50 protein-coding genes and 4 pseudogenes (2 of these 54 only partly in view) are annotated in these 57,671 nt (G+C 56.1%); 28 read left to right on the plus strand and 26 right to left on the minus strand.

Going from position 1 to position 57,671, the window contains the following annotated elements; translation table 11 throughout:
- Positions 1–340 carry the final stretch of a hypothetical protein gene (locus tag QFW87_RS13005; RefSeq protein ID WP_283190693.1) on the plus strand. The gene continues 479 nt to the left of window position 1, outside the view, so the window shows 340 of its 819 coding nt (coding positions 480–819); the start codon falls outside the window, past its left edge; it ends in the stop codon at positions 338–340.
- 159 nt (positions 341–499) lie between these two features.
- Here QFW87_RS13005 and QFW87_RS13010 read toward each other — a convergent pair whose 3' ends face one another.
- From QFW87_RS13010 to QFW87_RS13030, 5 genes are all read right to left on the minus strand, one after another.
- Positions 500–715: a hypothetical protein gene (locus QFW87_RS13010; protein ID WP_283190694.1), complete on the minus strand. Its 216-nt coding sequence runs from the start codon at positions 713–715 to the stop codon at positions 500–502.
- A gap of 248 nt (positions 716–963) precedes the next feature.
- Positions 964–2,004 (minus strand): hypothetical protein, encoded by a 1,041-nt coding sequence (locus tag QFW87_RS13015; protein WP_283190695.1) that lies wholly within the window; start codon positions 2,002–2,004, stop codon positions 964–966.
- Positions 2,005–2,021: 17 nt separating this feature from the next.
- Entirely contained in the window at positions 2,022–2,789 is a 768-nt protein-coding gene (locus QFW87_RS13020) for a hypothetical protein (RefSeq protein ID WP_283190696.1), read from the minus strand.
- On the minus strand, positions 2,786–3,061 hold the full coding sequence (locus tag QFW87_RS13025; RefSeq protein ID WP_283190697.1) for a hypothetical protein: 276 nt from the start codon (positions 3,059–3,061) through the stop codon (positions 2,786–2,788). The genes QFW87_RS13020 and QFW87_RS13025 overlap by 4 nt, the downstream gene beginning before the upstream one ends.
- A gap of 16 nt (positions 3,062–3,077) precedes the next feature.
- On the minus strand, positions 3,078–4,544 hold the full coding sequence (locus QFW87_RS13030) for a hypothetical protein (RefSeq protein WP_283190698.1): 1,467 nt from the start codon (positions 4,542–4,544) through the stop codon (positions 3,078–3,080).
- A gap of 323 nt (positions 4,545–4,867) precedes the next feature.
- On the opposite strand from QFW87_RS13030, the gene QFW87_RS13035 reads away from it, so the two are divergent.
- The gene (locus QFW87_RS13035; RefSeq protein WP_283190699.1) at positions 4,868–5,071 is read left to right on the plus strand and encodes a hypothetical protein; all 204 of its coding nucleotides are present in this window, start codon (positions 4,868–4,870) and stop codon (positions 5,069–5,071) included.
- On the opposite strand, the pseudogene QFW87_RS13040 reads toward QFW87_RS13035, so the two are convergent.
- The 7 genes and pseudogenes from QFW87_RS13040 to QFW87_RS13070 form a co-directional block, all read right to left on the minus strand.
- Positions 5,068–5,187: pseudogene (locus QFW87_RS13040) on the minus strand (IS5/IS1182 family transposase); the annotation flags it as partial. The gene QFW87_RS13035 and the pseudogene QFW87_RS13040 overlap by 4 nt on opposite strands.
- A 34-nt stretch (positions 5,188–5,221) precedes the next feature.
- On the minus strand, positions 5,222–6,145 hold the full coding sequence (locus tag QFW87_RS13045; RefSeq protein WP_283190700.1) for a hypothetical protein: 924 nt from the start codon (positions 6,143–6,145) through the stop codon (positions 5,222–5,224).
- Between the two features lie 41 nt (positions 6,146–6,186).
- Positions 6,187–8,511 (minus strand): AAA family ATPase, encoded by a 2,325-nt coding sequence (locus QFW87_RS13050; RefSeq protein WP_283190701.1) that lies wholly within the window; start codon positions 8,509–8,511, stop codon positions 6,187–6,189.
- A gap of 101 nt (positions 8,512–8,612) precedes the next feature.
- Entirely contained in the window at positions 8,613–11,633 is a 3,021-nt protein-coding gene (locus tag QFW87_RS13055) for an AAA family ATPase (RefSeq protein ID WP_283190702.1), read from the minus strand.
- On the minus strand, positions 11,630–12,229 hold the full coding sequence (locus tag QFW87_RS13060) for an ABC-three component system middle component 1 (RefSeq protein WP_283190703.1): 600 nt from the start codon (positions 12,227–12,229) through the stop codon (positions 11,630–11,632). The genes QFW87_RS13055 and QFW87_RS13060 overlap by 4 nt, the downstream gene beginning before the upstream one ends.
- Before the next feature lies 1 nt (position 12,230).
- The gene (locus tag QFW87_RS13065) at positions 12,231–14,204 is read right to left on the minus strand and encodes an ABC-three component system protein (RefSeq protein WP_283190704.1); all 1,974 of its coding nucleotides are present in this window, start codon (positions 14,202–14,204) and stop codon (positions 12,231–12,233) included.
- Positions 14,205–14,731: 527 nt separating this feature from the next.
- Positions 14,732–15,013 (minus strand): helix-turn-helix transcriptional regulator, encoded by a 282-nt coding sequence (locus tag QFW87_RS13070; protein WP_283190705.1) that lies wholly within the window; start codon positions 15,011–15,013, stop codon positions 14,732–14,734.
- An 85-nt stretch (positions 15,014–15,098) separates the two neighbouring features.
- Between QFW87_RS13070 and QFW87_RS13075 the strand changes: the two genes are divergently transcribed.
- Positions 15,099–15,539 (plus strand): hypothetical protein, encoded by a 441-nt coding sequence (locus QFW87_RS13075; RefSeq protein ID WP_283190706.1) that lies wholly within the window; start codon positions 15,099–15,101, stop codon positions 15,537–15,539.
- Between the two features lie 212 nt (positions 15,540–15,751).
- Here the strand turns inward: QFW87_RS13075 and QFW87_RS13080 are convergent, their stop codons facing one another.
- From QFW87_RS13080 to QFW87_RS13095, 4 genes are read right to left on the minus strand one after another with little or no spacing between them, the layout of a single operon-like run.
- The gene (locus QFW87_RS13080) at positions 15,752–16,201 is read right to left on the minus strand and encodes a hypothetical protein (protein WP_283190707.1); all 450 of its coding nucleotides are present in this window, start codon (positions 16,199–16,201) and stop codon (positions 15,752–15,754) included.
- Complete coding sequence (locus QFW87_RS13085; protein ID WP_283190708.1) at positions 16,198–18,543, minus strand: hypothetical protein; 2,346 nt, start codon at positions 18,541–18,543, stop codon at positions 16,198–16,200. Before QFW87_RS13085 ends, QFW87_RS13080 begins: the two co-directional genes overlap by 4 nt.
- On the minus strand, positions 18,540–20,051 hold the full coding sequence (locus QFW87_RS13090) for a site-specific integrase (protein ID WP_283190709.1): 1,512 nt from the start codon (positions 20,049–20,051) through the stop codon (positions 18,540–18,542). The genes QFW87_RS13085 and QFW87_RS13090 overlap by 4 nt, the downstream gene beginning before the upstream one ends.
- Positions 20,051–21,190 carry a site-specific integrase gene (locus QFW87_RS13095; RefSeq protein WP_283190710.1) on the minus strand — a complete coding sequence of 380 codons (1,140 nt, stop codon included), beginning with the start codon at positions 21,188–21,190 and terminating at the stop codon, positions 20,051–20,053. Before QFW87_RS13095 ends, QFW87_RS13090 begins: the two co-directional genes overlap by 1 nt.
- 347 nt (positions 21,191–21,537) lie before the next feature.
- Between QFW87_RS13095 and QFW87_RS13100 the strand changes: the two genes are divergently transcribed.
- Positions 21,538–22,092: a hypothetical protein gene (locus QFW87_RS13100; protein WP_283190711.1), complete on the plus strand. Its 555-nt coding sequence runs from the start codon at positions 21,538–21,540 to the stop codon at positions 22,090–22,092.
- 136 nt (positions 22,093–22,228) lie between these two features.
- A complete protein-coding gene (locus QFW87_RS13105) occupies positions 22,229–22,495 on the plus strand; it encodes an XRE family transcriptional regulator (protein ID WP_283184491.1) in 267 nt (88 codons plus the stop codon).
- A 116-nt stretch (positions 22,496–22,611) separates the two neighbouring features.
- Here the strand turns inward: QFW87_RS13105 and QFW87_RS13110 are convergent.
- The 6 genes and pseudogenes from QFW87_RS13110 to QFW87_RS13135 all read right to left on the minus strand — a co-directional run.
- A pseudogene (locus QFW87_RS13110) lies at positions 22,612–22,749 on the minus strand (carbohydrate kinase); the annotation flags it as partial.
- Between the two features lie 10 nt (positions 22,750–22,759).
- A complete protein-coding gene (locus QFW87_RS13115; protein WP_010465918.1) occupies positions 22,760–24,286 on the minus strand; it encodes an IS66 family transposase in 1,527 nt (508 codons plus the stop codon).
- Between the two features lie 62 nt (positions 24,287–24,348).
- The gene (gene tnpB, locus QFW87_RS13120; RefSeq protein WP_010465920.1) at positions 24,349–24,684 is read right to left on the minus strand and encodes an IS66 family insertion sequence element accessory protein TnpB; all 336 of its coding nucleotides are present in this window, start codon (positions 24,682–24,684) and stop codon (positions 24,349–24,351) included.
- Complete coding sequence (locus QFW87_RS13125; RefSeq protein ID WP_010465922.1) at positions 24,681–24,998, minus strand: transposase; 318 nt, start codon at positions 24,996–24,998, stop codon at positions 24,681–24,683. Before QFW87_RS13125 ends, tnpB begins: the two co-directional genes overlap by 4 nt.
- 100 nt (positions 24,999–25,098) lie before the next feature.
- Positions 25,099–25,250, minus strand: a pseudogene (locus QFW87_RS13130) (PfkB family carbohydrate kinase); the annotation flags it as partial.
- A 135-nt stretch (positions 25,251–25,385) separates the two neighbouring features.
- The gene (locus QFW87_RS13135; RefSeq protein WP_283190712.1) at positions 25,386–26,942 is read right to left on the minus strand and encodes a carbohydrate porin; all 1,557 of its coding nucleotides are present in this window, start codon (positions 26,940–26,942) and stop codon (positions 25,386–25,388) included.
- A gap of 165 nt (positions 26,943–27,107) precedes the next feature.
- On the opposite strand from QFW87_RS13135, the gene QFW87_RS13140 reads away from it, so the two are divergent.
- The 6 genes from QFW87_RS13140 to QFW87_RS13165 all read left to right on the plus strand — a co-directional run bounded on the left by QFW87_RS13140 (position 27,108) and on the right by QFW87_RS13165 (position 33,945).
- On the plus strand, positions 27,108–28,382 hold the full coding sequence (locus QFW87_RS13140; protein WP_283184493.1) for an ABC transporter substrate-binding protein: 1,275 nt from the start codon (positions 27,108–27,110) through the stop codon (positions 28,380–28,382).
- Between the two features lie 21 nt (positions 28,383–28,403).
- Entirely contained in the window at positions 28,404–29,366 is a 963-nt protein-coding gene (locus QFW87_RS13145; RefSeq protein ID WP_283184494.1) for a sugar ABC transporter permease, read from the plus strand.
- The gene (locus QFW87_RS13150; protein ID WP_283184495.1) at positions 29,363–30,205 is read left to right on the plus strand and encodes a carbohydrate ABC transporter permease; all 843 of its coding nucleotides are present in this window, start codon (positions 29,363–29,365) and stop codon (positions 30,203–30,205) included. The genes QFW87_RS13145 and QFW87_RS13150 overlap by 4 nt, the downstream gene beginning before the upstream one ends.
- Positions 30,206–30,232: 27 nt before the next feature.
- Complete coding sequence (gene ugpC, locus QFW87_RS13155) at positions 30,233–31,378, plus strand: sn-glycerol-3-phosphate ABC transporter ATP-binding protein UgpC (protein WP_283190713.1); 1,146 nt, start codon at positions 30,233–30,235, stop codon at positions 31,376–31,378.
- A complete protein-coding gene (locus tag QFW87_RS13160) occupies positions 31,375–32,877 on the plus strand; it encodes a sucrose-6-phosphate hydrolase (RefSeq protein ID WP_283190714.1) in 1,503 nt (500 codons plus the stop codon). The genes ugpC and QFW87_RS13160 overlap by 4 nt, the downstream gene beginning before the upstream one ends.
- Positions 32,878–32,952: 75 nt before the next feature.
- Positions 32,953–33,945 (plus strand): LacI family DNA-binding transcriptional regulator, encoded by a 993-nt coding sequence (locus tag QFW87_RS13165; protein ID WP_283180233.1) that lies wholly within the window; start codon positions 32,953–32,955, stop codon positions 33,943–33,945.
- A 256-nt stretch (positions 33,946–34,201) separates the two neighbouring features.
- Here QFW87_RS13165 and QFW87_RS13170 read toward each other — a convergent pair whose 3' ends face one another.
- On the minus strand, positions 34,202–34,726 hold the full coding sequence (locus QFW87_RS13170; RefSeq protein ID WP_283180234.1) for a transporter suffix domain-containing protein: 525 nt from the start codon (positions 34,724–34,726) through the stop codon (positions 34,202–34,204).
- A 118-nt stretch (positions 34,727–34,844) separates the two neighbouring features.
- On the opposite strand from QFW87_RS13170, the gene QFW87_RS13175 reads away from it, so the two are divergent.
- Genes QFW87_RS13175 through QFW87_RS13185 form a run of 3 tightly spaced genes read left to right on the plus strand, consistent with a single transcriptional unit; the run spans position 34,845 to position 38,567 of the window.
- A complete protein-coding gene (locus tag QFW87_RS13175) occupies positions 34,845–36,398 on the plus strand; it encodes a TolC family protein (RefSeq protein WP_283190715.1) in 1,554 nt (517 codons plus the stop codon).
- On the plus strand, positions 36,395–37,534 hold the full coding sequence (locus tag QFW87_RS13180) for an HlyD family secretion protein (RefSeq protein ID WP_283190716.1): 1,140 nt from the start codon (positions 36,395–36,397) through the stop codon (positions 37,532–37,534). Before QFW87_RS13175 ends, QFW87_RS13180 begins: the two co-directional genes overlap by 4 nt.
- Positions 37,524–38,567, plus strand: a complete 1,044-nt coding sequence (locus QFW87_RS13185) for a DUF2955 domain-containing protein (protein ID WP_283190717.1) — start codon at positions 37,524–37,526, stop codon at positions 38,565–38,567. Before QFW87_RS13180 ends, QFW87_RS13185 begins: the two co-directional genes overlap by 11 nt.
- Here QFW87_RS13185 and QFW87_RS13190 read toward each other — a convergent pair.
- The gene (locus tag QFW87_RS13190) at positions 38,552–39,007 is read right to left on the minus strand and encodes a YMGG-like glycine zipper-containing protein (protein WP_283180238.1); all 456 of its coding nucleotides are present in this window, start codon (positions 39,005–39,007) and stop codon (positions 38,552–38,554) included. The two genes, QFW87_RS13185 and QFW87_RS13190, sit on opposite strands and share 16 nt — an antisense overlap.
- Before the next feature lie 227 nt (positions 39,008–39,234).
- On the opposite strand from QFW87_RS13190, the gene QFW87_RS13195 reads away from it, so the two are divergent.
- Positions 39,235–41,622: a DUF3772 domain-containing protein gene (locus QFW87_RS13195; RefSeq protein ID WP_283190718.1), complete on the plus strand. Its 2,388-nt coding sequence runs from the start codon at positions 39,235–39,237 to the stop codon at positions 41,620–41,622.
- A gap of 23 nt (positions 41,623–41,645) precedes the next feature.
- Here the strand turns inward: QFW87_RS13195 and QFW87_RS13200 are convergent, their stop codons facing one another.
- A complete protein-coding gene (locus QFW87_RS13200; RefSeq protein WP_283180240.1) occupies positions 41,646–42,569 on the minus strand; it encodes a helix-turn-helix domain-containing protein in 924 nt (307 codons plus the stop codon).
- A gap of 161 nt (positions 42,570–42,730) precedes the next feature.
- Here QFW87_RS13200 and QFW87_RS13205 point away from each other — a divergent pair, with 161 nt between their 5' ends.
- The 10 genes from QFW87_RS13205 to QFW87_RS13250 all read left to right on the plus strand — a co-directional run bounded on the left by QFW87_RS13205 (position 42,731) and on the right by QFW87_RS13250 (position 54,030).
- Positions 42,731–44,089, plus strand: coding sequence for a glutamine synthetase family protein (locus tag QFW87_RS13205; RefSeq protein ID WP_283190719.1), 1,359 nt, complete (start codon positions 42,731–42,733; stop codon positions 44,087–44,089).
- 163 nt (positions 44,090–44,252) lie between these two features.
- Positions 44,253–45,341, plus strand: coding sequence for a polyamine ABC transporter substrate-binding protein (locus tag QFW87_RS13210; RefSeq protein WP_283180241.1), 1,089 nt, complete (start codon positions 44,253–44,255; stop codon positions 45,339–45,341).
- A complete protein-coding gene (locus QFW87_RS13215) occupies positions 45,338–46,639 on the plus strand; it encodes an FAD-binding oxidoreductase (protein ID WP_283190720.1) in 1,302 nt (433 codons plus the stop codon). Before QFW87_RS13210 ends, QFW87_RS13215 begins: the two co-directional genes overlap by 4 nt.
- Before the next feature lie 100 nt (positions 46,640–46,739).
- Positions 46,740–47,336, plus strand: a complete 597-nt coding sequence (locus QFW87_RS13220) for a paraquat-inducible protein A (RefSeq protein ID WP_283180243.1) — start codon at positions 46,740–46,742, stop codon at positions 47,334–47,336.
- On the plus strand, positions 47,333–47,989 hold the full coding sequence (locus QFW87_RS13225) for a paraquat-inducible protein A (RefSeq protein ID WP_283180244.1): 657 nt from the start codon (positions 47,333–47,335) through the stop codon (positions 47,987–47,989). Before QFW87_RS13220 ends, QFW87_RS13225 begins: the two co-directional genes overlap by 4 nt.
- On the plus strand, positions 47,970–49,625 hold the full coding sequence (locus tag QFW87_RS13230) for an MlaD family protein (RefSeq protein WP_283180245.1): 1,656 nt from the start codon (positions 47,970–47,972) through the stop codon (positions 49,623–49,625). The genes QFW87_RS13225 and QFW87_RS13230 overlap by 20 nt, the downstream gene beginning before the upstream one ends.
- Before the next feature lie 17 nt (positions 49,626–49,642).
- Positions 49,643–50,203 carry a PqiC family protein gene (locus tag QFW87_RS13235; protein ID WP_283190721.1) on the plus strand — a complete coding sequence of 187 codons (561 nt, stop codon included), beginning with the start codon at positions 49,643–49,645 and terminating at the stop codon, positions 50,201–50,203.
- 144 nt (positions 50,204–50,347) lie between these two features.
- Positions 50,348–51,361, plus strand: a complete 1,014-nt coding sequence (locus QFW87_RS13240) for an iron ABC transporter substrate-binding protein (RefSeq protein ID WP_283190722.1) — start codon at positions 50,348–50,350, stop codon at positions 51,359–51,361.
- Between the two features lie 3 nt (positions 51,362–51,364).
- On the plus strand, positions 51,365–52,963 hold the full coding sequence (locus QFW87_RS13245) for an iron ABC transporter permease (RefSeq protein WP_283190723.1): 1,599 nt from the start codon (positions 51,365–51,367) through the stop codon (positions 52,961–52,963).
- On the plus strand, positions 52,960–54,030 hold the full coding sequence (locus tag QFW87_RS13250; protein WP_283180249.1) for an ABC transporter ATP-binding protein: 1,071 nt from the start codon (positions 52,960–52,962) through the stop codon (positions 54,028–54,030). The genes QFW87_RS13245 and QFW87_RS13250 overlap by 4 nt, the downstream gene beginning before the upstream one ends.
- Before the next feature lie 10 nt (positions 54,031–54,040).
- Here the strand turns inward: QFW87_RS13250 and QFW87_RS13255 are convergent, their stop codons facing one another.
- Complete coding sequence (locus QFW87_RS13255) at positions 54,041–54,886, minus strand: tyrosine-type recombinase/integrase (protein ID WP_283184573.1); 846 nt, start codon at positions 54,884–54,886, stop codon at positions 54,041–54,043.
- 373 nt (positions 54,887–55,259) lie between these two features.
- Between QFW87_RS13255 and QFW87_RS13260 the strand changes: the two genes are divergently transcribed.
- The 3 genes and pseudogenes from QFW87_RS13260 to QFW87_RS13270 form a co-directional block, all read left to right on the plus strand.
- Complete coding sequence (locus QFW87_RS13260) at positions 55,260–56,639, plus strand: UDP-glucose/GDP-mannose dehydrogenase family protein (protein ID WP_283190724.1); 1,380 nt, start codon at positions 55,260–55,262, stop codon at positions 56,637–56,639.
- Between the two features lie 43 nt (positions 56,640–56,682).
- Positions 56,683–56,899 (plus strand): annotated as a pseudogene (locus tag QFW87_RS13265) (MFS transporter); the annotation flags it as partial.
- Positions 56,900–57,057: 158 nt separating this feature from the next.
- Positions 57,058–57,671 carry the 5' portion of an HPP family protein gene (locus QFW87_RS13270; protein WP_283190725.1) on the plus strand. It continues 94 nt past the right edge of the window, so the window shows 614 of its 708 coding nt (coding positions 1–614); its start codon is at positions 57,058–57,060; the stop codon falls past the right edge of the window.

The following is a 57,671-nucleotide window of genomic DNA, read 5'->3' on the forward strand; positions in this document are numbered from 1 at the left end:
GACGCTTCCGTCACTTCCCGTAATAGGTCAGAAATTTACCCCAATGGATAATCTGTTGCCTTTGTTAGGGCGGGCGCAAGGTGATGTCGAAAAGTGGGGCGAGATCTACAATTTAGAATTCATTCATACAGTCAAACAAGAGGCAACTATAGATGCTGCCAGTTGCTACATGTACGCATCGGGGAAACTAGGACGGCTAAAGCATTGGGGCTTAACTTCTAAAATCGTGGTTGATTTGAAATTCTGGAAGAGAAACATATTCACAGGAAAGGAAATTTGGCTTGCGTATTCTGCCTCTGTCGAAAAGCATAAGTTTTGGGACAAAATCGACCGAAGCTAGAGCGCCAAGATGGTGGACTAATACCTCGTCGCACCTATGATTTCAATAAGCGAAAAGCTGGTGCTACTCATCGTAAATTTCAGGTATCACACCAAGCCCGAAGGGATGTTGGCACCACAAGAAAGTTTGGACGGTACGAGCTGCCAATTATGTTGACGGTTACAGCTTCCACTCATCGGCATGCGCAGGAGGGGGAATGCGTTTGCGGCGCTGCTCAATGTCTGATTTGCGCATCGCATTTTTTAGGCGCAGAGAAGGCCCTTCAAGTTCGGACGGTGAAGCTAGGCTAACAGCAAGCATTAACAATTCGCGGCTTTTCTGCTTGCCGTCCATAATTTCAGCGAGACTACTTTTCGAATGCGGATGTTGATTCATGTGGGCGGCCTTCGATCTCAGCAACATGTTTGATGCTAGCACGCGCTATGCAGCGAAAAGTATTCCGTTGATCCGCTTAATGTGAATGAGGCGAAAGACGAGCAGTTCTGGCCCAATGGTACTGCGATGTCGGCCCTCCGATGATCGCTCAATCTCGCGGGGAAGTGAATCACCTCCAAGTTTTGTAGATCCCCTTTGCCTAGAATGAGGCCAATCAGGAGGTGCCATGAGTCGTCAGCTCATTGCGATCACGAACAATCGACTGCTGCTAGCGTCATCGATTCAAAAAGCCAAGTCGGCAGTGCCCCCGATCTATACGCATCAACAGTCACCTTGTTTAGCGTCAGACTGGGCATATGCGCATCCTCCTCGATGATCGGATCAGGATGCGACACAAGGGAGAACCATAGCTGCGGTGGAAGCGGAAGCCGGCTGTGACGGCATGCCATTACCAGTATTGGCCAATGTGCAAGCTGGATTGCAGAGAGGCGCGTGTAGTAACCGCCCTCAACACACTCCTTCTTCAGTGTCTCTCGGGCTGCTCTCCCGTCTGCAGTGATAGGGATGTCACACAGCGCCACCCCATGCGGTGTTTTACCCAAATAAAGCTGGCTCTCGGTGTCCGGCCCAGGCATCCAAAGCTGCTGATTGCAATAGCGCATTTCAGTTCGCACGAACTCGGAAAATTTTGTGCTGGATGACGTCTTGCCTCCTAGCGTCGCCCAAAGCATGGCCGTGGGTATTAGCACGCTCCCCTTCGTGTGCTGGGTTCGATATTCAGCGGTCCTCGCCAAGGGATGCCTGATCAGCTCCTGGTAGTTGGCGTGGAGAGAGGGGTACTGATGATGTTTCATGAAATTGAAATGGTAGTGGTTCAGAAGCTCGCAGCAATATTTTTGCGCAAAGTCTCGCGACTCACTCATCATTGACAGAAACATCAGGGCGCAGCTGAGTTCGATGACTTGTTCATCCGCCACGGGCGATAGCAAGACGCCGTTGTTTTTGATGAGCTGGGCGATGTGGCGTGCAAGGGTTGATGCGTGCTCCGGCGTCTCCTCGGGCTCTAGAACGCGCAATCTGTCTCCATCCTGATGAGGCCAGAGAATCCACAATCCCCGGAGTGCTATGCGGCCCAGGGTCTCAAATACCTTCAGGTTGATGTCGACAGCACAATGGGAATTTACTGACGAGGCCACAGCATCGCGATTTGCTGTCAGCGGTAGGATTTTTCCCTCCAGCAGCTCGCCCCAAATCTTCTTGTGCAGCTCCACCAGCTCTTCAAAGGTCAACCCGATACGCCTGTGCCCTACAGACGCGGCTTCGATATCACCTTTGACCAACTCCCAGGCTCGTAAATGACTACTTCACTTGCGCGGTAAGGGGCTTCCAAGTTCTGTTGATCACGCGCCCAGACAAAGAGCACAGATAGGCAAATGTACATCTGCCGCAGGGTGGCTAGCCGCTGCACGGGGAGCTGATTATCTGTTTTGACAAGTCCTTCCACGAGCGCTGTGAAATGCTGAATCGAAACGTCAGGCTCGTCGAGCATCGCGATGGATTTCTGAAACCTCGACTGAAGGCCTTTGCTCACATGTTGATGCTGTAGCACACCATGGGCGAGCAATCCCGCCATGTAATCGCCGTTCCACTCCTGAAAGGAGATACGATCATTGCTCTCTCTATCTATGACTCCCTTCAGGGTGTCCCTCACAGCTTCGCTGACGCTCCCGCCAAAACACAGACAGATGACGACCTTCAAACCCTTGTACTGGTTAGAGACTCGGTTGGGTATGTAAGCGTCAACAATTTCGTAGATGGAGCTGCGTACACCTTGAGGCACGGCCGCCCATTCAGCCCGCGTCAAGTCGCCTTGTTTGATTGAAAACAGATAAAGCTGTTGTTCGCCATTCACTGCAGGGCTAACAGCGGCGACGTCGACACCGAACTGGCGAGGCCCCGTGGACGGGCGCGAAATCACGTTGTAGCCCAGCTCACTTAGCAGGTCAGGCAGAACGACATCTAGTTCATCGCGCTCACGCAGGGAGGCGAGGTACTCACGGAATACAAGTTTCATTGTGAGCGCGGCTCAAGTAGGAAGGTAAAGACGGTTAACTCCAGCGTGGTGGGATCTAACACCGACTGACGAGGTATCTGAAAGGTGTGCTGAACAGTAGCAAGGGATTGTTCCATGCGCCGCATAGGTGCTGCTTGTTCGCTAGCATCATCTTGCGCCCGGGCAAACTCCGGAATCCAACTGGCCATGCCGGTGCCATATAGCAGGACCTTTTCACTGACCAGACTGCTGAAAATGGATCCTTTTCTCGCTTCCACCATCTCGCTCTGCATTTTCTCATTACGCAGGTCATGCTCCAGCTGGCGCTGACGCTCCGAAGGCTGTAGCTCCCGAATGTGCGCGTCCCCCAGCCCATCCAGATATCTCTGCAGCTCCGATAACTCGTTGAACGGCCTGCGATGCCATATCTGCGGGATTTGCGGCAATTTCGTTCAGGTAGTCTGAGCCCAGTCCAGAGTAGTTAATCAGGATTGGGTCAAATAAAAGGTTCTCTAGCGCTCTCAGGGTAGCTCCGGTGGCACTGCGCATCAGGCTGACAACCAGTGAGGCGGCGAAAAGAGGTTTTGAGAGGAAGGTTCCGATCGCTTTACGTGCGATGAAAAGGTAGTCACTTTCCAGTAAATCAGGCGTGCGAGCGAAATCAAACGCAAAAGTCCGCTCCTCGCTGCCTTGTAGAAGTCCACTTCTGAGCGATAGGCACAGGGCTAACGAGCCAGACTGCAGCCAGGCCACTACCCACTCACTCAGACGAGAGTCGTCCCCACACTCAAGTTCATGCACCACTGAGTCAAAACGATTAAGAGGTACTCCGGGTTCAGTGACAATCAGCCTTTCGACTATGCCACGAGCCAACGCGACATCCCCAAATTTGATGAACTGCGACAAGACGATGTCCAGCAAATTTACGATTTCATCCTCTGGCTGACCTGAGGCCACGAGGGCAAGGAGATCGTTACGTACTTGGAAGCTGTATGCGTCTGCGCCTGCCAATAGTGCTTGACCAACTGCTCTTTTTGCCTCCAGACGGACGGGAGCGGCAGCTCGTTCGACTAACCTTAAAACTGAAAGCTGCGAATCAGCTGACGCGTCCTTTAACCAAGCAATTGCCATAGCGAGAAGCGCGTCTCGCACAGACGGTTCGGCCTCGCGCTCGATCACGCTGGAGACGGCATTGCTGAGGTCAGCGTTTGTAGCCAGCGTTCCAGATGACAAATTGCAAAAAGCTCTGGCGGCCTGGGCGCGCTCCGGGGCATCACCGATTTGGAGGAATTCAATTCCTTTTGCGGTGAACAGCGTTGGATCAACCGATAAACCAGCAGATATGCATACTTGCAAACAGTGGAATCTGCGAGCAAGAGGAGCGCCCGACTCGATGAGTTGCAGCAGCTCTACGGGGCGATTAGATGCCGCCTGGCACCATTTCATCGACTCCGTAAACACCAGGTGGCTGAGCATCGGATCCTCCTGATGGATCGCCCCAGCCATGAGCTCAAGCAAGTCATCACAGTTGAGCGCGATGGCGCCCAATGCCGGCAACAGGATTCCCAAACCTACATACAGTTCATGGTTCGAGTAGGCGGGCTCCTCAGGAAAAGGGAGGAGGGCGCGTAGATTAATATCCTTCGCTTGGTGGGCGCTGATCAACACTTGTGAATAGGCATAGGTATCATGCCGCCAGCTGTCCTTGAATATCATATCTAGCAGTCGGCCTTCCGCGGCTGCCATTGCGATCTCTTCCTGAGTTGGGATGGTCATCTCAGCTCCTTCTTAGAAAACCGTATTTCAGATGTCGCCTAGCCCATAGGCGCTCCGATGTTACGACCTCTGGTGCTCCGAGGCGGAGTGGCCATCATGCATCAAACCGGTATCATGCGCTGGGCTTTCAGGAGGCAACTGGTATAAGTTTGGCCGCTACAGTCCACGATCAGCGACTGGATTTTACTGGGTGGATTGTATGATCCTCACAACCGGACGAGTCGCTGTAGCTTGGCGCCGCCGCTCCCCCCACGGCATATAGGACGTTTATGACCCGATCTATTGCACTGCGAACTTATTGGGGCGATTGGATGAAGCTTTCGATGAACGAGATCCAGCTCGTCAAGCTCAAGGCACATCTCCAAGCGGACTCAACCGAAACCATTGCCTTGGGAGGATACGTCTTTCGACCTCAGGGAGACGTTCTGTATTTTGCAAATAGCGGGATACCCTCCAAATATTATTTTGAGATGTCGCCGCTGGAGGTCATCACCGTCATCGATGAGGCGTTGGACGCAAGGTATTAGCTACCTTCGGCAATGTACGAAAAGAAGCGCCGTAAATTCCGCAGCCAGCAGACCATCGCCGCATAACCTTTTGCAAACTTGCAGTAACTTAGTGCCAAGCGGCGGTTTTCTTTCAGCAGCCGAATCCACAAATGCCCCGAGCTCTCGCTTTCAGCGCTGTACCAATTCGATAGCCCGGTCAGACAGCGCACCATGCAGGCTCCTCAAAGCTGCTTCCAGTTCACTGCCTTCCTCCACATCGAAGCGCTCAATGGTTTCCATCGAGCTTTTGAGGGCTAAGTTAGCATTCACAATTACTTCCTTGCCCGCAATCTTGGTCAGCAGGTCGTCACACAGCTTTTGCCCTTGAGGCGTGATGCCGCGATAGAGCGTGATGCTGTGATCGTTGGTTTGCACGCGAATGAACCGAACATGATCGTCGAATCGGTGAAACCGTGGATGGAACATTTCCGTAAAAGTACTTGGTAATGGATAGGCTTCCAGGTTCTGCTTTGTCGGGCAGGCCCAGTCCTTATCACTCTTTAAGCTGTTGCAATCTACACACGCGACCGACAGGTTCCAGAAGTGAAACGAGTACTGCTCATAGCTTTCACGGGGGAGGATGTGTTCAATTGGCTTAGAATAGCCGCTGTTGAACAACCATCGGCGGCAATAGCAGCATCGATTACCTTGTTCTTTCGCGATGTAGTTCCTGAATGCGCCTTTGATGTCACTGACGATGGGCTTCGCTGTGCCTCGTTTGTTCTTGGGCTTCTCTTTCTGTGCCGAGGTAGTAGGCGCTCCCGCTTCAGGTGCGCCTGCGGCAGCAACTGCTCCACTCGCTGTACATTCAACCGGCGGTTCGGGCTCAGGTTTTTTCTTGGGTTTGGGATTCGAAAACTCATTCCACAGGTTGCGTTTCACAAGTTCCGCACCGGCCTGCTGCACCTTGAATCGCTTTAATGCCAGCACATGGAAGCGATGGATGTTGAACATCACAACCTTATGGAAGCGTGGCTCGGAATGGCACTGTGTCTTGTAGCCCTTGTATGTGGACGTCAGCTCTGCCTCGTCCAAAACAGAGTAATCAGGCATGGCTTACCTCCGCTTCGCTCAACACCAAATAATCAGTCATTTTAGATCTCAGCTCCCTCTCGGGCGAGCTTATCTGCTGCTTCCTTGTCACGTAGAAGCAGCTCTACAGCCGTGTAAGCTTTTTTTATGAGGTCGACGTCTTCTTGCTGGCCTGGCGGGACGTATGCCCCACGTATAACCTTCATCTTCTCGATCATCCCTTCAAGCTCAGCCAGCGGAGAAGGGTGGTCAGCTAGGGAAGACGCTTTCGATTCCATGGTCTTCGCAACAATGCGCGCACAAGCTTCGTGCACTGCGCGATTATGTGGGGTGTAGGTACCAAACCCCCCCAAGATGATCGATTCGACCGAATAGCGTTCTCTCTCACCTAGCTCCGGCAATAGTCCCATGTTCAGCATGAAACTGTGACTGCCCCTATCGTTGGCATTGGTAATAAGGGTGGGGGCATGGGTCGCCACGACGAACGAGCAGCCGAACCGTCGAGACAAGAGATGGAAAACTCTCGGCAGCGTTTGCTGCCATTTCAGGTGCAAGCTGATCTCCGGCTCGTCCACCAGGAAGACCGTGCCACGCTCAGCCGTGGTAATGATGCTCAGCAACAGCTGGTTGATGTTTTGCTCACCCGAGCTTAAGGACGAGTAGGAGATAATCCGTTCCTTTTGATCCTCCGTTGCCGGGCGCACTACGCCAAACTCATAATTACCCAGCTTGGTCGGAACTTGATTATCAGCAGCATTATCCGACATCTTCATGAGCCGAATGTCGGCTGGCGTGTTGTCCAAGGCCATTTCAGGCCGGAGCATGAAGTAGAAGCGCGTTGCGAACCCCAAACACTCCTGACACTCCTTTAAGGCCTCGAGCATGTGCTGGTCGACGAGCACCCGTGCCGCCAGGTACGTAATGTTCTTCGTCAGCTTTGAGGGCGAGATTGAGTCCGTGCTGGTTCGCGCACCCCGGTACTCGAAGCGACTGTTTTGTTTGGCGCGCCCGAGCGGAAAGCGGTCATGCACGCCCGTTGAGATCCCTACCGTTTTGCGATCTAGCTCGCCGATTCGTTGGATAAGCTCACACAGCAGCTGGGTCTTGCCGGCGCCGTTGTTACCGATGATGTAGATGCATGCAGGCTCAGCGGGGTCGTTCAGTAGCTTGAGAATATCTTGGGGATTTGCCGTAACGTTGAACGCACTTCCTTCGAGCTGATTGGTACGAATGAAGTTTTTGGGCGAGTAGATCTTCAAAGGCTCTTGGGGATCAGTCTTGTCCTCAATGCATAGTGTCTTGATGTTCTGATATCCACTTGAGAATTGAGCATTCAAGATGGTTGCAACCTTCGCGGGAATACTCTTCGGCAGACTGTCGATGTCGCGTGCTTCATGAATGTTGAAAATGTGTCCAGCCAGGATCGCGCGCTCCTGAAGATCCAGTCGTTCCAGTGATTTGTTAGAATTGGATACATCAACGTAGAGGTGTGGCTTGCGCATCAAATGAATATGCTGGCTGAAGATAAGGAGCACTTGGTCGTTCGAGGCGTTTCTGGCTTCACTGGTACTGAAGCAAATCGCTGCATCAAACCGCAGACCAGCTTCCACTGCGGGTGCAATTTCTTTGAGCAATCTGCCGTATTTCGCTTTGCTGGCAGGAAGTACCAGCATAAAGCGGGCGGCTTCCGCATACTCCAAGGCAAATTCTGCGAAATTGGTCAATCCCGTCACCGCCATGAAGTTGAATTGGGGACCTGAATCAATGAGGTAACTTGGTTGATTATCGGCGATCCGGCCTGGTATGCGGCTGTCAATGAAATCAGGATAGATTTGGTTGATAATCAGCTTGAAGGAAATGAGGGTCCTTAAGGCTCTTGAGACAGGGGCTATCATCGGGAAGGAGCTGTCATCAATTAATATCGCCTTGCCAATGGACAATTCGGCTGTTGTCGGCGCGATCTCGACAATGGGCGAGTACAGGGTGGAGTGGATACTGCCGACTAAGGCCGCCACCGCCATCGGATGGCTAGGTGGGATCTTGTAGACTTCGAAGATGTACAAATCAATGAGGTAAGTCGCCGTTTTTACTCTGACCTCTCGATCCATCGTTTCGGACGAAACATCGCGTACGCTTACCAGCTTTTCATTAAACGCAGACCTGATTTCGGTATCGTCGAAATCTTTCAGCTTCAAGAGTTCAGTCACTCCTGCACGGGCATCTTCGAAGAAATTGCGATACAGGCTCTGTAAAATCAGGCCTTTGGTCAGATGCAGCGCTGCGAGGAGATTGATTTTTTCTGGTGAAATGCTTGGAAAACTGCGGCTTACGGTGTGCATTTCTTCAGCGATAAGGCGAGTGATCTCACGGCCTTCGTCGTATTCCATATGAGGGTCTCAAGTCTGCTGCGCGTCTAAGAAGGTAGTGGCTGAGTGAATCTCGCTGCGACCGTGCGAGCTTAAGAGCCGGACACGGTCGCTTCTAGCACTCAGTGCTGTGGCAGCTCACTCACCGATAACTGGTTTCTACCCGGCCACGGGCTCTCTGAGGTTGTAACGCCATCAGGAGTGGGCACGAGGGACCATATACGTGCTTCGATCCCGTCGTTTTGCAGCTTACGCATGAAGTAACGGGCTTGAAGGGCGTCATGGGTTGCAATCACAACCTGGAAACCATGATCGACGATGTAATCACGAAGCACATCGAATACCGACGCTGCATGCACCAGGTCATGATGTTGGGTTGGGTCGTCTAGAAGCAGGCCGCGCCAGGAAGACCACTGATGATCAAGCGCCATTGACAGCAGGAAGGTTAACTGCAAATCCGTCAGCTGAGCCTCACTGGCTATCGCCGGTACCGGGACTAACTCCCCGTGGAGCGGCACCGACACTTCAGCACGCTCCTTTCTATAGAGGCTGCGAAAATCCAGATTCGTCCCGGTAAAACGCTGTTCTCTAACCACTCGCTTCAAGAGCGCCTGCCACCGTGGCACTACGGCGAGTACGTGTTTTTGAACATTAGCGATTTCGGAGGATAGGTGCTGATTGAACGTGTCCATCGCATCGGATAGCAGTGATAGACGCTTCTGGCCCGATTGCTCTTTCTCCACTCGCTGACGAAGATTAGCGGTGAACTCATCCTCCGACAACTCGCCGCGCCGACGATCCAGGAGACCCTGAGCCAAGCGCGCTTGCTCCAATTTACTCCAGGCACCGATCTCGATTTTGATCGTTTGTAGCGTTTCTGAGTGTCGAGCCAGCTCGGTGGCGGAGGACTGCAACTGAGCCTCGCGACTGCTCGCAACCTCGGCAGTTGGATCGCCGGGGAACGATAGCTGGCGCCAGGAAGCTCGGACAGTAGCGAGTCGAGATTGGGCATCGGATAGCTGGGTTTCCAGGCCAGATACCCTATTTGTCACTTCGGTCAGTTGAACCTGATGCCGATCCAAGGCGGATTGCTCGGCCGTCACCTTGGCGCTCAGGTCAGCTATCTGATTGGCATTTTGGTTTTGCTCCAAGGACAACTCTTCAAGCGTTTGTGCTGGCGGAGCGTCTGCAGTGATTGCTGCCAATGCCGCCGTCGCCTGCTCGAGCCTGCTGCTGGCCTCTGATCGGCCCTGTCGCGCGGAGTCCAATGCACGAACAGCCGAATCGTAGGCGTTTTTTTTCTGATCAAAGACATCGGTGGCTAGTGGGGGCGCAAGATTGCGCTGCTTCTCGTCGAGCTGAAGCTTGGCTGAAGCATTTGCATCTTCGCGACGTCGGATCGACTCTTTCGCGAGAGATACCGTATCGCCGCCGAGCAAAACATTGGTTCTTAGATCGTCGATGTCCGCCGCCAGGGCCGCCTGCTGGAATTCCAGTTCAACAATCCTACCCTTACATGCTCTCAATTCTGCTTCGGCGTGTGTTACCGCCTCTGTGCACTCACGCAAAGCATCAGTTGCCTTCTTGACACGTCGTTCGGCGTCGACAACATTGGGGTCGATAGCCTCTAAAGCCTTGGCTACACGATCATGAAGGCCTGTTGCTCCGTGCTCTTCGCCACATAAGGGGCAGTCACCACGATCGCTTGGTAGGTGGGCCGCGATGGAAGCAACTGCTTGCCGTATCGAATCAGCGGCCGAGGTCAAAGTCTCGTGATGGCTCTTCGCGGCCAGCTCCTCAGCTTCAGCGGATACCCTTGACGAAACTGCGGTTCGAAGCTGTTCTTGAAGGACATCCTCTTGTGCCTCTTCACCACTGATGGAGCCCGTAACATCTGCAACGTGCTGAAGCGCCTGCTCCCAGCGCTCCAGGAGTTGATGAGCGGTGCGAAGATCAGCATCTATCTGTAGCAACGCCTTGCGCTGTCTATTGATGAGGTCATGTTGAACGCCGAGCTGCTCGTTGCCTTCATGCTCGCTACGCAAGGTGGAGGCCAGCGACTCAGCTGTGGTCAGAGTATTGTCAGCGGTCTCCAGTACCTGCTTGCGTTGATCGACCGCCTCTTTGGCCTGGCTCTCATTCATGTGCCGATTGAGCTTCTGACCGATAGCATCACGCGCACCTTCAGCAGCGACCAACTCCTGCTGGAGTCGCTCATGATTGGCAGAGACTAGGGCACGATCTTGTTTCTTCTGTGCAAGCTCCTGCGTAACATTGATGAGATCGTTACCAAGCTGCTCTGAACGTGCTTGCTCAGACACGAACCGGCCTATGAGCCCGTCAACCTCAGCCAGCGCCGTGATCTGATTACGAAGTCGGTCTAGCTTGGTTTGTACCAATTGCTCCAACGCATCGTGCACCGTTTCCAAGCCATCTTGACCCAGCGGCGGCACCAGTAGTCCTGCGGGCAACTGCTCGAAGCTCTGCGCCTGGCGCGCGATGTCTGAAATGGATTCAGCGATGTTTTCTTTGCTACGAAGTGCGCCTTGAGACTGAGAAGCTGCCAGATCCCGTTCAAGGGTCAAGCTTTGCCATTCACCAAATTCTGCTTCGAGTGTTTCGAGCGCGCTCTTGGCTTGTTTCAGTTGCTCTGTGAGCGCGCGGCGAATGCCACCAAGGGCAGAGCTCACCTGGGTGCCATCTTTGCCAATCGGCAACCGGGCCAACTGAGAGCCTGCAACTTTGGCATCTGCCTTTACCAGCCATTCCCCTTCGCGCTGATCAAGCAGATGGGTAAGCCTCAGCAGAAACGGAATGTCCTCAGGGTTTGTATCTGGAAAAAGAGGGCTGAGGTCGCCCGTTCTTTCAACGTCACCAATTTTGCTCACCTGAGCAGAGGCTTGCACATCACCGAAATCTAGACTCACTCGAGCCATGGCTTGAGTGTCTCGAATGATTGGGGAAAGATTTTCGCCGAGTCGAGAGATCTTGCCAGTGAGACCGAACTCTATGGCTTCGAAGATCGCCGTCTTTCCGGTGCCATTAGGCGCAAGGAGAATGGTTGCACCGCGGCTAAGCTCAATCGTGGTGTCGGCGCCAAACCTGCGGATGTTGGAAAGCGTAATGGACTTCAGCTGTTTCATTGGGAGTCCTCTTCACCAAACGCTGCAACCTTCAGGGCTTCAGCGATATCACCGCCTGATTTTCCAGACAACAGTAATTCTCGCCACGCTTCGAGATGCGGCACCACCCAGGAATGCGCCAGGCCCAGTGAGCCCAGGGACGCTAGCAGTGGATCGCTGATGTTGTCTGAGCTACCGACGGGCGAAAGGGTCGCCAAGAAACTACGGTCTAGAAAGGAGCCGACGTCTTCCTGCTCTCTGACCACTATCTTTCTGCAGAATCGATCGTCCGTCTCGAGGCGAGCTGCGTCTTCTGATGCAATGCCTTCGATGAGCATGAACATGTAGAGGTCGGCTGTTTGCGGTTCCGCAAGCATGTCGCGGACATCCGCTGCCCACCGAAATGCGCCTTGGATTTTTGCCGTATCGAAGGGAAAGGCTGCGATCAACACAGTCCGCCAGCCCGCACCTTCCTGATTGACCCGTTTAAGTTGTACCGCAGTAATGTCGATCTCAATCGACGGCGACGCCAGTTCAAAAGTGTCGGACAAGGAAACGTCATAGCGACCTTCGGCACGCTTCGAGATGGCTGCAACCATCTCCGGGATTGTTAGCATTTCAGAGTCCTTTCGCGTTCGTCTCGATGGCTGACTCGCGGGCGAGCAGTCGATCTTGCCATTGCTTAGTGAAGTGTTGTCGCACAGAGGCCAGGTTCCCCCTACGCAGATGATTAAACGCGCCAGACCGGGTGACGAGCAGGTGCGGCTGGCGCTCGGCCGCCATGCTGGTAGCCGCCTCGGCGTCGTCAGCCATCCCTACGTTCAATAGCTCTGACGGGGAGGCGCTCACGCCTGACAGGATTACGACCGAAGCAGGGGAAGGGCCGATAATCGTCATCAAAGGATCGTCAGACAGCTCACGGACTTCTGGAGCGCTGCCTGCGGGGCCAGACCAATACTTAAGCGCGATGCTCAGCACCTGACCACAATCCGGGAATGACGCCCAGTTGGTGCCGCTTCCACCGACCCCAACGGCAACCAGCAACAGAATTTCAACGGCGGTGACCAGCAGGTCTAAGGTGCGGGGACCGAGGCGAAGTGCGTGCTTCGAGTTTTTCCCTTCCGTTTCCGGGTATAGAAGCTGTTCCAGAAATTTTCGACGGCTCTCGGGATTCTTGGCGAATCCGTCCACCCAATCCAGCCAAACCGCTTCCATGGCGTCAGCGAGGGCCGAATCAGTAATGGCCGTGAGCTTTCCAGAGACACCTTGGATGACGCGTTGCCACACCAAGTCGTCCATGGCGTTTGCGAGCGCTTCAGCTTCCGCTCGGGCAGCGCCTTGTGTCTTGAATTCATGATCCAGCGCGCACGCAAGACGCTCAGGATTTTCGAGCCACGGGAGGTTGTTCAGGTCGCTCTCCGCGCAACCGAGCGTGTGGCCGACTTCATGGCCGACGCTACCGCGCCACGTTGGTACGCCTAGCATTAGACTCTGACTGCCACTGGGCAGGTGCAAAGCCATGCGCAGTATCGCTGATGGAAGAGTGAGATTTTCTCCGATGGAGGGCGAGTATGGGGCGTATATTCTGAGCTTCCGGCTCCCAGGTTCAGTGCTCCACATGTGCTCCACAACCCCCTGCGCAGATCGGGGAGCCACCCCACCAAGATCATGGGTACCAGCGAACGACCATGACCTGCCGGCAGGCAGAACTTCGTCACCTAACAGATACTGTGCCCAGGTTTCGATATCTGGACGAAGCTCGTCTTTTAGCTCTCGGACTACCGCATGGCATCCCAAAGCCGACACGTCAGATGTCTCGCCAGTGATGTACGTTATCAGCCGTTCAAGCGTCCGTTTCGGATCGGTAAAGTGCCGGCCAAGAGAATCAGCGCAGCGTTGCTCCAAGGTCGCATCGTTGCCTACGCAGACTATGGTGACTCGACGCAGGGTATCCCTAATCTGGGCCCAATCTTTGAACCCACACCAGGTCGTGAGCCAAAGATAGGTTCGTTCTGTGGGGCCGTCCTTGCGATTGGAAAGTTCGTCCAGATCAAGTCCGTCCTGGCGACACAGTTTGCATAAAGCATCCACATGGTCGACGGTGAGCTCAGCCTTGACCTTCAGGCTAGCACCCACGAGGGTCAATTTGAATTGACGGTCGGGTAGAGCGTCGAATGTGCCCTGTCTGGCATGCTTCGCGAGGCTAGCGAACGCTGAATCCAGGACAGATTCTACTTGTGGTGGTTTCTTGTGCTTGAGAGGTGCATTCAAAGGGGGAGGGTTGGGGCCAGCGACGGGCTGCAGCGTAGCATTGGCAGATCCACTCTTTGCTCGCTTGGCCAGGTACTTTACCTTGTCGGCATCTTTGGTGCAGAAATCACTGGCTTGGCGTTTGACTTGCAGATGCTCAAGGGAGTTAGGGGAATGCTGGATCACGACGTCATCCCATTCCTCAATACCGCCCTGTTCGGCGCCGATCGCGAGTGGAGCGCACCTCCCATCAAGGAACTTCTCAAGCATGTCCGACAAACGTTGAGCAATGACCAGCCTCTCGTAATGAGACTTCTGCTCCAGCCGGAACCTTCTGATCATACCGACATCCCTTCACTTCTTGTTTTCCCGACCAGCTCCGCTGGCAGTGTGCCACATGCTACCATTTGAAATGGCTCAGTGGTGTGCACCTGTGGGATAGGATCGTCAGGTCAAACGCGTCGGCATGTTTCTAAAGCCTCCTGATTATCCTTTCGACTAACCGGTAGTTATGTCTCAGCCGAGGGCACTTTCAGTCTCAACTGCAACTCATCAAGAGTAGCTGAAAGCTTTGACGATCCACCTGTCCAGTAAGTGCAGGGAAGGGCGAGAGCTCAAGCTAGTCAGAAGCGTTGTTGTACCGCTTTCGGTGTGAAGGCGTTACACGAGGTACTTGCAGGCTTCCCTGCCTTCGAGGGTCTGTTCGCAGAGTTCCTCAGGGTCGATAGACATTCCACCACGGTCGGTGATCTATCGGCTGGCATTGGGCCAACTGAGCCAGGAAGACTTGATCGACTGCTTCCCATCGCCCTTAATGCTGGAGTTCGGAAGGTGACTTCCCCGGTCGCTTACCGTAATCCGTCAAATGTTCATTTCATCTCGCTTGGCAGTTCCGTCCGAATTCGGGAAAACAGTTCATCGAGGGAGAGCGGATTGTCTTGAAGCAGATAACAGCCTACAAGTATGGTCAGCGGATGAACGTCCAACACAGATGCCAGCTCGTCTACCTTCTCGATAGTAGGGCTCTTCAGACCGCGCTCTAGGGTACTGAGGTAAGTCCGACTGCTCACGTCGGAGAAATCCTCCTGTGAAAGCTTCCTTTTGGATCTCAGCTGTTTCAGAGCCGCGCCAAATGCCTGTTTCAGTTCCATATTGCCAATCTCGCAAAAGGAACGATGAAGCCTTTTTGAGCTCTATAGAGCTACAATCTATAGTGTTCAGTTTTGGGAGGGCGCTATGTTCATCACTCACAAAAACGCAGAAATTTCCCTCGGCGCGTACCTGGGTGATGACTCCACCCAGTACTGGCAGTGCGTTGAACAAACCACTCATTGCCCTTGGTTTTACGTCAAAGTAGGCCGACAACAAGGCAGTGAAGTATTGGCAAGCATGGTATTGATACCCAGTATTTCAGCGCTCGAGCAGTTGCTTAGTGAACAAGGACCAGACATTTGGTTGATAGATGTTCAGTTGGTTTCCCCGGCTTATCTGAACGGAAGTGATGGGTGGAGGATGGAGAGACTACTAGAGGTGCGCGAAGCGGTAGATGACACGAATGACGGGGCGTCCTGCGTGTATAGCATGGAAGGAGGGCATATCTATATTGAGGACTTGGGATCTAGTCGGTCCACGTTGCACAGTTCTCGCACCATTTTTTCGGCCGCTGTACAATTTTGATAACAGTGCAACTACGCCAACACAAGTCTGAGGACATCCATCTCGATGTTGGATCGTATCGGCCATAGGGTATGGCGCTCGAGAGAAATCGTGAATGCAACCGCTAAAGGGGCCACATGCAACACTGGTTCGAATTTCACCCGTAGGCCGGTTGCCATTGACAGTTCCAAGCAGTGAGCCCGTCGGAACACCAGGCATCAGTCCAAGTGTTTTTATGGTTTGCATTGCTTGGAAGTGGAAAACACTTCAGCATTGGGTAACGCCTGCAATTGTTTGAGTTGCTCCCGGGTTTCTTCCCATGCAGGGAAAAATTTTCGCCACGCAGTCATACCGCCCATCTCACCAACAGCTAAAAGCATTGCTTTGTGGGATGCTACTAGTAGATCCCGCTCTCCTTTCAGCACTTCATTTTCTTGCGTTAGACGTGCCACCTTTGCTTGTAGGTGGGTACGGGATTGTTTGTCTGTTTTTTCAATTAAGGCATGCAATTCGCGCTGACGCGTTTGGTATCGGTCCAATAACGCTTTACGTTTAGGCTGACGGGTCACATCGCTAGCGTGCTTGAAGGGGGAGTCCGCTTCCCGAATTACAGAGCGCGCACTGATGTCAATGTTGTCGTTGAGCATTCTTTGGAGGATTTCGTCCAGCCGCTGGTCTTTCATGTGGGACTCCAAATCTTGGGTTCATCCAAGATGGATGAAGCTTGTTTGCTCTCAACGGGGTTGTATAGATCTTTACCATCTGGAAATGGCCGCTCGCCGGGAGCAGTGGCAAGTATTTTTTCTAGGCTTTCAAGACGGGACTGCGCATGTTTTAGCTGGTTCTGCCAGCCAATATTTCGTGATTGAGGTGGACTTGCCTCAATAACGGTAACGACATCGATCATTCTCTGCTTCAGCTGTTGTAGATTCTGATTTTCCTCGGATATCGGCGAGCGAGTAAGATGCCGACAGTCGTAGCATTCTAGGTGTTTGGGACACGGGTCAACCGTGAAGCTGTTTACGCAGAAGCCGAAGGGAGTCGCGTGCAAACCGTCTGCCTCGGTAGACAGATAGCTGAATGCTTGGTCGTCACCGAGATCTTTCTGAATCTTTTGAAACTCGTCGACAATCGGCCCCCTAATTTTCTTGGCCATGATCATTTTCAGGGTTTCTTGAGCTCTAGGAGCCATATCCTCTGCGCCGGATGGCAGATCGATATTAGCTAGGTCCTCCGCAAGGCTCCGATGGTCATACACATAGCTCTGGGCAACACTGTGCCTGTTGAAGCGTTTGGTGATGATTGTGTCAGCCACGCCAAGTCGAAAAAGCTCAGCATTTTGAAGATGGCGGAGTGAATGTGTATTCAGACTTAGCGCGCGATCCTCATCCGTCTGACCATAGCGAGAAAAGACATTATTAGCGCCACCGCCAAGATGAAACTGAAGATCCTGGCTAGATGCACGACCGACCGCAAAATAGCGATTGATATCAAGTAGTCCACCATTTCGCAATTCGATATGCGCCCGGATGGGCATAAGGAACATTAGTTCGGTGGGATACAGACGCTCACCGTTGCGGAGTAAAAAAGCTTTAGTGTCCGGAAGTTTTGAGGCCATGGAATTTTGGATCAAAACTTCAACATCGCTTACTCTAAAATGAGCTTTTCTCCAGTCAACCGAACCGACAAAAAGAGAGCCGTCAGCGCGCAGTGGAGCGATGGGCCATTTGTTGAAGTACTTCAAACAATTATGGGACAACCCATGAGTGCCGATTCGGTCAATTTGCCATTGGCGGATTTCATCTAAATATTTTGAATCAAATGTTTCACGGTATTTTTCAACTAAATCCTCAGGCATTGGCAGAGAAGTGAACTCAAGAGATCCTGTCACTCGACTGTAGATGTCCCAAGCCGGCGCTAAAGCATCCGATGCAAGCTCTGGCATTAGCCGTCCTGAGGTGATCTGAAGCCGCAGACGTTCGCGGAGAGGCATTGTAAGCCTTTCTACTTCGCCAAGGGCTTCTGAAATCAGATCTTCGAAGATAGAAGGAGCGTGTTGAGTATTTTCGACAAGTACGATGCCCTCTGTGCCCACATCCTCATCCTGTTTTTCGGCAAAATTCCGAACTGACAGAGAACGAGAAATCCCCCCCTTAGCTCCCGCCGGGGAACCATCAGTAGCCAAATACTCATGCCAGCGTGCCCAATCTAGTGGAAGTAATGTGTTCTCACCAACGCGAAAACCGCACGCTATGGCGACTTTGATTTGGTTGAAACGAATAGCGTCGACGAAGGTCTTGGGTTGTTCGGTAAAGACAATACGAACAAGCTCCCAAAAAGCTTTGTCACTTGGTAGTTTCGCTGCTCCTTTTCGATCGGAAAGCTGCGCCCTCAGCTTGCTCGTTTGACGGTACGTATTATTGCCACGCTTGAGTTTTGCCACCTTATCCTCTGAGGAGGATCGATCGGGATAGGCGAAGCAGTGTTTGGAGAGTGGCGAGCGATCAGCGATGTGCAGACCATCGATTAAGGTTCGAACGACCATGGAGATATTAGCGGCTATTTTTCCTGAGGAGCCGATATGTAGGGCGACGTTATATGCGCGCTGTATCGTAGCCGGTGTTAAGTCCCATGGTGTTTCTGAAGCAGCGCATGTGGCGATGATCCGAAGAGGCCGCCCGACATTCAGCAGCGCATGTCCTGGCTTGTTACGCTTTACAAGCAGCTCATTCAACAAGGTAGCTTGATAAAAGTCGCGCCAGTGTTCCGGTAGGGCCTGAACAGGAAGGCCCGGCAGATTCTGTTGTTCGCGCAAGACATTGAGAGCGTCCAGGGCATTGACGTCGTAACCAAGCGCAGAGTGCCAGAAGTAGGGTGGTGTGACGAGGCCACAAAGCGTAGCTAGATCCCAGCGCGCTGCCTTTGACACTTTACCCACATCATCGACTGGCAGGTACCAAAGCAGCCCCCGCGATTCTGCCAATGATTTACCGTTCTCGATGAATTTGAAATAAAAATCATTCATGCTGGTTTGGTCCCATCATTGAGCTGTATTAGGCGAACTTCCTCGGCTACTTTTAATGCAGCTTGAAACATTCGGCGTAGCTGAGTGTAAGCAGGGCTCTCGTCGTTATAGCGGGAGGCAGTGGCAAAGGCAGTTACAACCGGTCGCAAGCTCTCAACTACGGACTCATGGATTTTGGGATCAGATAGCGGCAAAAATTTTCGGCAAGTGTAGCAACTCAAAATAGGATTCTTAGTACACAGAGATTGTCCTGTCGAACAGCCGCCAATGCCGGCAATGGGTATACCGTGAGGAACTCCTCCGATCTGCTGATCTGGATGAAGGCCGAGGAGGGCGGTCTTGTCTATCGTCCGAGTCTTCGCAACTTCCGCTACGTTGGAATAGATGTTGGAAAGGGCAAGCGCCTGGTTGACCCGCTGCGCTTGAGTAGGGGACGCATCAAAATAGACGTTGGCGGTCAACGTTGTTGCATGCCCCATAAACTCGGACAAGGAAATGTGGGATACACCCGAATCGACAAGTCGTTGGGCAGCACTGTGTCGCAAATCTGTTGCACTCCAACGTTGCCCAGTTATCTTTTCTGTCAGCCCTGCGATAGCTAAGGAGACATCCTTGGGAGGCATACGGAAAAATAAATGAGTAGGGTAGTCATTATTTACAAATAAATATGAGCTTGCATCAATGTAAGAGTTAAAAATTTGCACCCAGTCGGTTTTTATTCTGCGAGTGATAAGACGTTTTCTTTCTTTACCTCTTTGCTTTCCAAGAGGCACAGCGATATGGAGCGTCTTTGGATTATATGATCGCACGTCAGCAGTTTGAATACGGGCAATTTGACCAGGCCGAAGGCCAAACTGATGACTTAAAATTAGCAAGGATGCGTCCCTGAGAACTAGAGCGGTCTCTAACTTCAAGCTTTTACTCGCCAAAACTGCTACTTCATCTAGATACTCAATTATCAGAGATTGGTGATCCAGCGGAAGAAAACATTCTTGCATTCGAACGGTTTTATATGTATCCAACTTGGGGGCGGGAAGCAAACTCACGTAATCACTAAAATCTGTCGTCCAGGATCCTAGACCCAACCTGCACATTGAGTGAATAGCGGTTCTTGTTGCAAGGGCATTCATATACGCCCAATTGGACACATTCAGAATCCAGTAATCGCGAAATTTCTGCGGCGATTCGGAGATGGCTAGTATCGTGGAATCAGGTGAGCGAAGAATATTATCGAGAAACATGATTACTGATTTAACATCTAGGCGCCCCAGCATATCGATTGCGATATGCTTGAATGCTCGTCTCACACCCTGAGGGACCTTGATGAATTTTACAGTGTATTTTTTTCCATCGAACTGAGTCTTCCACTCATCATCGTCCAGCTTGTTGATAATGTTATATTTATCCTCAAAGTCATCGTAATAGCGGACACTGCTTGGTAGTACAGGAAGCGAGTCATCCAATAACAGCTGATACTGGTGAGGGTGACCCTCGCTGTGGTTATCCATTAGCGACCTCCATCAATTTCGCGGAGGGCACTAACAAACGTATCGTAGCTATCTGTCCAAACATCCGCAGATTCCGATTCAAAATAGGCCCGGGCGTAGTGTCTTGGCATGGCTGATGTTGCAGACCAACCAAAAAACACGCGCAATTTATTTGTCGCTGTGTCGAGATCAATCCCCGACTCCATAAACTTTGTTAGCCGATAAACAGCGCATGTATGACGAAGATCATGCGCTGTAATACATTGGCCTCCTCGATTCAATAGAGCCTTTTTCGCTGTCGCGGACAGATGCTCCGAGGCAACCTCAAAAACACGTTGGATGGACCGCAAAGAAATGGGTTTTCCCTTTTGAGATCCAAATAGGTAACTGTGAGTCCGTGTACGTCTATGACCCATGCTCAAGTTATCATTGGCGATCAAGACATCCTGTGAAACAGGTAACTGTCGTCTGGATTGGGAGTTTTTAAGGCTGGGTGCATCAAATCGGGAGTCCTCTTGCTCATATGGGCTCTCGTCGACATTAAGCCAGTAGCGCTCCTTGCCTGTAGCCGCGTCGAAGTCCGACTTAATAGCATCCAACGGCAAAATTGCTATTTCAGATCTTCGTAGACCCATTGTTGCTGCTAGCAAGAAAATCAGGTAATTACGCCACCGTAATTGTTCTGTGCGAAAAGGGTTTTCATTGGATAGAGGGTTAAATACGCGATAAAGATCATCAATCACAATAGACGGTAGAGCCCTTACTGGAGCGGGCGGCCGTGGTTTGCACGGTGCTAATTGTGCATAGAGTCGCTCCAGCCTGAGAACTCTTACTTCTAAAGTTTTACGTAGCTCATCGGTCCATGCTCCGACATGCCGGATTACGTCCAGCATGAAATTAAAAGCAGACGCCCACGTTGAGGAATTGTCCACGCTATCAAAGGTTGCTTGGTTCCTGAGGGACGAAAAAAAACCCGTAAGACCCGACTCGATTTCGTCAAATTGACAATCAGTCAGTAGGACATCAAGCAGATCAGATCCGTACTGACGCTCGAAATGCAGGTACAAACGATCTATCGCGTAAAGATGGCGGCAACGCGTGCTGTCCTCAAGTCCTGCGCGAAGAACGTCAGCCCAAACGGTGGGCCAATATCTCGGCATTCCTAAGGCATCCACTAGAACCCAGCCGCCAAGGGCTTGGGGCGTATGAGGTGATCGTAGTCTGAGACAAGGCATCGTCTGATCGTAGTCAGTGATCTAAAAAATGCCAAGCAAGGAGCAATTATCAAAAACGTTGCTAGGGTTAGCCGGTGGGTGGAAATGCAACGCTTACGGAACGTCCTGTCTTTAACATAATATACATTATGCGAAGCGTCCTATACGGGTCTGAGGGGCTCTGGTGATCAGATTGAAGCCTGGTAACGCCTCTATCCTCGCTTCATGCACAGCTTGGTGTCAGGTAGCACTGCATGCTTGAATGCCGTCCCCAGAAACGATGGAGAATTTGCATGTGGCTTTGTACCGAATGGAAAATTGACTGGGACGCTGTAGCTGCTGTGGCAACGGCTTCAGCTGCAATCATCGCACTCATTATCTGGAGCTATGACAAATTTCAGAGGAAACGTGAACGGTCCGCAAGCGCCAAACTTCTAGCTCAGATCATGACTACACCCGTTGGAGCTACCCAAGTCGAACTCGCTGAATTCAAACGCACGCTATCGTCTTCTAATGGCGACCGATCGTACCTGGTGGACCTGCTGCATAATGAGGAAGCGCGAAAAGACTTGGCTTCGAAGGCCTTACAAATCACGATCGATTTGCCATCTCAGTTCTTAGATAAGGCAGACATTTTCAGCGAGGTCGTCAATAACAGGCTTGCCAACGCTTTCTCCCAAGTGAACCGTCTGAAAACCGCATCCCGGTTACTGGGGCAGCTTTCTGACTCAGCTGACGAGGAAGAAGTTGATAAACACGTAATGGCCGTGCTCACACAAATTTCTGAAGCGGAGAAAGCTACTGAAGAGGCTTTCCAAGCTCTATTAAAAGCTGGCAAATCCTCTTAAGACAAGAGGCCCCTACTCCACTAAAATAACCAAATAATATAACTAGACTAAATGACTGTTTAGTTTAGTTATATTTGCTTGAGTTTCGCGGGCGCGAAACTGGGCCAATGAACCGTCAGTTTTAAGGGGAATTATCATGGAATCAGAACCCCGCTCCACCAATGTGTACGCGGATCTAGGCTTTGAAAACCCAGTATCAATGCTACGCAAGGCGCAAATTATGTCGCAACTACACGCCTTGATGGGTAAATCGGAAAACGACCTAGCCCAAGCTGCCAAGGTAATTCAGCTGAACAATGACCAGCTGAAACACTTGCTGGTCGGAAAGTTTGAAGATATCGAAGAGGACGTTTTGATCCAGTACCTGGCCAAGATCATCGCTTCTCGACCAAGACAGGCGTGAGAAAAAGCACAAGCTCCGTGCTATTTGAGACGGTCGAGCTGCTGGTAAATAACCACTTGAAGCCGGGAATTTTACCCCAAAGACGGAACACTCTTAGTCACTGTGGTATCAACGCCGATGGCGACCAAAGGATCTCGATCTACCCGTTGGATAAAGTTCATATCTAGCCCTACCGCTTTCGACTGAGAGACTATCTCGTCGCCCATTGAATCTATGCTCACCGCCCCAGCAAAGTAAGCGTCCGCCGAAGTCACCTTGCATGACTCAGGCAGATACCCACTGATGCGGCAGCAGTTGGTCGATCTCACTCGCCCGCTGCGTCGGCAGCCGCGTCAGCACATCTTTGAGATAGGCATACGGATCGTGCCCATTCATACGTGCCGACTGGATCAAACTCATAATCGCCGCTGCCCGTTTGCCGCTGCGAAGCGATCCAGCAAACAACCAGTTCGAGCGTCCAAGTGCCCACGGCCTGATCTGGTTTTCGACTGGATTGTTGTCTATGGGCACCGCCCCATCGACCAGGTAGCGCGTCAGCGCTACCCAGCGTTTAAGGCTGTAATCCAAGGCTTTGGCCGTTGCTGATCCATTGGGCACAAGATCGCGCTGGGCCAACATCCAGTCGTGCAGTGCTTTGGCCAGCGGCGCCGCTTTTTCTTGCCGTATTCGACAGCGATCTCCATCACTCATGTCTCGCACTTGCCGCTCAACTTCGTACAAACCGCCAATCGAGTGCAGCGCCTGTTCTGCCAACTGACTTTTATTCGCGACATGCAGATCGAAAAACTTGCGGCGGGCGTGAGCCATGCAGCCGATTTCGATCATGCCTTTCTCAAACCCAGCTTTGTAACCAGCAAAGTCGTCGCACACCAGCTTGCCATTCCACGCGCCGAGGAAGTTACGCGCATGCTCACCGGCGCGGCTCGGGCTGAAGTCATAAACCACTGCCTTAAGCGCCGAAAACGGCGTGGTGCAGTAAGCCCAGACATAAGCGCGGTGAGTTTTCTTCTCTCCGGGCGCAAGCATCTGCACCGGCGTCTCATCGGCGTGGACAACTTGCTGCGCCAGGACGGCTTCTCGCAAGGCATCAACTAATGGCTGAAGCTGTACACCTGTTTGTCCAACCCATTGAGCTAGTGTGGAGCGCGGGATCGCTAAACCAGCGCGTCCGAAGATTTTCTCCTGCCGATACAGCGGCAAGTGGTCAGCGAACTTCGCCACCAACACATGCGCGATCAGGCCCGCAGTTGGGATGCCCTTGTCGATCACTTGGGCCGGTACCGGTGCCTGGATCAGTGTTTCGCACTGACGGCAGGCCCACTTCCCACGCACATGCTGTTCAACAGTGAACACGCCCGGCGTGTAATCGAGCTTCTCGCTGATGTCCTCGCCGATGCGCTGGAGTTGGCAGCCGCAAGTGCACTGAGTGCTTTCTGGTTCGTGATGAATGACGGTGCGTGGAAACTGCGGCGGCAGTGGCGCGCGCTTTGGTTTTTGGCGCGCCTCTTCTGGAGCAGGAGCCGGAAGCAGTGCCGTCAGCTCGGCGTCGATAGCCTCAAGGTCGGTGTTGAGCAGATCGTCGAGCAAGCTGCCTTGTTCAGGACTGATCTGCTCGCTGCGTTTGGCAAACCGGTGCCGCTTGAGGATCGCGATCTCGTGGGTCAGCTGTTCGATGATGGTTTGATCGCGGTGGATCTTTCTGCCCATGGTGTCGACCTTCGACATCAACTGCGCAGCGAGGGCGCGCAGTTGGTCGGGGGTCATTTGGTCGAGGTTGGGCAAGGAAGTCATGCCGTGGATTTTACCAAAGCAGACCGCCTACGGCAGTAGGCCAAGAAGCAAAATTAAAACTTTTAAAGCAGTGTAATTACGCCGCCAACGCCAACACGTTGCCAAGGTAGACCGAGCACCAACGCCCGAAGTTGCTCGGCATCCAGCTCCATCTCGCAACCTTGGCGAATGCCTGGCCAGTGGAATTTGCCTTGGTTCAACCGCCGTGCCGCCAGCCAAACACCAATTCCGTCATGAACCAGGACTTTCATTCGGTTAGCCCTGCGATTGGCAAACAGATAAGCACAGTGCGGCTTCGCCGCACCGAATACTGCGATCACTCTGGCCAGCGCAGTCTCGGTACCCGCGCGCATATCCATGGGCTCGGTGGCGAGCCAGATGGCGTCTATGCGGATCACTTGGCAAGCTCTCGAATAAATCGAGCGCACCCATCAGGATCGGAAACTGGCCACTTCACTGCGATGGCTTGTTCGCCAACGGGTATCTCGATGATCGCCGATGCCTCCGACGGCCGCTTAGGCGGAGCCTTCAACGGGACAAACGCAGGCAACGCGGCAACTGAGGTATGCCGGTAAAGCGGCAGCCATTTACGAATGACGTTGGCGTTGATGCCGTGAGCGATGGCAACGCTTGAAACGGTGGCCCCGGGCTGAAGGCATTCCTGAACGACCTGGGCTTTGAACGGTTTGGGATAAGAGCTTCGTTGGCGCATGGAAATCCTGGCGATTAAGGGTGATCGCGTCCGCTTAAAAATACGCGGACACCATCGCCCTTAATGCTGGAGTTTTGAAGGTGACATGGCCGGACGCTTACCCAGCAAAAGCGCTGCTAACACCCAAGCGACTTAGCGCGCTCGTGCAACGTTCCAAGGAGCACCACCTGGATAGCCCTTCCACTGCCCAGGAGTGCCTTGGACAAGGTCGGTCAGGGCTTCGCCAAATACTACTGCGCGAGGCAATACCATCGTCATTTCCTCATTTTTTTTGTCGTAGGGATAACTGCTGGCTGATCAGCTTTGACCGGTAATCAATTACTCAAAACACTTGGTGAAAAGCAGGGATCGATGAACTGAAGGCGTGTTGGCCGACGCGTTCAAACATTAAAACCAGGTTTCCATTTGTATACCGTATTGCCATACACCTCCGGCGTTGAAGTCCGTCTTGCCGAAGGAGTCTGAGGTACTGTATCTGTCCAGATCCGAAGACCAATTCATGAAGCTTGCGAACACACGCAGTTCAGGACGAGTGAGCAGGTCTCCAACGTCAGGTTTGAATGTCGGGGCGACCGTGAATTTCCAGAAGTTACCGTCGACCGCATTACGTTGTAGATAGCCCTTCGGGTCGAGGTTCATGGATTGCCAGCTCATCTCGTAAGCCATCTCGAAATTGCTGTTGATTTCATTAGCCAACCGCACGTTCAGGGTCATCCAGCGGTAATCGTCACCCTTGACGTATCTATCCTTGCTCTGTTCGGCCAGCAAACTGGGGCCGATGCGCCAGCCGGGTGCAATGGGTGTCTCGCCGTAAAGCGCCAGACGCAGCGCGCGGGCATCGTCGATCAATTCGCCATCCGAGCCGATATTCTTGACCTCTGCCCCCAGACCTTGCCCGTAGAGCAGCGCGGTTTTGAAGAAGCCTTCCCTGCCGAAAAAGTCTTTCTGGTGATTGGCCAGCATGCTGTGCAAGCCGGAATCCGCAGGCGTCAAACCGGCTTCATTGGTGCGGGTACCGAAATCGTTTTTCTTTGAGCCAATGGTATTGAACATCCACTGCCACTGGCCATTATCGAAGAACTGGTTGGAGGTCAGAATGTAGCTTTCCACATCGGCGTTGATGCCGCCGTCACTGAAATCCCCGTAGTTTCGCCCGATCAAGGAGTAATTCGAGCGCCAATTCTTGTTCATCTGCACATCGTAGATACCACCCCCGGTGCCAGCCAGATAGACGACGTCCGAATCCAGCCAGTGGATATCGAAATTATCTCTATCGAATCGCTTGCCTGCCCACAGGGTGGCGTTCTCGAACACTGAATTGCCCTTGAACGCAGCGAGATGGTCAAGCGCTGTGAATACCTGGCGCACGTTCAGTTTGCTTTCGTCGGCCGTCCAGTCATTGGAACTTTCCACACCGTCGGCGATGGAGACCGTGAATTTGGAACGGGTGCCGTTTTGCGCATAGGTTTCTTTCGATAGGTCTATACGCATGTAGGTGTCGTCTTCGTTACCGAGTCGCCCGACTGCACCACCGACTGAACCGGCAGGAGTTGTATAAGGGCCGCCACGACCACCACCCAGCCCATCGTTGATCAGCAATCCGGAGCGGGCGTAGCCGTTGAAGCTGAACCCGTCAGTGAGGTGTCCGTTACTGCCCTCTTTCTCCATGCTTTGCTGACGGGCTTCCAGTTTAGCCAGCCGAGAGTCCAAACCAGGCGTCGCAGTGGACGCAGCAGTCTGCGAAGCGGGAGTGGCGAGTTTGATCTGCTGCAATTCCCTGGCGAGTGCCTGGGTTTGTTGTTCAGCTGCGGCTGCGCGCTTTTCCGCTGCGCTGGTACGGGCTTCAAACGCGGCCATGCGTTCTTCCAGAGTCGCGGCCTGAGAGGTCGCCGCCGCCGACGTGCCGAGCACGCCTGCGAGTAGCCAACTTGATGCTTTCTGCATGTGGATTTCCTGTTTTGTTTTTATTTTTTTGTTCCCGCGACCGGCCATTTTTCGTGAGTTGCGAATTGTCGAATCGACGAAAAAAAGGATGCCTCATCGCAAATACGCTGCTACATTTGACGATGTTAACGTTAACTTTTCTAAAAACAAAAATAAAGGGGCTTTATGAAACAGCTCAAATCTCTCCTTCCAGCAGCACTGCTCACCCTCTGTGCCGGACTTCCATCCCTCTCGAGCGCAGCCGATTTGACGATCTCGTGCGGGGCGGTGGGTGCGGAGTTACAACTCTGCAAGGAAGCTGTCGAGGCGTGGTCGAAACAGACCGGAAACAACGTCGAAGTGGTTTCTACGCCTAACTCGGCGACCGAGAGGTTGTCGTTTTACCAACAGATCCTCAGTGCGCAGTCCACTGACATCGACATCATTCAAATCGATATGGTGTGGCCGGGGATGCTGGCCAAACATCTGATGGATTTGCGCGAGGTGCTGCCCGCCAACGCGACCCAAGGCTATTTCCAGGCACAGGTGGATAACGCCACGGTGAACGGACGGCTGGTGACGATGCCGTGGTTCACCGACTCGGGCCTGCTGTATTACCGCAAGGACTTGCTCGATAAGTACAACAAGCAGGTTCCCCAGACCTGGGAGGAAATGACTGCTACCGCCAGGGATGTTCAACAGGCCGAACGCACTGCTGGGAACCCCAATGCATGGGGTTACATCTTTCAGGGACGCGCTTACGAGGGGCTGACGTGTAATGCGCTGGAGTGGATCAGCAGCCAACCGGAAGGCGGACTGGTCAATCCACGAGGAGATATCGTGGTCAACAGTCAGGCCTCAAGAACTGCTTTGGCTCTGGCGAAAAGCTGGGTAGGAGACATCTCCCCGCGTGGCGTACTCAACTACACCGAGGAAGAAGGACGTGGCGTATTCCAGTCGGGAAATGCGTTGTTCATGCGTAACTGGCCTTATGTCTGGGCCTTGGTACAAAGCCAGGACAGTGCCGTAAAAGATAAGGTCGGCGTCGCTCCCCTGCCCCGAGGCGGCATGACCGGCACCCATGCCTCCACCCTCGGCGGCTGGGGCCTGGCGGTATCGCGTTACAGCGCCCATCCAAAACTTGCCGCAGAACTGGTGACCTACCTGACCAGTGCCCAGCAGCAAAAACATCGAGCTCTGGTAGGCGGTTATAACCCGGTTATCGAGTCGCTTTATCAAGATCCCGAGCTGCTCGCGGCCATGCCTTATTACAGTCAGCTCCTCAGCATTCTCAACGAAGGGGTCATGCGCCCCGCCTCAATAACTGCCGATCGCTATCCACGGGTCTCCAATGCGTTCTTCGATCGCGTGCATGGCGTGCTGGCGGGCGAGTTGCCTGTCGATCAGGCGCTGGCCGAACTGGAAAGCGAACTCACGCGCATCAAACGCCGGAACTGGTAAGCCACAAGGAAGGAAATCACCATGTCTGTCTCTGCTACCCATCCCCCCTGTGACGAGCTCCTGCTCACCAGGGAAACGCCAGTACAGCGTCGTCGAGTACGCGCCGCCTGGCTGTTTCTAACACCGATGTTGCTGTGTCTGGCCCTGGTGGCCGCCTGGCCGCTACTGCGTACATTCTGGTTCAGCCTCACTGACGCCACCCTGGCGGACACCCGTGGTGGATCCTTCGTAGGCTTGAGCAATTATCTGTTCCACAACGGCTCCAGCTGGTCGGGCATTCTGGTTGACCCACAGTGGTGGAACGCTGTGCGCAACACGTTGCATTTCACCGTGGTATCGGTAGGACTGGAAGTCGTCCTGGGGCTGTTGGTGGCGTTGCTGTTGAACATCAAGTTCACCGGCCGTTCGTTGGTGCGTGCGTTGATTCTGATTCCCTGGGCGATTCCTACCATTGTCTCGGCGAAGATCTGGTCATGGATGCTCAACGACCAGTTCGGCATCATCAATCACATGATGCTGAGCCTCGGCCTGATTGATGCGCCCCTGGCCTGGACGGCAGATGCGGATTTGTCGATGTGGGCGGTCATCATCGTCGACGTCTGGAAGACCGTACCTTTTGTCACGCTACTGATGCTGGCTGCCTTGCAGATGTTGCCGAGCGATTGTTACGAAGCCGCCAGGGTCGATGGCATTCATCCGCTGAAAGTGTTTTGGCGCGTCACCCTTCCACTGTTGATGCCTGCATTGTTGGTGGCGGCGATCTTCCGCATCCTCGATTCCCTGCGGGTATTCGACGTCATCTATGTGCTGACCTCGAATTCTTCGAGCACCATGAGCATGTCCGTCTATGCCCGCCAACACCTGGTGGAGTTCCAGGATGTTGGCTATGGCAGCGCGGCCTCGACTCTGCTGTTTCTGGTCGTTGCGGTAATCGCCATGCTTTATCTCTACCTCGGACGCCGTCAAATGGAGGTTCGATCATGAGCCCGCGCCTACTGAAAAAAGCGCTGTTGCGCCTCGGGTTCTGGTGTCTGATCGGGGTTTTGTTGCTGTATGCGGTCTTCCCTTTCTACTACGCCATCGTGACTTCGTTAAAGCCGTCCAGTGCCTTGTTCGAGGTGAGCTACTGGATCGAAAGCCCCGACTTCTCCAATTACGCAGCTGTACTCCACCAAGCCTCATTCCTGCGGGCTATCGGTAATTCGCTGGTGGTTGCGCTTTGCGTGGTGACGCTGGCGTTGTTCCTCAGCGTGACCGCCGCCTACGCCTTGGGACGGGTGAAATTCCGTGGGCGTGGCACGGTGTTGATGATGGTTCTCGGCGTGTCGATGTTTCCCCAGGTCGCTGTGCTGTCGGGGCTGTTCGAAGTGATCCGTGCCCTGGGTCTGTACAACACGTCTTTGGCGTTGATCCTGAGCTACACGATTTTCACCCTGCCTTTCACCGTCTGGGTGCTGACCACGTTCATGGGGCAACTGCCGCATGAACTGGAAGAAGCGGCAATCATGGATGGCGCGTCGCCTTGGGTCACGCTGACCCGCGTGCTGTTGCCGCTGCTCTGGCCCGCACTGGTCACCACTGGCTTGTTGGCCTTCATCGCCGCGTGGAACGAGTTCCTGTTTGCCCTGACCTTCACCCTCACCGACACGCAACGCACGGTGCCGGTCGCCATCGCCTTGATTTCCGGCGGGAGTCCTCATGAGCTGCCTTGGGGGCTGTTGATGGCCGCATCGGTGGTGGTCACCGTCCCACTGGTGATTCTGGTGCTGATCTTCCAGCGCCGAATCGTTTCCGGTCTCACTGCCGGCGCGTTAAAGGGTTGATGCCCGACAACTACAAGGAACAGCATCGTGATCAAGTTGAAGCTAGACAACGTGAACAAACAATTGGGCGGCATGCGGATTCTGCGCGACGTCAGCCTGGAGATCGCTGCGGGTGAATTCGTGGTGTTCGTTGGCCCTTCGGGCTGCGGAAAGTCGACCCTGCTGCGGCTGATCGCCGGACTGGATTCGATCTGCGGCGGCGACATGCTTATCGATGGGCGACGGGTCAACGATCTGGAACCGCGCGAGCGTGGCGTCGGCATGGTGTTTCAGTCTTATGCGCTGTACCCGCACATGAGCGTCTACGACAACATCAGTTTTGGTCTCAAACTGGCCAAGACTGAAAAGAGCAGCTTGCGCGATCGCGTGCTGAAAACAGCGCAAATCCTTCAATTGGATAAATTGCTGCAACGCAAGCCAAAGGAACTGTCTGGAGGACAGCGTCAGCGTGTAGCAATGGGCAGAGCCATGGCACGGGAGCCGGACATTTTGTTGTTCGATGAGCCGCTCTCCAATCTGGATGCATCGTTGCGGGTGCAGATGCGCAACGAAATCGCCCGGCTGCATGATCGACTGGGCTCGACCATGATCTACGTCACCCACGATCAAGTGGAAGCGATGACCCTGGCCGACAAAATTGTTGTGCTCAATGGCGGTCGCGTCGAGCAGATCGGCTCACCGCGCCAACTTTATGAGCGCCCAGCGAGCCGCTTTGTCGCCGGTTTTCTTGGTTCGCCCAGAATGAACTTTCTGGCGGCGCGCCTGCATGCCCCGGGCGAAACCAGCCTGGTCGATACCCCCGTTTTGGGTATGACCTCCCTGCCCTTCTACAGCTCGAACCTGGCGGCGGGCACGTTGCTGAGCCTGGGGATTCGCCCGGAACACATTTTGCTCAAAAAGGCTGATGGAGCCGTCGGCATCGTTGTGACCGGGGTCGAGTACCTGGGCAGCGAAACGTATGTGCACCTCGAAACAGGACAGGACGAGCCAATGATCTGTCGTTGTGAGGTCAACGCCGGATGGCAGGCGGGCGATCGGGTCGAACTGCAGCTGGACATCGACAACATGCACCTTTTCGACGACGACGGCACGGCCCTGGAGCGCCACCCACAAGCCATTGAAAATCTGCCGAATGACGTCTCTCTGCGCTCTGTCCGAGTACGCGCCCTATGACCTTGTCTTTGAATACTATGAGCGATCCCAAGTCTTCTTCCCTTGACCTTGCGCAGCGTGGACTGAGTGACGGCCTGACTCGCGTCATCCAAGATTATCGACCCGGTTATCATATTGCTCCCCCGGCAGGCTGGATGAACGACCCTAACGGGGTGGTGTACTTTCGTGGCGAATATCACGTGTTCTATCAACATTACCCCTTCGAAGCGAAATGGGGCCCGATGTATTGGGGCCACGCCAAGAGTGTCGATCTGGTTCATTGGCAGCACCTGCCCATTGCGTTGGCACCCGGCGATGACTTCGACCGTGACGGATGTTTCTCCGGTAGCGCAGTGGTGTGTGGAGATACCCTGGCACTGATCTACACCGGACACACCTGGCTGGGGGACGTGGGTGACGAACGCTCGATCCGTCAAGTCCAGTGCCTGGCCACCAGCATCGACGGCATCCGGTTCGTCAAGCATGGCGCAGTCATCGAGACCGCGCCGCAAGACACCATCATGCACTTTCGTGACCCCAAGGTATGGAAGGAGGATGACTATTGGTACCTCATTGCCGGCGCACGTCTGGGCGATATACCGCTGCTCCCGCTGTACCGTTCCACGGATCTGCACGTCTGGGAGTTCATTGACTACGTGTCCGGCGGCAGCGAGGGTGATGGCTATATGTGGGAGTGTCCGGATCTGTTCCGACTGAACGGACGCGATGTGCTGCTGTACTCCCCCCAAGGCATGTCACCCCAAGGTTACGAACGGCTCAACAAGTACCAGACGGGTTACCGAGTGGGCCGACTCGACAGCGACTGGCACTTCACTGGCGGGCCTTTTATCGAGCTGGATAACGGCCACGATTTCTATGCCGCGCAAACGCTATTGGCTGCCGATGGTCGGCGCCTCGTGTGGGCGTGGCTCGACATGTGGGAAAGCCCGATGCCGAGCCAGGCCCATCACTGGTGCGGCATGCTCGGGTTGCCGCGCGAACTTGAACTGCATGCAGATCGCCTTTGTGTGTATCCGGCACGGGAGCTCACCGCACTGCGCAAGGCGCCATTGCCAGGCACGCCCTGGTGGGATGAATCGGGAATCCGGTGGGTGCCGGAAGTGAATGGCGACATGCTCGAAATCCATGTGCATCTGGATTTGCTCGGTTGCAGCGACGGCCATCTGGGAATCGCCTTGCGCTGCAGCGACGATGGCCAGGAAGAAACCCTGCTCTACTACGATGCGTCGCTGCAGCGCCTGGTGCTTGACCGCAGTCGCTCGGGTGCGGAAGTCTCAGGTCAGCGCAGCGTGTCGATAGACTCGAGACAAGAGCGACTGGAACTGCGCGTGTTTCTCGATCGCTCGTCCATCGAGGTGTTCGACGAAAACGGGCGCTTCAGCCTTAGCAGTCGCCTCTATCCCCGGCCCGACAGTCTGGGCGTGAAGCTCCTTGCCAGCGGGAGTGGCGGGCGTGTCTCCATTCCCAAGGCATGGCCTCTCGCCTCGGGATGGCTATGAGCAGCGTCATTCGAGTCGCGAGAAGCCCGGGCCCTGTGTCATGATTCTGCGTCAACCTGACCGGCCTTGCCTCGCATGACTTCAGTGAAAGACGTTGCACATCTGGCCGGCGTGTCCCTGATGACGGTTTCTCGAGCGCTCAACAATCCGGAAAAACTGAGCCCCGAAACCCTTCAACGGGTGCGTCGCGCCATTGATGAACTGCAATTCGTACCGAGCCTGTCGGCGCGCAAGATGCGCGGCGACAACCTCCAGTCGCGCACCATCGGTGTGTTCGCGCTGGATACCGCGACCACACCGTTCGCGGTTGAGTTGCTGCTGTCCATCGAACAGACCGCGCAGCAAGCAGGCTGGAATGTATTTATCCTCAACCTGTTGAGCAGCCCGCCCACCGACCAGAACATCGACTTGATGTTGTCGCACCGTCCCGACGGGTTGATCTTCAGCGCCATGGGATTTCGCCATGTGTGCATTCCCGAGCGCTTGAAGAGCAAACCCCTGGTACTCGCCAATTGCCTGGCGGATGACAGTCGCCTGGTGAGTTATGTACCCGACGACGAAACGGGGCAGTATCGAGCCGTACATCACGCATTGAGCCAAGGCTATCGACGCCCTCTGTGTATCAATCTGCCGAAACAGAGTCTGGCCTGGGGTCTGCGACAAAAAGGCCTGCAGCGTGCCTGTCAGGCATTCGGGCTGGCGCCTGACGCGCTCCGGCAATACGACCTTTCCGATCATGACGCCTATGGTGAAACTGCAGCCATACTCAACCGGCACATCATTGATGGTCGTCCCCAATTCGACATTCTGATCTGTGGCAACGACCGTATTGCCTTTTGCGCCTATCAGCTGTTGTTGGGCCGTGGCCTGAAAATTCCCGACGATGTCGCCGTGCTCGGCTACGACAACATGATCGGTATTGCTGAGCTGTTCATCCCGCCGCTGACCACAGTGCAACTGCCGTACTACGAGATCGGTCGCAAGGCTGCCCGGCACTTGATCGAAGGCCTCGAGGTATCGGAAGCCCAGCCAGTTGATTGTCCATTGGTGGTCAGGGCATCACTATAAGAATTAGTTAGGTGATAGCACACTCCCGCTTGCTTTCGATTTGCCATTAGCCTGTCACGCACCAGAAGTGTTCCGCCGCCCTCAGGACGCAGGCAGCGCTTCGATGGCTAGGTGAGCTTTTCTGCCAGGACGAAAACCATCGCTGTAGTCCGATGGTGGAAAATCGGCGTGAGCTGTTACAGCAAATTCGCTTGAATCAGGCGATCACAACTCTGGAAAACCCCGAGTACTCACTACCCTCGCCCACTATTGTTATTCACGCCGCACTTGTGTTTGCGACACGGGCGGTGCGAATAAACAAGGCGCGCACTTTCTCCCAGAAATTCCCCCCCAATACGAAAAAGCTGCCGATCAGCATGAGGTCACCCAGCGCTTGAACTTGCCAAAGGTTGGGTCTGAGCCCCGGCCAAATGCTGTCGACGTAGGGTTCAAGAAAGGAGGATATCAGCGGCACAAAGAACATAACGATGCCAATTCTGTGACGCCATGGGCCCACTTCGACTTCCGTGCTGGGTGCAAGTGAGGACACATAACCGAACAGGCTGCGCTTTAACTGTTGGAATCCGGATTTGCCCATGATGGCAATGGCGAGAATCAGCAGGATTTTGTTGCTGATGAACAGCACACCAGTCAGTGCAGCGATCTTTGAACCCGCCACATCGGCTGCCGCAGCAAGTGGCACCAACAGCCAGGAGCCCAGCATCAAGCAGATAATGACTATGCCCAACTTAAAGCGCCAGCCAGCTGAATGGGCTTCAACGACACCCTGGGTGTTATTCATAATCGTCGTACCTTTCTAACGGATCACAGTAGATTTGATGGCGCTTAAAAAGCGTAGCAGCCGTGTGCCCATTTGGACGGCTATGCTCCAGTGATCTTTGTTGGTCGGGAAATGCGTAATGCATCCAGGTACAACCCTGCTGAATTGGCCTGGCTGGTTCGTGCTGCTTGGCGTATTCGGCCTCAGTGGTTGCGTACGGCTTGGGCCGGATTTCCAGCCGCCCAGCGAAGAATGGGTCAAACACTGGAGCACCCCTGCCCTCGAGCAATCCAGCCAACGCAGCCTTAACCCGGACATTCGTCAGTGGTGGCAAGTCTTTGCCGATCCGGTCCTCAATCATTTGATTGCCGAGTCGGATGCACGCAACTCCAGCCTTAAAATCGCCGGCCTGCGCGTCATGGAAGCCCGCGCCCAACTCGGCATTGCTCAAAGTGGTCTTTACCCGCAACTGCAGCAAGCCAGTGTCGACAGTCTTTACTTTAACCGCAGGCAATCCGGCGGAACCAACCCGCAAGACAGCCATTTCTGGCAACACAGCGCGGGGTTCGACGTGGGGTGGGAACTGGACTTCTGGGGCCGCTTCAGTCGCGCCATCGAGTCATCCGATGCCAGCTACTTCGCCGCCCAAGCCAACTATGAAGACGTGCTCGTACTGCTGCGGGCACAAGTGGCCGATACCTATTTCTCGCTGCGCACCACCGAAGCCCGTTTACGCGTCGCCCGGGAAAACGCCAAACAGCAAAAGCGCAACTTCGAGATCACCGAGAAGCTGTTCAACAGTGGCCAAACTGCCGAGCTCGACCTGCAACAAGCCAGAACCCAGTACCTGGGCACGTTGAGCACCATCCCCAACTTCGAAGATCAGCTTCAGCGCACCCGAAATGCGTTGGCCGTGCTGATCGGCCAGCCGCCCGGTGCACTGCCCCAGCTGGTCGAGAATGAAGGACTGATCCCGCTGGTCGACCGTGCCGTTTTGCAAGATGTGCCGGCCAACTTGCTGCTGCGTCGGCCCGACGTGCGCGCCGCCGAGCTTAATGTCGCCGCCCAGTCAGCGCTGATCGGCGTGGCCGAGAGCGATTTCTATCCGTCGTTGACCTTGCTGGGCAGCATTGTCTGGTCCACCGACACCCTCAGTGGCACGCCCCGAAATCTGGATTTGATCGGCGGCCCCAGTCTGCGCTGGAATCTGTTCGATCACGGCCAGATCAGCAACAACGTGCGCGTGCAGGATGCGCGGTTGCAGCAGCTGATCGAGGCCTACCGCGACAAGGTTCGCCAGGCGGCACGCGAGGCAGACGATGCGGCCTATGGCCTGATCAAATCCCTGGAGCGCGAAGGCATCCTGCGCGAGGCCCAAGTGGCAGCCAAACGCTCGCTAGTGCTGGCCAGCGCGCAGTATCGCGAAGGTTATTCGGACTTCCAGCGGGTGCTGGATGCGCAGCGAGCCTTGCTCGAACAACAGGACAATTATCTGGTCGCCCGCAGCAATGCCGTGAGTAATGTCATTGCCTTGTACAAAGCCGTGGGCGGTGGCTGGTACAGCGCCCAACCGAAAGTTGATCCAACCACCCGCCAACAGATGGAAAAACGTACCGACTGGGGCGATCTGCTGGAAGAACCCACCACTGCACAGCCTGCCATTCCAATGTCTTACAAGGTTAAAGACCAATGAGTGAAACCGCCCCTTCCTCGTCCGAGCCCCTAGTCGCCCAGGCACCAGCGCCGGCTGCCGACCCGGCGAAAAAAGGCATCAAGTGGGTGCTGTTACTGATCCTCCTCAGCCTGACCTGGTACCTGCTGGCGGATCGTTTCACACCCTATACACAGCAGGCCCGGGTGGGTGCCTTTGTGATTCCGGTCGCCTCGGAAGTGGCAGGCCGCGTGAACCGGGTAAACGTGCGCAACAACCAGGACGTCAAGGCTGGCGAAATTCTTTTCGAGGTGGACCCGCAGCCCTACCAGATTGCCGTCGACCGTGCACGTGCCGACCTTGAATCGACCCGCCGACAGATCGGTGCGAGCACCGCCGGCATTGCCTCGGCGCAAGCCAACTTGCGGGCCGCCCAGGCCAATGAGCTCAAGGCGCGCCAGGACAATCAGCGCCTCGAAGGTTTGTATCGCGAAGACCCGGGCACCATTTCCGTGCGCCTGCTCGAAGTGTCTCGCGCCAACCGCGAACAGGCTGTGAGTCAGGTCGCCGCTGCCCGCGCCGAGGTTCAGCGTGCGCGTGAGCAGGAAGGTGGCAGCGAGGAAGACAACGCCTTGCTGCGCAGTGCCGCCACGGCGTTGTCCAAAGCCGAACTGGATCTGTCCAACACGCAGATTCGCGCTCGCTCGGCCGGACTGATTACGGATCTGCGTACTGACGCTGGGCAATTCGCTGCTGCGGGTAGCCCGGTCATGACCCTGATCGCCATTCATGATGTGTGGATCAGCGCGGACATGACCGAGAACAACCTAGGTCTGGTGAAGCTCGACACGCCGGTTTCGATTGTTCTGGATGCTCTGCCGGGCGAGGTCTTCGAGGGGCGCGTGCGCAGCGTCGGTTACGGCGTCAGCGTGGGGCAGACACCCGCGCCTGGCACCTTGCCCAGCGTGCAGAACAGCCGCGACTGGTTGCGTCCGGCCCAGCGTTTCCCAGTCATTATCGAGTTTTCGCCAGACTCATTGAACACGTTGCGTGACAGTCGGGGGATCCGTGCCGGTGGGCAGGCCGAAGTCATGGCCTTCCCCACCGAGGGCAATCCGCTGAACCCACTCGGCCGCCTGTTTGTGGGGTTCATGAGCTGGCTGAGCTATGCCTATTAAAGGTATGTCTACTCGGCGCACGCCGCGGGATCAACGCGCACTGCGCCTGGCCACCGGCACGGCGTTGAGCCTCACCGCCAGTTTCGGCCTGGGCTTGCCGATTCCTTTTATGGCGCCGGTGCTTTGCCTGCTGTTGCTGGCCTCCGTCAATCGCCCGCTGCCGTTCAAGGCCGGGCTGGTGCTCGCACTGGCCGCCCTGTTGACCACCGGCATCGGCCTGCTATTGATCCCGGTCCTGCGTTATTACCCCATCAGCGGCGTGCTATTGATCAGCGTCGGTTTGTTCCTGGCCTTCCGCTTTGGCCTGCGCGGCGGCAACACCTTGATCATGACCTTCCTGGTGATTGGCCTGACCATGATTTCCTCGGCCGGTATCGCCGAATTCGATCTGGCGGCGATGGTCATCGGCGCACTGGTCAAGGGTTTGCTGCTCGCCGTTGTCGTCGTGGCGTTCAGTCATGGGTTATTCCCGGACCCACCCAATGCCCCTTCCCCGCCGGCTGCCCCACCCTTGCCGGCAGAAGAAGTCAGTCGGATTGCGCTGCGCGCCACCCTGATCGTGCTGCCGGCATTCCTGCTGGCGCTGATCGACCCGGCCGGTTATCTGCCCATCATCCTGAAGGCCGTCGGCCTGGGTCAGCAAAGCTCCACGACAAACGCCCGCATCGCCGGTCGCGAGCTGCTCGGCTCAACCTTGCTCGCAGGCCTGTTGGCGATCCTGTTCTGGAGCGCCCTCAGCCTGTTTGTGCATCTGTGGATGTTCTTTCTGTGGATGCTGCTGTTCGGCCTGGTGATGGCGCGCAAGCTGTATGCCCTGAGCCCGACCCGGTTTACCCCGGGGTTCTGGCTCAATACGTTGATCACGCTGATCATCCTGTTGGGTCAGTCGGTACAGGACAGCGCGGCAGGCAAGGACGTTTACACCGCGTTCGCCATCCGCATGGGCTTGTTCATCCTCGTAACGCTGTATGCCTGCCTGATGGTTCATCTGCTCGATCAACGGCGGCAAAATGACGTTCAAGGGTTAACCTGATATCCCTTCCCTTGCAGGCAACTGGTATAGGCCGTTGTACTGGTCGCAGCACTGGTTTCCTCTTGCGCCCGGCGCTCCTGACGTTGACGCGAGCCTCCGACGACAGCGCCTGCGACGGCGGTTTCCTTCGCGCGATTCTGGCGATAGTCCTGCTTCACGTCATCGTCGACGCGATCATAAAACTCGTCATGCTGACGTCCACGCACCTGGGCCCCCGCCGCACCGGCGGCAGCGCCCGCCGCGGCCCCCTTCAGCCTTCCACCGCTAGCAGGCGGTGCAGCCGAGGCGCTCTGACTGGCCGCGATGTTGTGGCAACCGGTCATGTCCGCCTGGGTTTGTTGCGAACTCTGCCCTTTCATCGGCACGACCGTTTCCGCCCACCCCTGGGTCCAGGAAACCGACAGTGCGATGCACAGGCTAATGGATGACAACCTTTTCATGATGACCTCCGACAGGGCCCGACACTCTGCAAGCACACTGGGTCGGTAGACAGACCGCTCAATACGTCACACCTCGTGATCCTGAGCGTGGTTCAGCATAAAAGATTGTAGATCACCCCTTCTCACCCGCCCGCCTTCCCCATTCGTGGTCAGCGTGCGGAACTATTTTTCGCGCCAGCACACGCCATGACCTAACCTGAATGGCTAAAGCCGCTGGAGGCATGCCTATGCGTCCCGCATTGAAATTACTCATATTCGTTGTGTTCGCGCTGGTGGGGGCGAACATCGGCGAGCTGTCGGCGGATGAACTACCCAACACGTCAAGCAACGATGAGGCCAGCGCTACTGCTACTGTGTCAAAAAGCGATCTGGAAACACTGCAATTAAGGCTGGACAACCTTAAACAGCAGGTGTCACTGACCAGTAACTACACCCAGTTGATAGGCTTTCAGGACACCGTTCAGTTGCTCTTCAGTGATGTGGACAAGTTGGCGGCGGTGTTACTTCCCGAGCAGGCGCAATTGCAAGCGCAACTCAGTGTGCTCGGGACGGCATCCGCCACCAGCCTTGCCATGGAAAAGTCCGATCTCGTGAAACAGAGGTCTTATCTCGCTGCACAAAAAGACCAGGTGGATAGCGATCTCAAGATACTGCAGGCCATAAAAGAAGGCGCTACTAACCTCATCACTCAGATTGCCAGCATGCGGCGTACCCAACTGGAAACCGAACTGGCCCAGCGCACCGCCAGCTTCCTCAACCCCCGGTTTTGGTTACCGCTGTTTTCTCCACTGGAGGAGGATAAAAACCGTCTGAGTTTTTTGATCGATCAGTCCAACAGTGTCATTCAGTCCGTCTGGCAACCCGGCCGGCGTGCCGCGACCGTCACGTTGTTATTGCTGGCCCTGGCCTTCTGGACGCCGGGGCGAAGACTGGCTGAACGTGGTTTGACATGGATCTGCATCCATCGAGTACCGGAAGGTCGCCTGCGCAGAAGCTCATTGGCGATAGCGACGGTAGTTGCCACGATGTTGAGCGCAGGTTGTGCAATACAGCTCATCTCCGCGGCGGCTACCCGCCTTCAACCATTGCCGCAGCCACTGCAAGGTTACTTCGACGATGTCGAGAAAATCGCTTACGCCTGCGCCCTGATTATCGGTCTGAGTCGGGCCCTGCTGTCTAAACGCAATCCCTCATGGCGGTTACCTGGCATAGCCGATGAAGTGGCACTTGCAATAAGCCCTTTTCCGGCGCTGCTGGCCGGTTCAATGTTGATACTCATCTCACTGGTACAAGTCACCAATGCGACGGGGATGAGTTCGCAGGTGGTTCTCTTCAGCCGGGGCGTCGTGTCATTAGTCGTCATCATGATCATGGGTGCACTATTGCTACGCGTCAGTAAAACCCGCCGAGCGATGGTCATTGCCGGTGAACACCCTGAGTCAGGTACTACGCTGGCGGGGCTGATTTATACCGGCGTCAGTATCGCCATGTTGATCTCGATTTTTGGCCTGCTGGTCGGTTACATCTCCCTGGCCCGGTTCATCACTTACGAAATTGTCTGGCTCTATATAGTTTTTGCCAGCTTCTATTTGCTGACGCAGTTGTTCAGGGACTTGTGTGATTACCTGTTTTCGCCAAAGCACCCAAGCGGCAAAACGATCAAACAGCTGCTGGGTATCGGCGACGTACGGCTTGAACAAATCGAGGTTGTTGTGTCGGGTATTGGCCGAGCGGCCTTTCTGCTAATTGCCGCGATTACAACGATTGTGGGGGGGATTGGAGCGACCTTTGGCCAACTGACTGACAGGGTTTCAGCGATCCTCGGCGGCGATGGCTTGCGCAAGCTGAACATCATTCCGGGCAATCTGTTGAATGCGATCCTCGCGCTGTTGATCGGTATTTACCTGATTCGATCGCTGCGCAGATGGCTGGATAACGAGTTCCTGCCGAAAACCGATATGGACCCCGGCATGGGGGCGTCGCTGAGCACACTGTTCAGTAATATCGGGTACGCACTGGTCATTCTGCTGGCGTTGTCTTCATTGGGCGTCAAGTGGACGAATCTGGCCTGGATCGTCAGTGCGTTGTCGGTGGGGATCGGCTTCGGCCTGCAGGAGATCGTCAAGAACTTCGTATCCGGGTTAATCCTGCTCACCGAGCGTCCGGTCAAGGTCGGCGACCTGATCAGCATCAGCGGGGTCGAAGGCGATATCCGGCGGATCAATGTCAGGGCCACCGAGATACAGCTCAGTGACCGTTCGATCGTGATCGTGCCCAACTCTCAGCTTATTTCCCAGAACCTGCGCAATGTGACCATGGGCGGCAGCGCCCAAGGGGTGGCCACACTCGAGCTGGTGTTCCCTCTGGATATCGACCCCGAACAAGTCAAAACCCTGCTGTACACCGCCTATCATGAGCATGAAACCATCCTCGATAAACCCGCCCCCGTTGTCCGCTTCAGCAATCTGAGCCCTGAAGGCATCACATTGACCATCACTGGCTATGTCAGCAGCCCAAGGATTGTCAGTACGACCAAGAGCGATCTGCTCTTTGAGATCCTGAAGCGATTGAGTGCGGCCGGCATCGAATTGGCCAAGCCGGTCCCTCCCGCGTAATGCCCATCTGACGTGTCCCAGGCTTACCCGCGACCTGTTGCGCCACACGATTTGCGGGCGAGCGTCTGACTGGGAAGTTCGTTGAACAGCGCGCGATAACTGCTGGAAAATCGCCCCAAATGCCAGAACGACCAATGCATCGCCACTTCGGCAACGGTGGTGTCCATCGCTGTGCGGCTGAGCAATTCGCGGCGTGCGCTGTTGAGTCGGCGCAAGCGCAGCCAATGGGTCGGGGTCATCCCGGTATAGGCTTTGAACGCATGCTGCAACTGCCGCAGCGAAACCCCGGCGACCTGCGAAAGCTCCAGCAGATTCAGGGTCTCCTCCGGGGCATCAGCCGCCCACTCACCGATGCGCTTCATCACCGATCGCTCTTCGGCGCGGCGCTGTAAACCTCCGCGATCTAGGCAAACACACGCGTTGTCGAGGATGTACAGGCAGTCTTCCAGCAACTGCTGGGTCAACGCCTCCTTGCTCGGCGGATCGAGCGTCTGCGCCAGTCGGGTCAACGTCCCGCTGAGCCAGCGACTGAACAGCGCGTTCTGTCCCGAATTCAGCGGCGCCATGAACAGGCCTTCGAGCCTGGCCACGTTCAAACCGTGACGCTGCACGAACTCCGGACCGAACACCACGGCGATTTCCTGGTAGTACTCCGGGGTGATCCAGATGTTGCGGCTTTCGCCATTCAACACGTACAGCGCGTTGTCGCTTCGATCGAAACAGAACGCCAGCGCTCCTTCGGGCGCGCTGAAATTCTGTTCGACCCGCGTGTTCATCTGTTCCTCGTAAATCTCCACGCCTTGCAGGTCCAGGTAGCGCACGCGCCCGGCGAAATGCCCCGGTGACATTTGCTGGTAATGCTGCACCCAACCCGGTGTGGCGCGGATTTGCTCGGCGACATCGGCGGTGTTGAACGCTTGGACTTGCAGGGGATTGCACGTTGTCATGGGTGACCTTGCGCACTCGTTTGGTGCGTTTTGGTGCTGCTGAAAGTGGATAGATGGAACGTCAAGGCTCGCCCAAGATAGTCGTCAACGCGCCACAGGGGAAGTGTGTGGTGGATGAAACCAGCCTCCCCGGCGTTAATAAAACCAATAACGAGGTCTTTATGAATGTCCCTTTCGATCAGCTGCTCACGTGGCTGAAAGATCACAAGATTACCGAAGTCGAGTGTGTGGTCAGCGACTTGACCGGCATCGCACGCGGCAAAATTGCACCCACCAACAAGTTCCTGCATGAGCGAGGCATGCGCCTGCCGGAAAGTGTGCTGTTGCAAACGGTAACCGGGGACTTTGTCGATGACGACATCTACTACGACCTGCTCGACCCGGCTGACATCGACATGGTGTGCAAGCCCGTTTCCGACGCGGTGTACGTGATTCCATGGGCCATCGAGCCCACCGCAATCGTGATTCACGACACCTTCGACAAGTTCGGCAACCCGATCGAGCTGTCGCCGCGCAACGTGCTGAAAAAAGTCCTGCAGCTGTACACCGACAAAGGCTGGCGGCCGATTGTCGCGCCGGAAATGGAGTTCTACCTGACCCAGCGCTGCGAAGATCCGGACTTGCCGCTCAAGGCACCGCTGGGACGTTCGGGCCGTGCGGAAAGTGGTCGTCAGTCGTTTTCCATCGACGCTGCCAACGAATTCGATCCGCTGTTTGAAGACGTGTACGACTGGTGTGAACTTCAAGGTCTGGACCTCGATACCTTGATCCACGAAGACGGCCCGGCGCAGATGGAAATCAACTTCCGTCACGGCGACGCGCTGGATCTGGCCGATCAGATCACCGTGTTCAAGCGCACCCTGCGCGAAGCGGCGCTCAAGCACAACGTCACCGCGACCTTCATGGCCAAACCGATTGGCGATGAGCCCGGCAGCGCCATGCATATCCACCAGAGCGTCGTGGACATCGCCACCGGCCAGCCGATCTTTGCCGATGCCGACGGGCAGATGAGCGAGCTGTTCCTGCATCACATCGGCGGCCTGCAAAAGTACATCCCCAAAGTGCTGCCGATGTTCGCGCCGAACGTCAATTCGTTCCGCCGCTTCCTGCCGGACACTTCGGCACCGGTGAACGTCGAATGGGGCGAAGAAAACCGCACCGTGGGCCTGCGTGTGCCGACCTCAACGCCGGACGCGATGCGCGTGGAAAACCGTTTGCCGGGCGCTGACGCCAACCCTTATCTGGCGATTGCAGCAAGCCTGTTGTGCGGGTATTTGGGAATGGTCGAGCGCGTCGAACCGAGTGCTGCGGTGCAAGGTCGTGCGTACGAACGTCGCAACTTGCGCCTGCCGATCACCATCGAAGACGCCCTGACGCAGATGGAAGAATGCGAAACCATCGGGCGTTATCTGGGTAGCAAATTCGTCCGCGGATATGTCGCGGTCAAGCGCGCCGAACACGAGAACTTCAAACGCGTGATCAGCTCCTGGGAGCGAGAGTTCCTGCTGCTCAGCGTTTGAGATCTGCGCTGCCCGTGAGGGCCTCATCGCGAGCAGGCTCGCTCCCACAGGGGAATGCATTCCAAATGTGGGAGCGAGCCGGCTCCGGGCGGCGTTCCGACGAAGGCGGCCGTCAGAACACCAAAAAACGCCTGAAAAATACAACAATTAGAAGAGGTGTCGTATGCGTCTATTGAAATCCGTGGTTCCGGTCGCACTGGCGTTGTTGTTCAGCGCCGTTGCGCAGGCTCAGCCAACGGTCAGCGTCTACAACTGGACCGATTACATCGGCGAGACCACCCTCGTCGACTTCCAGGCGAAAAGCGGGATCAAGGTGATCTACGACGTGTTCGATTCCAACGAAACCCTGGAGGGCAAATTGCTCGCTGGCCGCACCGGGTATGACGTGGTCGTGCCGTCCAACCACTTCCTCGCTCGCCAGGTGAAAGCCGGCGCGTTCCTGAAGCTCGATCGTTCGCAGTTGCCCAACTTCAAGAACCTCGACCCGAAACTGCTGGCGTTGCTGGAGAAAAACGATCCGGGCAACGAACACTCGGTTCCGTACCTGTGGGGCACCAACGGCATCGGCTACAACGTCGACAAGGTCAAGCAAGTGCTGGGCATTGACCGCATCGATTCCTGGGCCGTGTTTTTCGAACCGGAGAACCTGAAGAAACTCAGTCAGTGCGGCGTATCGATGATGGATTCGGCCGATGAAGTGTTCCCGGCCGTTCTCAATTACATGGGCATGGACCCGCGCAGCGAAAACCCTGAAGACTTCAAAAAAGCCGAAGCCAAGCTGTTGACCATCCGCCCTTACATAACCTACTTCCACTCCTCGAAGTACGTTTCAGATTTGGCCAACGGCGACATCTGCGTGGCGTTCGGTTACTCGGGTGACGTGTTCCAGGCCGCGAACCGGGCCAAGGAAGCCAAGAACGGCGTGAACATCGCCTACGCGATTCCCAAGGAAGGCAGTAACTTGTGGTTCGACCTGTTGGCGGTTCCCGCAGACGCCAGCAACCAGAAAGAGGCGCATGCTTTCATCAATTACCTGCTCGAGCCACAAGTGATTGCCAAGGTCAGTGCATCGGTCGGTTACGCCAACCCTAACCCGGCGTCCAAACAAGACATGGACCCTGAGCTGGTCAACAACCCTGAGGTTTACCCACCCCAGGCAGTCCTCGACAAGCTCTACATTTCGACCACCCCGCCCCAGGCAATCATGCGTTTGATGACTCGTTCCTGGAGCAAAGTGAAGTCCAACCAATGAACCAGTACAGCAACGAACATGCTTGTTCCTATTACGCGGCGTCGGCCAATGGAATGGCGCCCTACCCTACACTGGCCGCGAACCTTGAAGCCGATGTCTGTGTGATCGGCGGCGGCTTTACCGGCGTTAACACGGCGATCGAACTGGCTCAGCGCGGACTCTCGGTGATTCTGCTGGAGGGCCGGCGAATTGGCTGGGGTGCCAGCGGACGTAACGGCGGACAGCTGATCCGCGGCATCGGCCATGACGTCAGCGGTTTTGCCCGTCATGTCGGTGAAGAAGGCGTGCGCTACCTTGAGCGTGCGGGCGTCGAGTCGGTAGCGCTCGTGGGCAACCGCATTCGTGAGCACGGGATTGATTGCGACCTGCGCTGGGGGTTCTGTGAACTGGCCAATACTAAAGCGCAGTTCGCGGCGTTCAAGGCTGAGCAGCAAGACCTTGCCGAATCGGGTTACGCCCACGAAACCCGACTCGTCGGGCCGGAGCAGATCCGTCAGCAGGTGGTGAACTCAGGCGTGTATGCCGGTGGTCTCGTCGATATGGGCTCGGGTCACTTGCACCCGCTCAATCTGGTCCTTGGCGAAGCGCTATTGGCGCAATCCCTCGGCGTGAAGATCTTCGAGCAGAGCCCGGTGCTGGAGTTGATCCATGGCAGCACCGTGCAGGTACGCTGTGCCGGCGGCACGGTGCGCGCCGGCAGTCTGGTGCTGGCGTGCAACGCCCACCTGGAAGAACTCGAACCGAAACTGAGCGGCAAAGTCCTTCCGGCGGGCAGCTACATCATCGCCACCGAGCCGTTGACGCCCGACGTTGCAGCGCAATTGATCCCGCATAACCTGGCGCTGTGCGACCAGAAAGTCGGTCTGGATTACTATCGGCTCTCGGCAGATCGACGTTTGCTGTTCGGCGGCGCCTGTCATTATTCCGGGCGCGATCCGGCGGACATCGAAGCTTATATGCGTCCGCACATGCTCAAGGTCTTCCCGCAACTGGCCAACGTGCGCATCGACTATCAATGGGGCGGCAAGATTGGTATTTCGGCCAATCGCTTCCCACAGGTCGGGCGCTTGAGTCAGCATCCGAACGTGTTCTACGCCCAGGGTTACTCCGGTCATGGCCTGAACGTGACCCACTGGTGCGCAAAACTGTTGGGCGAAGCGATCCACGTCGGACACAGCCAGGGCTTTGACGTGTTCAGCGCGGTGCCGCACATGACCTTTCCGGGCGGGCCTATGCTGCGCTCTCCACTGCTGGCCCTCGGCATGTTCTGGTATCGCCTGCGCGAACTGCTCGGCTGACGTCCCAACACCTCGTTCGGCCTTTAGATTTGCTCAATCGCCCGGCGCTTCTATATTGAGGGAGTGCTCTGACTTCCCTGCGTCCTGGCGAGTGCAGCCTATGGCTACGACTGACCCACTGATTATCTGCGAGCACTGCGACTGCGTGTATGAAAAAGTCACGCTCGCCAAACATCAAAAAACCCTGTGTACGCGCTGCGGCGGCGTGCTTCAGCGCTATAACGGCCTGTCGGTGGAACAACGTCTGGCGTTAACCGTCACTGCGTTGATGCTGTGGATTTTCGCCAACTTCTATCCCGTCATGAGCATCAGCCTCAAAGGCCTTAAAAACAGCGCAACACTCTGGGATTCGGTGCTTGCCCTGAGTCTGGGGCCGATCACTTTCATCGCCATGGTGGCGGCGATCTCGATGATCATCGCGCCGATTTTCCAGCTGGTGCTGCTTCTGTGGGTGCTGAGCTTCGCCCTCGCCTCCCGTCGCTCGCCCGGTTTCAGGTTCTGCATGCGCTGGCTGGAAACCCTCAGGCCCTGGAGCATGCTGGAGGTCTGTCTGCTGGGGGCGATGGTCGCGGTCATCAAACTCGCCGGATTGCTGGATGTGCTGCCCGGCATCGGCCTGTTTGCCCTGGCCATTCTCAGTCTGATGATGATCCGCATCGCTGGGCGCGACATCCGTGACCTATGGGACATCTTATGAACAGGCCCCCGGTGGCGAGTGAACTCAACCTGTGCCTGTGTCATAGCTGCGGCCTGGCCTGTGACATGACCGATGAACCTCACGAATGCACACGGTGCGGCGCGCCGCTGCATCGGCGCAAAACCAATTCACTGGCCCGGACCTGGGCCTACATGTTCACTGCCCTGGCGTTTTACGTCCCGGCTAATCTGCTGCCAGTGATGAACACCAAGATGGTCGGCAACGGCGCCGATAGCACGATCATGAGCGGTGTACTGGAGTTCTGGCAGCACGGCGCCTGGGACATTGCCCTGATTATTTTCATCGCCAGCATCGCGGTGCCGGGCATCAAGTTCGTCGCCCTGACGCTGTTACTGGTGACCGTTCAGCGCGACAGCCAATGGGCGAGTAAGCAGCGGTCAACGCTATACCGTTTCGTCGAGCTCATCGGTTACTGGTCGATGCTCGATGTGATCGTGGTCGCCCTGGTGGCCTCACTGGTGAAGTTTCAAGCCCTGGCCGATATCGAACCGCGCCCGGGCATTCTGTTTTTTGGCTTGGTGGTGGTGTTCACCATGCTGTCGGCGATGAGTTTCGACCCACGCATGATCTGGGATAAAGAGCAGCAAAATCCGCAAAACGAGGAGGTCATGGATGAAGTCGCAAGCCACTGACGGGCCGCAAGCCCCCGGGCAGGCCCTTGTCAAGACCCGCCGTTTCAGCGTTTCGCTGGTATGGATCGTACCGATCGTCGCGGTGCTGGTGGGGATTTCCCTGGTCGTGCACACCATGATGCAGGAAGGTCCGACCATTACCGTCACGTTCAAAACCGGCAGCGGCCTGACCGCCAACAAGACCGAGGTCAAATACCGCAACGTGGTGATCGGCCATGTCTCGGACGTGGAACTGAGCAACGATCAGAAGAGCGTCAACGCCACCATAAAACTGTCCAAGCAGGCGGAAAGTTTCACCCGCGAAGACTCGCAATTCTGGGTCGTGCGTCCGCGCATTGGCGCTGGCGGGGTGTCGGGTATCGATACCCTGCTGTCCGGGGATTACATTGGCGCCGACATCGGCCAGGCCAACGCTCGCGCAAAAAACTTTACCGGCCTGGAAAACCCGCCGCCGATTACCTATGGCGAGCCGGGCAAGCGCTTCACCCTGCGCACCCACGATCTCGGTTCGCTGGACATTGGCTCTCCGGTTTACTACCGCAAGATTCCGGTGGGTCAAGTGGTGGCCTATGCCCTGGACGCCGACGGCAAAGGGGTGAACATCGAAGTGTTCATCCACGCGCCCAACGATGCCTACGTCACTGAAAACACCCGGTTCTGGAACGCCAGCGGGATCGACGTGAACGTCGGTGCCAACGGCTTTTCGGTGAAAACCGAGTCGCTGTCCTCCATCCTGGTGGGCGGCATCGCCTTCCGCGCTCCGGAATACAGCCCTAACGATCAACCGGCCGCCGAGGACAAATCCTTCGACCTGTTCGAAGACCAGCTAACCGCCCTCGCCCCGCCCAGCGGCAAGGGGCAATTCTTGAGTTTGCGTTTCGATCAAGCCTTGCGCGGGCTCAGGGTTGGCGCACCGGTGGAATTCCTTGGCATCGAGTTCGGCAGAGTGGTGTCGGTCAATCTGGATTTCGACGCAAAAAAACGCAGTTTCCCGGTCAATGTCGGCATCGTGATCTACCCGCAACGCCTCGGCCAGGCCCACATCAAAATGCTCGAGGTCTTGAAGCATGACCCCAACGACGAAGCCGCAGGCGTACGGCTGATGGGCAGTTTTGTCGACAACGGTCTGCGGGCCCAGGCCCGTAGCGGCAACCTGTTGACCGGCCAGCTCTACATTTCGCTCGACTTCTACCCCAAAGCGGAGAAAGTCGTGTTCGATCCGACCGCCCGTCCAGTCTCTATCCCAACCGTTCCTGGCAGCCTCGAACAATTGCAGGAAAAACTGGAGGGCATGGTCAACAAGATCAACCAACTGCCGATTGAGCGCATCGCCGGCAACCTGGACAGCAACCTCGTCGAACTGCGCAAAGGCCTCGCACAATTCAACGCCAAGACCCTCCCCGGCGTGCAGACCACCCTGGCGGACGTCAGCAAGACCCTGCAATCGGCCAGTTCGACCTTGGCCGAAGACTCGCCGCAACGCGAACAATTAGGTCAGACCCTGGACGAGCTCGGGCGCATGTCGCGCTCCTTGCGTGAACTCTCGGATTACCTCGGACGCCATCCGGAATCGCTGATTCGCGGTCGTCCCGACAATGCTGCGCCGATCGACCTGCAAGGGCCGCCGCGCAAATGACCACAGGAGCATCACCCATGGCTTTTCCGTTGAAGATCGCCTTGGTCACCGCGCTGTTACTGCTCACGGCCTGCCGCGGTGATCCGATTCAATTCCACACCCTGACCCCGGCCCAACCGAGCGGCATTTCAAGGACCAGCGCTGCGGATATCCAGATCGAGGGCCTCAGCGTCCCTCCCCAGGTCGACCGCCCGCAAATCGTTATTCGCCAGGGCAACAGCGGCCTGGCGATCCTCGAAACCGAATGGTGGGGCGCGAGCCTGTCGGATGAATTGCGCAGTGCCCTGGTCGATCAACTGGTCAACAGCAATCCCCAGCGCAGGGTTTCGGTGCGGCTGGACGTGCAACGTTTTGATTCGATCCCCGGCCAATACGCGCTGATTGACGTCAAATGGCGCCTGCGCAATCTTGGGGAAAGCGAGAACGCGCTGATCACTTGCCGCAGCACATTGCAGACACCTTCAGGGCCTTCCATAGATGAATTGGTTGCGGCTCAGCAAAACAACGTCAAACGCCTGGCCGCGTTGATTAACCAGGCAGCGGGTGGAACACAAAGAGGTTGCCCGGCGAATCAGTGAGTTGACGTTTTTTTCTCATTCTGCGTCGTACATTTGCCGTCGCCTTAATCATGCAAATGATTCGTATTGGCCTACAATAATTGACGACCGTCCCGGTTGAATCTGCGCGCACGATTATTTAAAAAAAACAGGAGCTGCCAACGCATGAGTCCCAACATCCCTTCTTTCCTGAAAACAGCACTGCTGGCCACCGCACTGCTGAGTGCCGGTCACGTGTATGCAGCGGATGCCGATGGCATCGTGGTCTACAACGCCCAGCACGAAAGCCTGACCAAATCCTGGATCGAGGGCTTTACCAAGGAAACCGGTATCAAGGTCACGGTGCGCAATGGTGACGACACCGAGATGGGCAATCAGATCGTGCAGGAAGGCGCCGCCTCCCCGGCCGACGTGTTCCTGACCGAAAACTCCCCGGCCATGGTGCTGGTCGACAACGCGGGGCTGTTTGCGCCGGTTGCTCCGGCCACCCTGGAACAGGTCGGCAATGCTTACCGCCCGGCCCATGGCAAATGGGTGGGGATCGCCGCGCGGTCCACGGTGTTTGTCTATAACCCGAGCAAACTGCCCGAAGCCGAGCTGCCCAAGTCGCTGATGGACCTCGCCGGCCCGAGCTGGAAAGGTCGCTGGGGCGCGTCGCCGGCCGGTGCCGACTTCCAGGCCATCGCCGCCGCCGTGCTGGAACTCAAGGGTGAAGCCGCCACCCTGGAGTGGTTGAAAGGGATGAAAACCAACTATACGGCCTACCGGGGCAACAGCGCCGTGCTCAAAGCGGTCAACGCGGGGCAGATCGACAGCGGCGTGATCTACCACTATTACAGCTTCGGCGACCAGGCCAAAACCGGCGAAAACAGCAAGAACACCGCCCTGCACTACTTCAAGCACAAGGATCCGGGCGCGTTTGTCAGCGTCTCCGGTGGCGGCGTTCTGGCGTCCAGCAAACACAAGGAACAAGCCCAGGCGTTCATCAAATGGATTACCGGCAAAGATGGCCAGGCCATCCTCAAAACTGGCAAATCGTTCGAATACGCGGTGGGCAAGAACGCTGAATCCAATCCAAAACTGGTGCCTCTGCAGCAACTCGACGCGCCGACAGTCGATGCTTCAAAACTCGACAGTAAAAAAGCCGTGGAGTTGATGACTCAGGGGGGACTGCTCTAATTGATGCCTGAAACCTTGCCAGCGGGTGTCGTCGAGACGATACCCGCGAATTTGCGACGACGATCCCGCGGCCTCTTCGCGGGACGTGGTGGCGCGTGGGTGATCGGTTTGTCGGTGCTGGTTTCGCTGCTGTCGCTGCTGCCGATTGCCTTCGTCATCGGCGTATCGTTTCAGACAGGCTGGGCGACCCTTGTGCCGCTGGTGTTCCGGCCGCGGGTCGCTGAACTATTGATCAACACCGTTTTACTGGTGGTGATCACGATTCCGTTGTGCGTCATGTTAGGCCTGTCTCTGGCCTGGCTGACAGAGCGCACCAACCTGCCGGGGCGGCGCTGGTGGTCGTTGTTGGCGACCGCGCCGCTGGCGGTGCCGGCGTTCGTTCACAGCTATGCGTGGGTCAGTCTGGTCCCACCGATTCACGGGCTGTTTGCCGGGGTTCTGGTGTCGGTCATCGCCTACTTCCCGTTCCTGTACCTGCCGATTGCTGCGACGCTGCGCCGGCTCGATCCGGCCATCGAAGACGTTGCCGAATCGCTGGGGCTCAAGCCTTGGGCGATATTTTTCCGCGTGGTGCTGCCGCAATTGCGCCTGGCCATCTGCGGCGGTGCGTTGCTGGTGGGCCTGCACCTGCTGGCCGAGTATGGCCTGTACGCGATGATCCGTTTCGACACCTTCACCACGGCCATCTTCGATCAGTTCAAATCCACCTTCAACGGCCCCGCCGCCCACATGCTGGCCAGCGTGCTCGCCCTGTGTTGCCTGGTGATGCTGACCGCAGAATCGGCCGCTCGCGGCACGGCGCGTTACGCCCGCGTCGGGTCGGGAAGCGCTCGCGAGCAGCGGGTGGTGCGCCTGAAATCCGCAACTACACTCCTCGCCCTGACCGTACAGATCGCGACCTGTGCGCTGGCGCTGGGCGTGCCACTGGTGACTTTAGGTAACTGGCTGATAGCCGGCGGTACGCAGGTCTGGCAGATGGACGAACTGCTGCCGGCGCTGGAACAGACGCTGCTCCTCGGCGTTGCGGGTGCCGCCGTCACCACCTGCGCCGCCATCCCGATTGCCTGGCTGTCGATTCGCTCTCCGGGCCGGTTGCAACGTGTACTGGAAAGCTGCAACTACATCACCAGTTCGTTGCCCGGGATCGTCGTGGCCCTGGCATTGGTGACCGTCACCATTCATTTCGCCCGGCCGATTTACCAGACGACTATCACGGTGTTGCTGGCGTACCTGCTGATGTTTCTTCCGCGCGCCCTGGTGAGTTTGCGCGCCGGCATCGCACAGGCGCCGGTAGAGCTGGAAAACATGGCCCGCAGCCTGGGCCGCTCGCCTGCCCGGGCACTGTGGCTGATCACCCTGCGCCTGGCCGCGCCCGGCGCTGCCGCAGGTGCCGCGCTGGTATTTTTGGCGATCACCAATGAGTTGACCGCCACCCTGTTGCTCGCCCCAAATGGCACGCGCACCCTGGCCACCGGATTCTGGGCCATGACCAGCGAAATCGACTACGCCGCCGCTGCGCCCTACGCCCTGTTGATGATCCTGTTGTCGCTTCCGTTGACCGGACTTCTTTATCACCAATCCAAACGAACGGCTGGCCGATGAACGCTCTAGAACTCCATTCCATTTCCAAGTCCTACGGCTCCTATCAAGCGCTGGAGAGCGTCAACCTGTCGGTGCCAACGGGCAGCCGAACGGTCATCGTCGGCCCGTCCGGCTCAGGAAAAACCACGCTGTTGCGGATGATCGCCGGCTTCGAATTCCCGGACACGGGCCGACTATCACTCAATGGCCAAACGCTCGTCGACGACACACACGAAGTCCCGGCGCATCAGCGTTTGATTGGCTATGTTCCCCAGGACGGCGCGCTATTCCCGCACATGACCGTGGCCGCCAACATCGGTTTCGGGCTTTCAACCAAGGGCGGCGCGAAACAGGAGCGAATCGCAGAGTTGATGGACAGCGTGGCGCTGGATGCGAACATGGCCAACCGTTGGCCCCATGAGCTCTCCGGCGGCCAGCAGCAACGCGTGGCGCTGGCGCGGGCGTTGGCGCAACAACCGCGCTTGATGTTGCTGGACGAGCCGTTTTCGGCCCTCGACACCGGACTTCGAAGCGCCATGCGCAAAATGGTCGCTCGGCTACTGACCGACGCCGGTGTGACCACCATTCTGGTCACTCATGACCAGAGTGAAGCGTTGTCGTTTGCCGATCAGCTAGCGGTGATGCGCGATGGTCGGCTGGTGCAGTCAGGCCATCCGCTGGATCTTTACCGCTACCCCGAGGATGAACAAACCGCGCTGTTTCTGGGGGATGCCGTGGTCTTGCCCGCCAGAATCGAAGCCGGCTGGGCCCATTGCGAACTCGGTCGGATACCGGTGAACAACCACCGGAACAACAAATCGGCGCAGATCATGCTGCGTCCCGAACAACTGCAACTCGTCAGCATTCAGCCCAGCCCGACCAAGGCTGCCGGGTGCCGCGCCGTCGTGACCGAGCGGGATTTCAGCGGCAATACCTGCACGTTGACAGTCGAATTGGAGTCGTTGGTTTCCGGGCAACAGCCGGGTCGATCATTAGTGGTGCGCAGTTCGGGCCTGTATGCGCCACCCGCCGGCAGTGCGGTTCACGTCTCGACCATCGGCCATGCCCACGTACTGAGCGAAACTTGAACCCCGTCCATCAAAGATCGAACCGGTCCACGGCCCGACGCCGTTCGTTGTCATCGCGCACGTCGTAGTTGGCCGTGGTCTGGATGTTGCTGTGATGGGCGAGTTTCTGGGCGATCGACAAGTCATATTCCTCAATCACTCGGGTAATGAACGAACGTCGAAAATCATGCGGCATGATTTTCACCCCGACCTGCGCGCCCCGCTGTCGGGCGATGTAATAGATCGCATGTTTGGTGATGCGCTCGCGGGTGATGTGATTGCCGCGGCGGATGCGGTTGAACAGGAACGGATCGTCCGTTTCGCCCTCTTTCAGTAGCGAGCGCCGCAGTTCCAACCAGTCATTGAGTTTGGCGAACGCCCAGGCCGGTGCGTACTTGATCAATTGCTTGTTGCCCTTGGCGGTCACACGAAGGCTGCGCTCGGCGAAATCGACCTGGTTCAGGTCCAGGTTCACCGATTCCGATTTGCGCATTCCCGAGCCGTACAAAATCCCGATGATCGCCGCATCCCTCAACCCTTGTGGCCGTGGATCGGCGGCGCAGACCGCCATCAATTCCTGGATCAGCGTGCGCCTGAGGTTGCGCCCCTGGGACAATCGCGTGCCGGCAATCCCCTTGACCGAGCGCATTTTCAGCAAGTGTTCCTGACTGATCAGGCTCATGCGCCACGCCTCGTTCATCACCCCGCGCACCGCATTGACGTACAGCGAAGAGGTGTTCGGCGCGTAGCCGTCGGTGCGCAAGGTGGCCACCAGCGCGATGACATCTTCCGGTTGCAGGTTGTGCCAGGGAATCTCCTCGACGTTCATGTCTTCAAAGCCCAACCGGTCAGCGGCGTCCTGCAACACATAACGCATGGTCAGTTGGCTGGAGGGCGCCAGACGTGCCAGGTACAGGGTCAGCGGGTTGGTCTTTGAAGGGGTTGAGTCGGTAGCGGGTAAGTCAATCAAACGAAACGGCCTTGAGTAGAAACAGTTCATTAAACAACTAAGGATTGAAACATCCTTCCTATAAAGCGGAACACTTCTGTAAGACTTTCTACTAAAAAACTCGATGAGCGGCAGAAGTCAGAACAGTGGCTGTATGACTTTCAGAATAAACAGAGGTGTTGGGCCTGGCGTATGAAGCGCCCGGACGTGACGTTATACAACACGATAGGCGAATTGAAATATGGCCTTGCCTATTCTGATGGCGCACGTCAGCAAGTCGATCCGCACTCAGGAGTGCCCCATGAAAATCAGTGTATTTGGTAGCGGTTACGTTGGCCTGGTGCAAGCGGCCGTCCTGGCTGAAGTCGGCCACGACGTGATTTGCATGGACATTGACGAGAAGAAAGTCGAGCTGCTGCAACAAGGCCACGTGAGTATTTTCGAACCGGGGCTGGCCAGCCTGGTACGCGAAAGCCTGGAAGCCAAACGGCTGCAGTTCACCACCGACGAAAAACTTGCGGTGCAGCACGGCCAGGTGTTGTTTATCGCCGTCGGTACGCCATCCCGGGACGATGGTTCGGCGGACCTGCGTTATGTGCTGTCAGTGGGCGAAGCCGTGGCGCGTCATCGTGAACAACCGGTGATTCTGGTGGAGAAGTCCACGGTGCCGGTGGGCACGGGTGACACCTTGCGCGCGCATATCGACAAGTGCCTGATCAAGGTCGGCCGCTTGCTGAAATTTGATATCGTCTCCAACCCGGAGTTTTTGAAAGAAGGCTCGGCCGTGGCCGATTGCCGGCGCCCGGACCGGATCGTCATCGGCTGCGAACGCGATGAGGTGCGTGACGTGATGCGCGACCTCTACGCGCCCTTCAACCGCAATCATGACCGGATCATGTTCATGGACCTGCGCAGCGCCGAGCTGACCAAGTACGCCGCCAACTGCATGCTGGCGACCAAGATCAGCTTCATCAACCAGATCGCCGAACTGGCCGAACACCTGGGCGCCGACATCGAATCGGTGCGCCTGGGCATCGGCGCCGATTCGCGCATTGGCTACCACTTCATCTACCCCGGCTGCGGTTATGGCGGCTCGTGCTTTCCCAAGGACATGCGCGCGCTGATCCACAGCGCCGAAGAGGCGCATTGCTCCAGCGATTTGCTGCAAGCGGTGGAAGCGATCAACCAGCGTCAGAAGCACAAGTTGTTCGAGCGCATCAACGCGTTCTACAAGGGCGATTTGCGCGGCAGGACCTTTGCCGTGTGGGGGCTGGCATTCAAGCCGAACACCGACGACATGCGCGACGCACCGAGCCGGGTGTTGCTGGAATCGCTGTGGGCCGCCGGGGCCAACGTCCGCGCGTTCGACCCGGAAGCCATGCAGGAAACCCAGCAGCTGTATCCCGATGAATCGAGGTTGATGCTGATGGGCACACCGGAATCGGTATTGTCCGGTGCTGACGCGTTGATCATCTGCACGGAATGGCAGCAGTTCAAGGCCCCGGATTTCAGCCTGATCCAGCAGCGGCTCAACGCGCCGGTGATCTTCGACGGACGCAACCTGTACGACGCCGATCGACTGGCCCGCGCCGGTTTCATGTACTTCCCGATGGGCCGCGGTGAATCGCGCAATCTGCCGATTCCGCACCAGCAGTGGCCGGCCGCTTCGGTCGTCGCTTGATTGCGACGTTAGCCGAGATCAGCCGACAGTCCCTGGGGCCAGGGCTGTCGGCGTTGCTTAGTTGCTTGGTTTCAGCCTGGCCGACAGCCTGGTGTCGTGGTGCGTGGCAATGTTCATCTTCACCCTCGTTGAAATAATTAATTACCCGCCGAATTCCTCTTCGTCGACACCCTGGCGCCGGTGCCCTGAGCGCGCTGACCGCCATAGGTGGTTTCCTGTGTTTCACGAGCGGCCGTCGGGTGGCCTTACAGCAAAATTAATGCACTAAAACTGCATTAATATGAATTTGTCAGCATCAGGAATGAACGGCACACTGTGCCCGTTCCTCCCCCAATAGTTGGAACAACTTCAAGGGCTTTCTGGGTATCCCAGCTAAGCCTTTTTTTTGCCTCGATTTTTTCAACGGATCGTCTGCCTCATGTTTGCTCGCTGGTTTCCCGCCGCCATCAACACCCGCCCCTCCGAATGGAGCCGGGCCGCCATCGGCATGTCTCTGGGCACGATGTTCAGCGTCTGGCTCTGCAGCCAGGTATTCGGCATGCAAGTAGCGCAGCACCTGATCGGTCCGCTGGGTGCATCGGCCGTGTTGCTGTTCGCAGTGTCCTCCGGCGCCCTCGCCCAGCCCTGGTCGATTCTTGGCGGCTACCTCAGCGCCGGGGTGGTTTCGCTGCTGGTCGCTCACGTGCTCGGACGAACCCTCGGCAGCGCTTGCCTGGCGGCCGGCATGGCGCTGATTCTGATGTGCTGGCTGCGTTGCCTGCACCCACCGGCCGGGGCCTTGGCGCTCCTGTTGGTGTTGGCAGACCCGGCGACCATTGCCCTGGACTGGAAAGCGCTCGGCCCAGTGTTGCTTGGCGCATCGGCCATGCTGCTCAGCGCCCTGGCCTACAACAACCTGACGCGCATTCGTTACCCAAAACGCGCCAGCGAACCGGTGTCCATGGTGCCCGCCGATCACCCGCCCACCGACAGCCAGGCAATCACCGCCCAGGACCTGAAACTGGCCCTGGCGGACATGGAAGCCTTCTTCGA

Source organism: Pseudomonas sp. PMCC200344 (genome assembly GCF_030053095.1).
Classification (GTDB): domain Bacteria; phylum Pseudomonadota; class Gammaproteobacteria; order Pseudomonadales; family Pseudomonadaceae; genus Aquipseudomonas; species Aquipseudomonas svalbardensis.

Bases quoted from the DNA above. Each gene is read 5' to 3' on its own strand.
- QFW87_RS13010 (WP_283190694.1), bottom strand. From the start codon at position 715: ATGAATCAACATCCGCATTCGAAAAGTAGTCTCGCTGAAATTATGGAC.
- QFW87_RS13020 (WP_283190696.1), bottom strand. From the start codon at position 2,789: ATGAAACTTGTATTCCGTGAGTACCTCGCCTCCCTGCGTGAGCGCGAT.
- QFW87_RS13025 (WP_283190697.1), bottom strand. From the start codon at position 3,061: ATGCAGAGCGAGATGGTGGAAGCGAGAAAAGGATCCATTTTCAGCAGT.
- QFW87_RS13030 (WP_283190698.1), bottom strand. From the start codon at position 4,544: ATGACCATCCCAACTCAGGAAGAGATCGCAATGGCAGCCGCGGAAGGC.
- QFW87_RS13035 (WP_283190699.1), top strand. From the start codon at position 4,868: ATGAACGAGATCCAGCTCGTCAAGCTCAAGGCACATCTCCAAGCGGAC.
- QFW87_RS13045 (WP_283190700.1), bottom strand. From the start codon at position 6,145: ATGCCTGATTACTCTGTTTTGGACGAGGCAGAGCTGACGTCCACATAC.
- QFW87_RS13050 (WP_283190701.1), bottom strand. From the start codon at position 8,511: ATGGAATACGACGAAGGCCGTGAGATCACTCGCCTTATCGCTGAAGAA.
- QFW87_RS13055 (WP_283190702.1), bottom strand. From the start codon at position 11,633: ATGAAACAGCTGAAGTCCATTACGCTTTCCAACATCCGCAGGTTTGGC.
- QFW87_RS13060 (WP_283190703.1), bottom strand. From the start codon at position 12,229: ATGCTAACAATCCCGGAGATGGTTGCAGCCATCTCGAAGCGTGCCGAA.
- QFW87_RS13065 (WP_283190704.1), bottom strand. From the start codon at position 14,204: ATGATCAGAAGGTTCCGGCTGGAGCAGAAGTCTCATTACGAGAGGCTG.
- QFW87_RS13070 (WP_283190705.1), bottom strand. From the start codon at position 15,013: ATGGAACTGAAACAGGCATTTGGCGCGGCTCTGAAACAGCTGAGATCC.
- QFW87_RS13075 (WP_283190706.1), top strand. From the start codon at position 15,099: ATGTTCATCACTCACAAAAACGCAGAAATTTCCCTCGGCGCGTACCTG.
- QFW87_RS13080 (WP_283190707.1), bottom strand. From the start codon at position 16,201: ATGAAAGACCAGCGGCTGGACGAAATCCTCCAAAGAATGCTCAACGAC.
- QFW87_RS13085 (WP_283190708.1), bottom strand. From the start codon at position 18,543: ATGAATGATTTTTATTTCAAATTCATCGAGAACGGTAAATCATTGGCA.
- QFW87_RS13090 (WP_283190709.1), bottom strand. From the start codon at position 20,051: ATGGATAACCACAGCGAGGGTCACCCTCACCAGTATCAGCTGTTATTG.
- QFW87_RS13095 (WP_283190710.1), bottom strand. From the start codon at position 21,190: ATGCCGAGATATTGGCCCACCGTTTGGGCTGACGTTCTTCGCGCAGGA.
- QFW87_RS13100 (WP_283190711.1), top strand. From the start codon at position 21,538: ATGTGGCTTTGTACCGAATGGAAAATTGACTGGGACGCTGTAGCTGCT.
- QFW87_RS13105 (WP_283184491.1), top strand. From the start codon at position 22,229: ATGGAATCAGAACCCCGCTCCACCAATGTGTACGCGGATCTAGGCTTT.
- QFW87_RS13115 (WP_010465918.1), bottom strand. From the start codon at position 24,286: ATGACTTCCTTGCCCAACCTCGACCAAATGACCCCCGACCAACTGCGC.
- QFW87_RS13125 (WP_010465922.1), bottom strand. From the start codon at position 24,998: ATGCGCCAACGAAGCTCTTATCCCAAACCGTTCAAAGCCCAGGTCGTT.
- QFW87_RS13135 (WP_283190712.1), bottom strand. From the start codon at position 26,942: ATGCAGAAAGCATCAAGTTGGCTACTCGCAGGCGTGCTCGGCACGTCG.
- QFW87_RS13140 (WP_283184493.1), top strand. From the start codon at position 27,108: ATGAAACAGCTCAAATCTCTCCTTCCAGCAGCACTGCTCACCCTCTGT.
- QFW87_RS13145 (WP_283184494.1), top strand. From the start codon at position 28,404: ATGTCTGTCTCTGCTACCCATCCCCCCTGTGACGAGCTCCTGCTCACC.
- QFW87_RS13150 (WP_283184495.1), top strand. From the start codon at position 29,363: ATGAGCCCGCGCCTACTGAAAAAAGCGCTGTTGCGCCTCGGGTTCTGG.
- QFW87_RS13160 (WP_283190714.1), top strand. From the start codon at position 31,375: ATGACCTTGTCTTTGAATACTATGAGCGATCCCAAGTCTTCTTCCCTT.
- QFW87_RS13165 (WP_283180233.1), top strand. From the start codon at position 32,953: ATGACTTCAGTGAAAGACGTTGCACATCTGGCCGGCGTGTCCCTGATG.
- QFW87_RS13170 (WP_283180234.1), bottom strand. From the start codon at position 34,726: ATGAATAACACCCAGGGTGTCGTTGAAGCCCATTCAGCTGGCTGGCGC.
- QFW87_RS13175 (WP_283190715.1), top strand. From the start codon at position 34,845: ATGCATCCAGGTACAACCCTGCTGAATTGGCCTGGCTGGTTCGTGCTG.
- QFW87_RS13180 (WP_283190716.1), top strand. From the start codon at position 36,395: ATGAGTGAAACCGCCCCTTCCTCGTCCGAGCCCCTAGTCGCCCAGGCA.
- QFW87_RS13185 (WP_283190717.1), top strand. From the start codon at position 37,524: ATGCCTATTAAAGGTATGTCTACTCGGCGCACGCCGCGGGATCAACGC.
- QFW87_RS13190 (WP_283180238.1), bottom strand. From the start codon at position 39,007: ATGAAAAGGTTGTCATCCATTAGCCTGTGCATCGCACTGTCGGTTTCC.
- QFW87_RS13195 (WP_283190718.1), top strand. From the start codon at position 39,235: ATGCGTCCCGCATTGAAATTACTCATATTCGTTGTGTTCGCGCTGGTG.
- QFW87_RS13200 (WP_283180240.1), bottom strand. From the start codon at position 42,569: ATGACAACGTGCAATCCCCTGCAAGTCCAAGCGTTCAACACCGCCGAT.
- QFW87_RS13205 (WP_283190719.1), top strand. From the start codon at position 42,731: ATGAATGTCCCTTTCGATCAGCTGCTCACGTGGCTGAAAGATCACAAG.
- QFW87_RS13210 (WP_283180241.1), top strand. From the start codon at position 44,253: ATGCGTCTATTGAAATCCGTGGTTCCGGTCGCACTGGCGTTGTTGTTC.
- QFW87_RS13215 (WP_283190720.1), top strand. From the start codon at position 45,338: ATGAACCAGTACAGCAACGAACATGCTTGTTCCTATTACGCGGCGTCG.
- QFW87_RS13220 (WP_283180243.1), top strand. From the start codon at position 46,740: ATGGCTACGACTGACCCACTGATTATCTGCGAGCACTGCGACTGCGTG.
- QFW87_RS13225 (WP_283180244.1), top strand. From the start codon at position 47,333: ATGAACAGGCCCCCGGTGGCGAGTGAACTCAACCTGTGCCTGTGTCAT.
- QFW87_RS13230 (WP_283180245.1), top strand. From the start codon at position 47,970: ATGAAGTCGCAAGCCACTGACGGGCCGCAAGCCCCCGGGCAGGCCCTT.
- QFW87_RS13235 (WP_283190721.1), top strand. From the start codon at position 49,643: ATGGCTTTTCCGTTGAAGATCGCCTTGGTCACCGCGCTGTTACTGCTC.
- QFW87_RS13240 (WP_283190722.1), top strand. From the start codon at position 50,348: ATGAGTCCCAACATCCCTTCTTTCCTGAAAACAGCACTGCTGGCCACC.
- QFW87_RS13245 (WP_283190723.1), top strand. From the start codon at position 51,365: ATGCCTGAAACCTTGCCAGCGGGTGTCGTCGAGACGATACCCGCGAAT.
- QFW87_RS13250 (WP_283180249.1), top strand. From the start codon at position 52,960: ATGAACGCTCTAGAACTCCATTCCATTTCCAAGTCCTACGGCTCCTAT.
- QFW87_RS13255 (WP_283184573.1), bottom strand. From the start codon at position 54,886: ATGCGTTATGTGTTGCAGGACGCCGCTGACCGGTTGGGCTTTGAAGAC.
- QFW87_RS13260 (WP_283190724.1), top strand. From the start codon at position 55,260: ATGAAAATCAGTGTATTTGGTAGCGGTTACGTTGGCCTGGTGCAAGCG.